At 68.6% G+C, this 56,175-nt stretch carries 55 protein-coding genes and 1 riboswitch (1 of these 56 only partly in view); of the genes, 29 read left to right on the top strand and 26 right to left on the bottom strand.

Features of this window, described 5'->3' with window-relative positions; all coding sequences use genetic code 11:
* Together L8G49_RS15610 and L8G49_RS15605 are read left to right on the top strand one after the other, a co-directional pair.
* A protein-coding gene (locus tag L8G49_RS15610) for a GH92 family glycosyl hydrolase (RefSeq protein WP_242186689.1) crosses the window boundary here: on the top strand, positions 1-201 show its 3' end. 2,127 nt of this gene lie to the left of the window's left edge; only the last 201 of its 2,328 coding nucleotides appear in the window; the start codon falls outside the window, past its left edge; its stop codon occupies positions 199-201.
* Positions 202-315: 114 nt separating this feature from the next.
* The gene (locus L8G49_RS15605) at positions 316-1,596 is read left to right on the top strand and encodes an MFS transporter (protein WP_242186688.1); all 1,281 of its coding nucleotides are present in this window, start codon (positions 316-318) and stop codon (positions 1,594-1,596) included.
* On the opposite strand, the gene L8G49_RS15600 is transcribed toward L8G49_RS15605, so the two are convergent.
* Positions 1,559-2,593 (bottom strand): acyltransferase, encoded by a 1,035-nt coding sequence (locus L8G49_RS15600; RefSeq protein ID WP_242186687.1) that lies wholly within the window; start codon positions 2,591-2,593, stop codon positions 1,559-1,561. The genes L8G49_RS15605 and L8G49_RS15600 overlap by 38 nt on opposite strands.
* 285 nt (positions 2,594-2,878) lie before the next feature.
* Between L8G49_RS15600 and L8G49_RS15595 the strand changes: the two genes are divergently transcribed.
* Positions 2,879-3,895 carry a polysaccharide pyruvyl transferase family protein gene (locus L8G49_RS15595; protein WP_242138295.1) on the top strand — a complete coding sequence of 339 codons (1,017 nt, stop codon included), beginning with the start codon at positions 2,879-2,881 and terminating at the stop codon, positions 3,893-3,895.
* Positions 3,896-3,934: 39 nt separating this feature from the next.
* On the opposite strand, the gene L8G49_RS15590 is transcribed toward L8G49_RS15595, so the two are convergent.
* Both L8G49_RS15590 and L8G49_RS15585 read right to left on the bottom strand, forming a co-directional pair.
* Positions 3,935-5,437, bottom strand: a complete 1,503-nt coding sequence (locus tag L8G49_RS15590; RefSeq protein ID WP_242186686.1) for a lipopolysaccharide biosynthesis protein — start codon at positions 5,435-5,437, stop codon at positions 3,935-3,937.
* Positions 5,434-6,411 carry a glycosyltransferase family 2 protein gene (locus L8G49_RS15585; RefSeq protein ID WP_242186685.1) on the bottom strand — a complete coding sequence of 326 codons (978 nt, stop codon included), beginning with the start codon at positions 6,409-6,411 and terminating at the stop codon, positions 5,434-5,436. Before L8G49_RS15585 ends, L8G49_RS15590 begins: the two co-directional genes overlap by 4 nt.
* Before the next feature lie 47 nt (positions 6,412-6,458).
* Between L8G49_RS15585 and L8G49_RS15580 the strand changes: the two genes are divergently transcribed.
* A complete protein-coding gene (locus L8G49_RS15580; protein ID WP_347272075.1) occupies positions 6,459-7,442 on the top strand; it encodes a glycosyltransferase family A protein in 984 nt (327 codons plus the stop codon).
* A 142-nt stretch (positions 7,443-7,584) separates the two neighbouring features.
* Complete coding sequence (locus L8G49_RS15575; RefSeq protein ID WP_242186684.1) at positions 7,585-7,815, top strand: hypothetical protein; 231 nt, start codon at positions 7,585-7,587, stop codon at positions 7,813-7,815.
* On the opposite strand, the gene L8G49_RS15570 is transcribed toward L8G49_RS15575, so the two are convergent.
* A complete protein-coding gene (locus L8G49_RS15570) occupies positions 7,802-9,058 on the bottom strand; it encodes a hypothetical protein (RefSeq protein WP_242186683.1) in 1,257 nt (418 codons plus the stop codon). The two genes, L8G49_RS15575 and L8G49_RS15570, sit on opposite strands and share 14 nt — an antisense overlap.
* Positions 9,059-9,246: 188 nt before the next feature.
* On the opposite strand from L8G49_RS15570, the gene L8G49_RS15565 reads away from it, so the two are divergent.
* Complete coding sequence (locus L8G49_RS15565) at positions 9,247-10,188, top strand: glycosyl hydrolase (RefSeq protein WP_242186682.1); 942 nt, start codon at positions 9,247-9,249, stop codon at positions 10,186-10,188.
* Between the two features lie 13 nt (positions 10,189-10,201).
* Here the strand turns inward: L8G49_RS15565 and L8G49_RS15560 are convergent, their stop codons facing one another.
* The 11 genes from L8G49_RS15560 to L8G49_RS15510 form a co-directional block, all read right to left on the bottom strand.
* Positions 10,202-12,364: a polysaccharide biosynthesis tyrosine autokinase gene (locus tag L8G49_RS15560; protein ID WP_242186681.1), complete on the bottom strand. Its 2,163-nt coding sequence runs from the start codon at positions 12,362-12,364 to the stop codon at positions 10,202-10,204.
* Positions 12,365-12,369: 5 nt separating this feature from the next.
* A complete protein-coding gene (locus L8G49_RS15555; RefSeq protein ID WP_242138288.1) occupies positions 12,370-13,674 on the bottom strand; it encodes an outer membrane beta-barrel protein in 1,305 nt (434 codons plus the stop codon).
* A gap of 5 nt (positions 13,675-13,679) precedes the next feature.
* Entirely contained in the window at positions 13,680-14,291 is a 612-nt protein-coding gene (locus tag L8G49_RS15550) for a polysaccharide biosynthesis/export family protein (RefSeq protein WP_242186680.1), read from the bottom strand.
* Positions 14,288-15,262, bottom strand: coding sequence for a glycosyltransferase family 2 protein (locus tag L8G49_RS15545; RefSeq protein WP_242186679.1), 975 nt, complete (start codon positions 15,260-15,262; stop codon positions 14,288-14,290). Before L8G49_RS15545 ends, L8G49_RS15550 begins: the two co-directional genes overlap by 4 nt.
* The gene (locus L8G49_RS15540; protein ID WP_242186678.1) at positions 15,259-16,395 is read right to left on the bottom strand and encodes a glycosyltransferase; all 1,137 of its coding nucleotides are present in this window, start codon (positions 16,393-16,395) and stop codon (positions 15,259-15,261) included. The genes L8G49_RS15545 and L8G49_RS15540 overlap by 4 nt, the downstream gene beginning before the upstream one ends.
* A complete protein-coding gene (locus L8G49_RS15535) occupies positions 16,392-17,546 on the bottom strand; it encodes a glycosyltransferase family 4 protein (RefSeq protein WP_242186677.1) in 1,155 nt (384 codons plus the stop codon). The genes L8G49_RS15540 and L8G49_RS15535 overlap by 4 nt, the downstream gene beginning before the upstream one ends.
* A gap of 34 nt (positions 17,547-17,580) precedes the next feature.
* Positions 17,581-18,192: a sugar transferase gene (locus tag L8G49_RS15530; protein WP_242138283.1), complete on the bottom strand. Its 612-nt coding sequence runs from the start codon at positions 18,190-18,192 to the stop codon at positions 17,581-17,583.
* Positions 18,193-18,577: 385 nt separating this feature from the next.
* Positions 18,578-19,183, bottom strand: a complete 606-nt coding sequence (gene pnuC, locus L8G49_RS15525) for a nicotinamide riboside transporter PnuC (protein ID WP_242186676.1) — start codon at positions 19,181-19,183, stop codon at positions 18,578-18,580.
* The gene (locus L8G49_RS15520; RefSeq protein WP_242186675.1) at positions 19,183-20,325 is read right to left on the bottom strand and encodes a phosphotransferase; all 1,143 of its coding nucleotides are present in this window, start codon (positions 20,323-20,325) and stop codon (positions 19,183-19,185) included. Before L8G49_RS15520 ends, pnuC begins: the two co-directional genes overlap by 1 nt.
* A 4-nt stretch (positions 20,326-20,329) precedes the next feature.
* Positions 20,330-22,558, bottom strand: a complete 2,229-nt coding sequence (locus L8G49_RS15515; RefSeq protein ID WP_242186821.1) for a TonB-dependent receptor — start codon at positions 22,556-22,558, stop codon at positions 20,330-20,332.
* 149 nt (positions 22,559-22,707) lie between these two features.
* Positions 22,708-22,817, bottom strand: a riboswitch (TPP riboswitch).
* A 146-nt stretch (positions 22,818-22,963) separates the two neighbouring features.
* Entirely contained in the window at positions 22,964-23,326 is a 363-nt protein-coding gene (locus tag L8G49_RS15510; RefSeq protein ID WP_242186674.1) for a hypothetical protein, read from the bottom strand.
* Positions 23,327-23,443: 117 nt separating this feature from the next.
* On the opposite strand from L8G49_RS15510, the gene L8G49_RS15505 reads away from it, so the two are divergent.
* Entirely contained in the window at positions 23,444-24,253 is an 810-nt protein-coding gene (locus L8G49_RS15505) for an MIP/aquaporin family protein (protein ID WP_242138279.1), read from the top strand.
* A gap of 28 nt (positions 24,254-24,281) precedes the next feature.
* A complete protein-coding gene (glpK, locus tag L8G49_RS15500) occupies positions 24,282-25,769 on the top strand; it encodes a glycerol kinase GlpK (RefSeq protein WP_242186673.1) in 1,488 nt (495 codons plus the stop codon).
* Between the two features lie 21 nt (positions 25,770-25,790).
* Here the strand turns inward: glpK and L8G49_RS15495 are convergent, their stop codons facing one another.
* The gene (locus tag L8G49_RS15495) at positions 25,791-26,267 is read right to left on the bottom strand and encodes a DUF6456 domain-containing protein (RefSeq protein WP_242186672.1); all 477 of its coding nucleotides are present in this window, start codon (positions 26,265-26,267) and stop codon (positions 25,791-25,793) included.
* 97 nt (positions 26,268-26,364) lie between these two features.
* Between L8G49_RS15495 and L8G49_RS15490 the strand changes: the two genes are divergently transcribed.
* Positions 26,365-26,928: a helix-turn-helix transcriptional regulator gene (locus tag L8G49_RS15490; RefSeq protein WP_242186671.1), complete on the top strand. Its 564-nt coding sequence runs from the start codon at positions 26,365-26,367 to the stop codon at positions 26,926-26,928.
* Positions 26,925-27,719 carry a glutaminyl-peptide cyclotransferase gene (locus tag L8G49_RS15485; RefSeq protein WP_242186670.1) on the top strand — a complete coding sequence of 265 codons (795 nt, stop codon included), beginning with the start codon at positions 26,925-26,927 and terminating at the stop codon, positions 27,717-27,719. Before L8G49_RS15490 ends, L8G49_RS15485 begins: the two co-directional genes overlap by 4 nt.
* Before the next feature lie 245 nt (positions 27,720-27,964).
* Here L8G49_RS15485 and L8G49_RS15480 read toward each other — a convergent pair whose 3' ends face one another.
* A complete protein-coding gene (locus L8G49_RS15480; RefSeq protein WP_242138274.1) occupies positions 27,965-28,807 on the bottom strand; it encodes a flagellin in 843 nt (280 codons plus the stop codon).
* A gap of 235 nt (positions 28,808-29,042) precedes the next feature.
* Between L8G49_RS15480 and L8G49_RS15475 the strand changes: the two genes are divergently transcribed.
* From L8G49_RS15475 to fliS, 18 genes are all read left to right on the top strand, one after another.
* On the top strand, positions 29,043-30,320 hold the full coding sequence (locus L8G49_RS15475; protein WP_242186669.1) for a sigma 54-interacting transcriptional regulator: 1,278 nt from the start codon (positions 29,043-29,045) through the stop codon (positions 30,318-30,320).
* On the top strand, positions 30,317-30,673 hold the full coding sequence (gene fliE, locus L8G49_RS15470; RefSeq protein WP_242138272.1) for a flagellar hook-basal body complex protein FliE: 357 nt from the start codon (positions 30,317-30,319) through the stop codon (positions 30,671-30,673). Before L8G49_RS15475 ends, fliE begins: the two co-directional genes overlap by 4 nt.
* Before the next feature lies 1 nt (position 30,674).
* Complete coding sequence (gene fliF, locus L8G49_RS15465; RefSeq protein ID WP_242186668.1) at positions 30,675-32,414, top strand: flagellar basal-body MS-ring/collar protein FliF; 1,740 nt, start codon at positions 30,675-30,677, stop codon at positions 32,412-32,414.
* Entirely contained in the window at positions 32,411-33,421 is a 1,011-nt protein-coding gene (gene fliG, locus L8G49_RS15460) for a flagellar motor switch protein FliG (RefSeq protein WP_242186667.1), read from the top strand. Before fliF ends, fliG begins: the two co-directional genes overlap by 4 nt.
* Positions 33,414-34,151: a FliH/SctL family protein gene (locus tag L8G49_RS15455; RefSeq protein WP_242186666.1), complete on the top strand. Its 738-nt coding sequence runs from the start codon at positions 33,414-33,416 to the stop codon at positions 34,149-34,151. The genes fliG and L8G49_RS15455 overlap by 8 nt, the downstream gene beginning before the upstream one ends.
* A gap of 253 nt (positions 34,152-34,404) precedes the next feature.
* Positions 34,405-35,733, top strand: a complete 1,329-nt coding sequence (locus tag L8G49_RS15450) for a FliI/YscN family ATPase (protein ID WP_242186665.1) — start codon at positions 34,405-34,407, stop codon at positions 35,731-35,733.
* Entirely contained in the window at positions 35,726-36,142 is a 417-nt protein-coding gene (locus tag L8G49_RS15445) for a hypothetical protein (RefSeq protein ID WP_242186664.1), read from the top strand. Before L8G49_RS15450 ends, L8G49_RS15445 begins: the two co-directional genes overlap by 8 nt.
* A gap of 41 nt (positions 36,143-36,183) precedes the next feature.
* Entirely contained in the window at positions 36,184-38,214 is a 2,031-nt protein-coding gene (locus L8G49_RS15440; protein WP_242186663.1) for a flagellar hook-length control protein FliK, read from the top strand.
* 18 nt (positions 38,215-38,232) lie between these two features.
* Positions 38,233-38,832 (top strand): flagellar basal body-associated FliL family protein, encoded by a 600-nt coding sequence (locus L8G49_RS15435; protein ID WP_242138266.1) that lies wholly within the window; start codon positions 38,233-38,235, stop codon positions 38,830-38,832.
* 3 nt (positions 38,833-38,835) lie between these two features.
* A complete protein-coding gene (locus tag L8G49_RS15430; RefSeq protein WP_242186662.1) occupies positions 38,836-39,816 on the top strand; it encodes a FliM/FliN family flagellar motor switch protein in 981 nt (326 codons plus the stop codon).
* On the top strand, positions 39,813-40,115 hold the full coding sequence (gene fliN, locus L8G49_RS15425; protein WP_010161280.1) for a flagellar motor switch protein FliN: 303 nt from the start codon (positions 39,813-39,815) through the stop codon (positions 40,113-40,115). Before L8G49_RS15430 ends, fliN begins: the two co-directional genes overlap by 4 nt.
* Before the next feature lie 6 nt (positions 40,116-40,121).
* Positions 40,122-40,382: a flagellar biosynthetic protein FliO gene (locus tag L8G49_RS15420; RefSeq protein ID WP_010161281.1), complete on the top strand. Its 261-nt coding sequence runs from the start codon at positions 40,122-40,124 to the stop codon at positions 40,380-40,382.
* Positions 40,379-41,194, top strand: a complete 816-nt coding sequence (fliP, locus tag L8G49_RS15415; RefSeq protein WP_242186661.1) for a flagellar type III secretion system pore protein FliP — start codon at positions 40,379-40,381, stop codon at positions 41,192-41,194. Before L8G49_RS15420 ends, fliP begins: the two co-directional genes overlap by 4 nt.
* 4 nt (positions 41,195-41,198) lie before the next feature.
* Positions 41,199-41,468, top strand: a complete 270-nt coding sequence (gene fliQ, locus L8G49_RS15410; protein ID WP_010161284.1) for a flagellar biosynthesis protein FliQ — start codon at positions 41,199-41,201, stop codon at positions 41,466-41,468.
* A 171-nt stretch (positions 41,469-41,639) separates the two neighbouring features.
* On the top strand, positions 41,640-42,419 hold the full coding sequence (gene fliR, locus L8G49_RS15405; RefSeq protein ID WP_242138262.1) for a flagellar biosynthetic protein FliR: 780 nt from the start codon (positions 41,640-41,642) through the stop codon (positions 42,417-42,419).
* Positions 42,419-43,543, top strand: a complete 1,125-nt coding sequence (locus L8G49_RS15400; RefSeq protein ID WP_242186660.1) for a flagellar type III secretion system protein FlhB — start codon at positions 42,419-42,421, stop codon at positions 43,541-43,543. Before fliR ends, L8G49_RS15400 begins: the two co-directional genes overlap by 1 nt.
* A 79-nt stretch (positions 43,544-43,622) precedes the next feature.
* Positions 43,623-45,134, top strand: coding sequence for a flagellar filament capping protein FliD (gene fliD / locus L8G49_RS15395; protein WP_242186659.1), 1,512 nt, complete (start codon positions 43,623-43,625; stop codon positions 45,132-45,134).
* The gene (gene fliS, locus L8G49_RS15390; RefSeq protein ID WP_242186658.1) at positions 45,131-45,535 is read left to right on the top strand and encodes a flagellar export chaperone FliS; all 405 of its coding nucleotides are present in this window, start codon (positions 45,131-45,133) and stop codon (positions 45,533-45,535) included. The genes fliD and fliS overlap by 4 nt, the downstream gene beginning before the upstream one ends.
* Before the next feature lie 152 nt (positions 45,536-45,687).
* Here the strand turns inward: fliS and L8G49_RS15385 are convergent, their stop codons facing one another.
* From L8G49_RS15385 to argH, 5 genes are read right to left on the bottom strand one after another with little or no spacing between them, the layout of a single operon-like run.
* On the bottom strand, positions 45,688-46,638 hold the full coding sequence (locus L8G49_RS15385) for a zinc transporter ZntB (RefSeq protein ID WP_242138258.1): 951 nt from the start codon (positions 46,636-46,638) through the stop codon (positions 45,688-45,690).
* On the bottom strand, positions 46,635-47,402 hold the full coding sequence (locus L8G49_RS15380) for an NAD(P)-dependent oxidoreductase (RefSeq protein ID WP_242186657.1): 768 nt from the start codon (positions 47,400-47,402) through the stop codon (positions 46,635-46,637). The genes L8G49_RS15385 and L8G49_RS15380 overlap by 4 nt, the downstream gene beginning before the upstream one ends.
* Positions 47,399-48,667, bottom strand: coding sequence for a diaminopimelate decarboxylase (gene lysA, locus L8G49_RS15375; protein ID WP_242186656.1), 1,269 nt, complete (start codon positions 48,665-48,667; stop codon positions 47,399-47,401). The genes L8G49_RS15380 and lysA overlap by 4 nt, the downstream gene beginning before the upstream one ends.
* Before the next feature lie 12 nt (positions 48,668-48,679).
* Positions 48,680-48,922, bottom strand: a complete 243-nt coding sequence (locus tag L8G49_RS15370) for a membrane lipoprotein lipid attachment site-containing protein (protein ID WP_242186655.1) — start codon at positions 48,920-48,922, stop codon at positions 48,680-48,682.
* Positions 48,919-50,289, bottom strand: a complete 1,371-nt coding sequence (gene argH / locus L8G49_RS15365; protein ID WP_242186820.1) for an argininosuccinate lyase — start codon at positions 50,287-50,289, stop codon at positions 48,919-48,921. The genes L8G49_RS15370 and argH overlap by 4 nt, the downstream gene beginning before the upstream one ends.
* A 19-nt stretch (positions 50,290-50,308) precedes the next feature.
* Here argH and L8G49_RS15360 point away from each other — a divergent pair, with 19 nt between their 5' ends.
* On the top strand, positions 50,309-50,878 hold the full coding sequence (locus L8G49_RS15360) for a TlpA disulfide reductase family protein (RefSeq protein WP_242186654.1): 570 nt from the start codon (positions 50,309-50,311) through the stop codon (positions 50,876-50,878).
* A 321-nt stretch (positions 50,879-51,199) separates the two neighbouring features.
* Here the strand turns inward: L8G49_RS15360 and L8G49_RS15355 are convergent, their stop codons facing one another.
* The 4 genes from L8G49_RS15355 to L8G49_RS15340 form a co-directional block, all read right to left on the bottom strand.
* Complete coding sequence (locus tag L8G49_RS15355; protein ID WP_242186653.1) at positions 51,200-51,574, bottom strand: YdbL family protein; 375 nt, start codon at positions 51,572-51,574, stop codon at positions 51,200-51,202.
* Positions 51,575-51,757 (bottom strand): YnbE family lipoprotein, encoded by a 183-nt coding sequence (locus tag L8G49_RS15350; protein WP_242138732.1) that lies wholly within the window; start codon positions 51,755-51,757, stop codon positions 51,575-51,577. It lies immediately after the preceding gene.
* Between the two features lie 47 nt (positions 51,758-51,804).
* Positions 51,805-54,954, bottom strand: a complete 3,150-nt coding sequence (locus L8G49_RS15345; protein WP_242186652.1) for a YdbH domain-containing protein — start codon at positions 54,952-54,954, stop codon at positions 51,805-51,807.
* Positions 54,955-55,279: 325 nt separating this feature from the next.
* Positions 55,280-56,143, bottom strand: coding sequence for a class I SAM-dependent methyltransferase (locus L8G49_RS15340; protein WP_242186651.1), 864 nt, complete (start codon positions 56,141-56,143; stop codon positions 55,280-55,282).
* Between the last annotated feature and the right edge of the window lie 32 nt (positions 56,144-56,175).

Raw genomic sequence — 56,175 nt, 5'->3', positions numbered from 1 at the left:
CTGCGCGTCCGCGCGATCGGCAACGCGCCGGACCGGCCCTATGTCCAGTCGGTCCGCTGGAACGGGAAGCCATGGACCAGGAACTGGATCGCGCATGCGGACGTCGTCCAGGGTGGCGACCTGGAATTCACCATGGGTGCAAAGCCATCCCGCTTCGGCGCGGGCACCGCCGATCGCCCACCCTCGGCCGCGCACGCCTGATCGACCCGCGCGTCACCCCGGCATGGCGCCGGGGCGACGATCGGGAAGGATCGCGTGCCCCCCGAGGTGCCTGCCCCTTCGACACGGCGCGCGCGGCGCGATAGGAACGCCTGGATGACCCCTGCGCTTGCCCCCGCCCCCGCGTCCACGCCCGCATCCACGCGCCGTATCCTGCTGGCCAGCCTGATCGGAACGTCGGTCGAATTCTACGACTTCTACATCTATGCCACGGCCGCCGCGCTGGTGTTCGGTCCGCTGTTCTTCCCCGCGGACGATCCGGCGTTGCAGTTGCTGGCGTCCTACGCGAGCTTCGGCCTCGCCTTCTTCGCGCGGCCCCTGGGGGCGGTGGTGTTCGGGCACTTTGGCGACCGGCTCGGGCGCAAGTCGACGCTGGTCGCGTCGCTGATGCTGATGGGCGGGTCGACCGTGGCGATCGCGTTCCTGCCCGGCCATGCCCAGATCGGCTGGGTCGCCCCGTTGCTGCTGTGCCTGTTGCGGTTCGGACAGGGACTGGGGCTTGGTGGCGAATGGGGCGGCGCTTCGCTGCTGGCGGTCGAAAACGCGCCGGCCGGGCAGGAAAACCGGTGGGGAATGTTCCCGCCGCTGGGGGCGCCGATCGGCTTCATCGCGGCGAACGGCTTCTTCCTGCTGCTCGGCGCGGTGCTGAGCGACCAGCAATTCCGCGAATGGGGCTGGCGGCTGCCGTTTCTCGCCAGTTCGGTCCTGGTCGGGCTGGGCCTGTGGGTCCGGCTAAAGCTCACCGAGACCCCGGCGTTCCGCGAGGCTGCCGCCCGCGACGCGCTGCCCCGGGTTCCGATCGCTCAGCTGTTCCGCCACCACCTGCGCGCGACCGTGGCGGGTACGGTCGGCGTGGTGGCGTGTTTTGCCTTATTCTACCTGACCACGGCCTTTGCGCTCAGCTATGGCACCACGACGCTCGGTCATGGTCGGCAGGCGTTCCTAGGGCTTGAGATCGGCGCGATCCTGTTCCTGGCGCTGGGCGTCATCGTGTCCTGCACGCTGGCCGATCGGACGGGCGCCGCCAGGATGCTCCGCTGGGGCTTCGTCGGGTGCGTCGCATCGGGCCTGCTGATGGGGCCGATGCTGGGCTCGGCCTCGCTGTGGATCGTGTTCGCCTGGCTTGCCCTGTCGTTGTTCGCGATGGGTTTCGCCTATGGACCACTCGGCGGCTGGCTGCCGTCGCTGTTCGACTCCGGGGTGCGCTACACCGGCGTTTCGATCACCTTCAATCTCGGGGGCATCTTGGGCGGCGCGCTGGCACCGATCGCGGCGCAAATGCTGGCGATCCGCGGCGGGCTGCCGCTGGTGGGCCTGTACCTCGTCGTCGCCGGCCTGCTCAGTCTGGCCGGGCTGACGCTCCTCGACCGACGGTAGGCGCAAGACCCGCGGCCCGGCCACCGGACCGTCGGAAAAAACCGATGATTGGCCGTTCGATGCAGCGATAGGCGAGCAGTCCGATCGCGATCCCGGCGACGCAATGGAGCGTGATGGCGAGCCCCGCGCCGAGCTGCAGCCGGGCGGCAACCTTCGCGGTCACCGAGATGATCAACGTATGCCACAGATAGATGGAATAGCTGGCATCCCCCAGCAGCCTGAGCCACGGCACGTCCGGCACCCCGGCGCCACGGCGTTCATGGACCAGCATCGCCGCGACGCACGTCAGCGCGGGCGCGCCATAGCGGAGCGCCTTGGGCCATTCCGTCGGCAGCACGGACGCAAGCGCGAACAGCCCCACGGTCAGCGCGATCAGCGCGGGGCCGGCCGCCCGTCTGCCGAACGTCCTGCCCTGCCAGATCTGTGCGAGCCACAGCCCGCCGAGAAACTCCAGGATATGGGGGTCGGTATAGAAATACAGCGCGACCTGTTCCCGATCGACCAGCGGATGCGCCAGGGCGAGGACCAGCAAGGCGACGGTCATTGCGCCAAGCTGGAGCCCGCGCGGCAGCATAAGCGCGAGCGCGAACAGCGCGTAGAACCCCGCCTCGTAATTCAGCGTCCAGCCGGGGACGAGCAGCGGCCAGACCGCCCCGTTGCTGGGCGAGATCGCTGGCAGGAACGCATAAGACGACACCACATGGCCAACGGTAAGCCGCACCGCGGGAAACAGCCCGCACAGCGCGCCGGCCACCATCACCGAGGTCACGATCCAGTAGCTCGGCACGATCCGCTTGGCGCGGTCCACCAGGAACGGGCCAGGCCGGCTGGCGGCATCGGTAATCGCCCACATCAGAAAACCGCTGAGCACGAAGAACAGGTCGACCCCGGCTTCGCCGATCCGCAGCGGAACCTGCGCGCGATCCGCCGCATGGTACAGGACGACGGCGCAAGCGGCGCCACCCCGCAAATATTGAATTCCCGGCAAACGTTTCATTGCAGCGCAGCATAGACGATCACAGGTCGCGTGTAAGTCCCTCCGAACACTGGAATGGCTTTCCGCAAATCGATCCGCCACAAATACGAAACATCTCGAAACGAACGCGAAAATCACACGGAACGTCCTGCGGCTGGCAGATCTTGCTTGCACTTTGGAACATGTTGCGCTGCGGTATAACGATACGTCGGTGCATGCCGGAACGGTGCCTGCGTCGCTAACGGGCCGATCGACGCGCGTTCCGGCGCGCATCGCTGCAGGCCACCGGGTGGGACAGGAACTTCAATGCAGATCGTCTATTACAAGGACCCCGTCGGCAATTTCGGCGACGACCTCAACGAGCTGATCTGGCCGCGCGTCCTGCCGGACGACGTCCGCGCCGCGCCCGACACGGTGCTGGTCGGCATCGGCAGCCTGTTGGACCAGGCGCGCTTTCGCACTGTCGCCACCGCCGGAAAACAGGTGTTCGTGCTCGGCTCGGGCGCGGCCTATGGGCAGTTGCCCGACGATCATGCGCGCTGGACCTATGCCGCCGTGCGCGGGCCGCTCACCGCCGAGGTGGTCGGCCACCCCGCCGCCGCGGCGACCGACAGCGCGGCGTTGCTCGCGCGGTTGCCCGACCTCGTTCCACGATCCGCGCGCCCCGACGAGATCCTGTTCATGCCGCATCACCGAACGCTGGTGAACAGCCGCTGGCAAGCCGCCGCCGAGCGCGCGGGGATGAACTTCGTCGATCCGCAGTGGCGGCCCGATCGCATCCTCGCCGCTTATGGTCGCGCCAGACTGGTCGTGACCGAGGCGATGCACGGCGCGATCGTCGCGGACACGTTGCGCATTCCGTGGGTTCCGGTGATGATTTCGACCGAGGTCAGCATCTTCAAATGGCGTGACTGGGCGGCGTCGGTCGGCGTCGCGTATCGCCCGGTCGCGCTGCCGCCGACCGCGCGGCTCGAGGCGTTCCGGTATGATCGCATCCGCCGGCTGACCGAGGCGAGCGGCCGCAGCGTCGCGCACACCGATGCCGCCACGGTCGACGATGCCGCGCTGATCGCGGATTTCCGGAACCGCTTCCGCGAGGAGCCCGCGGTGATCGATTCGGTCGCGGCGCCGGGTGCGGTGAAGGCCGTGCTCAAGGCGGCGCTGACACGATTCGACGGGCGCCGACTGGCGGCGGCGAGCCGCGCGCTTCGCGCGGTGGCCGAGGGGCAGAGTTACCTCAGCGACGACACGACTTTCGGCGATCGGCTGGGGCAGCTGGAACAAGCGGTCGACCGCGTGATCGCACAGGTCCGCGCCGGCTAGCCCGGTCCGTCGCGGTTGCTGCCGAACCGCGCGGGGACGTCAAGGTCGGCGCCGGACGAGCTTGCGGACCAGCCCCACGCCCTTCCCCAGCTGCATCCGGCCCCCGGGGAACAGCGCCAGCGCGCCGATGAACGCGGCGTATGCGAGCACGCCCGCCAGTGCGAGCATCGGCACGTTGCCCCACACCGGCTGCTGTGCCAGCAGCGCGAGGACACTTGCGCTGATCGCCGTCGCGGCCGCCAGCGGGACGCCCATCCGCAGCATGTCCGCCCGCGTCACCGGGCCGGACCGGGTCACCGCCCACCACATCATCGGGATCTGGATCAGCGCGCTCGAAATCGCCGCCGACATCGCGACGCCCTTCGGCCCCCAGAAGATTCCGACCAGATAGCCCGCGATGATCGCCGCGGACCCCAGCCCGCCCCAGCGCAACTGCTCCGCCGCGCGCCCCTGGCTGACGAACAGCCACGATGCCGCCTGCCGCAATTGCAGGCTCAGCGCCGCCACCCCGAGCCACGCGAAGGTCGGCGCCGCGCCGACCCAGCGCTCGCCGAGCAGCACGAAAATCACCGGCTTGGCGAAGACGATCGCGCACAGGATGCCCGGCGTGGTCAGCGTCAGCACGCCCCCGAGCATCGCGAGATACGCGCCGCGATATTGCGCCGCGTCGCCCGACAGACGCGAGAGCAGCGGCACCGCCACGCGCGCGGCCGGGGCGGTCATCTGCCACAGCGGCTGGAACATCAGCTTGTACGCGCGGTCGTAGATACCGAGCGGCCCGGCACCGAACCGCGCGCCGATCAGGATATTGTCGAGGTTGGTGATCAGATAGCCGAGCAGATTGTAGCCGGTCACCGTCCCCCCGAAGCGCAGCAAATGCAGCGCATCGCGCGAGATCCCCGGGCGCGACGGGCGCCAGCGCGAGAACAGCAACGCCATCGTGAAGGTGGTCGCGCCATGCGTGACCTGCATCGCGACAAGTGACCAATATCCGAACCCGGCGAGCGCCCCGCCAACCCCGACCACGATGCTCGCGAACAAGGCACCTACCTCGATCAGCGCGATCGCGCCGAACCGCATGCGCCGGTTGAGCAATGCCAGATGCTGCGCGGCAAGGCTCGACAACAGCAGCGCGATCGCCATCGTCCGCATCACCGGCGTCACCGCCGGTGTCGCATAGAACACCGCGACCAGCGGTGCCGCCGCCACCGCCAGCCCGGCCAGACACCCGCCGATCACGACGTTGAGCCAGAACAGGCTCGACAGCTCGCTCTGGCTGATCGTCGGGCGCTGGATCGTCGCCGCCGACAGCCCGAGATCGGTCAGCAGCAGCGCCGCCATCACCAGCGGGCCGACCATCGCGAGCAAGCCGAAGTCGGTCGGCAGCAGGAGCCGCGCGAGCACGACCTGGCTGCCGAACTGGAGCGCGAACTTGCTGCCCTGTCCGCCCATCGTCATCGCGGCACCGATCGCGGACTGGCGCTTGAGCGTCCCGGCGTCGCCCGACGGCGAGAATTCGGGCGGGACGGTGGCTCCGCTCACGCCGCCGCGCCCCGGTATCCGCCGCGGAGCGCCTTGCGCAGGATCAGCGGCAGCTGCCGCGCACCTTCCTGCGCGACGAGCAACGGGCTGTCCGCGCTGGCGAACAGATAGCCGAGCGCAGCCCGCGGCGCGCGCGCCTTCAGTTCGTCGGTAAAGCCGCGATAATAATAACAGCGGTCGATCGTGCGCAGGTGGCGGCGCAGCAACGCGGCGAACGCCGTGTCGCCCGCGGCGCACGCCTCGGCGAGCAGCAATCGCTGGCGGCGGCGCAACACGTCGAGGTCGCCGGTCGTCTGGACCTGCGTCAGCGAATCCGCGCGGACGAGATAGCGGTACAGCGGGGTCGGATGCAGCCACCACCCCGCGCCCGCGCGCAGGCATTCGACATAGAGCGCGAAATCCTCGGCGAAGCGCACGGTCTCGTCGTACCGGATGGCGTTACGCATCAGGAAGTCGCGCCGGATCAGCGGCTTCAGAAATCCGTAATTGCGCCGCGGCGCATCGGGCGTGGAGATGTTGCGCGCGATGAATTCGGGCAGGTCGATCCGGACGGGCGCGGGAAGCGCGCCCTCGGGCAGCATCGGCATCTGCGCCCCGGTCGCCTGATCGACCAGCCACAGATTGTCCGCGACCATGTCGGCGTCCTGCTCGACTCCCAGCCCGATCAGCGTCGCGAGCCGGTCGGGCAGGAAGCTGTCGTCGGCGTCGAGCAGCGCGATCCACGTCCCGCGCGCGGCGAGGATCCCGGTGTTGCGCGCGACCGATGGCCCGCCGTTGCGCGGCAACGCGAGCAGCGACACGCGCGGATCGTCCCGCGCGATCCGCGCGACGATGGCGGCGGTCGCGTCGGTCGACCGGTCGTCGACCACAATGATCTCCAGCGCGCAGTGCGTTTGCTGCGTTGCGGAAGCGATCGTCGCCTCGATATACTGTTCGGCATTGAAGGCCGGAATGATAACGCTGGCCTGGATCATACCGGCTCCCTCCCATCGGGTGTCCGGGATCGCTGCTCGAAAGGAGCATGATGTCGGACCCCGAGATTACGGTAATTATACCGGCTTACAACGTCGCCGGGCTCATCTTGCCCTGTCTGTCGTCCGTCATGGCCCAGTCGCGGAACGACTGGCAGGCGATTGTCGTAGACGACGGTTCGACCGACGCGACCGCCGCCGAGATCGCGACGCTGGACGACCCGCGCGTTTCGCTGGTGCAGCAAAAGAATGCCGGAGTCTCGGTCGCGCGCAACCACGGACTGTCGCTGGCGCGCGGTCGGTTCACGATGTTCCTCGACGGCGACGACGTGCTCAACCCGACCGCCTTGGCGCGGCTCGCCGCCGGGCTCGATGCGCACCCCGATGCGGTCGCGGCGTTCGGCACCTTTCTCAAGATCCTGCCGAGCGGTGCGCCCTACCCGGGACAGAAACCGCTCGCGCTGCACCGCTATCCCGATGGCGACGTGCTGGCGGCAATGCTGCGCGGCAATTTTCTCGCCAATGGCGGCCACGTCCTGCTTCGCACCGCGGTTGCGCAACGGCTCGGTGGGTTCGATACCGCGCTGCGACTGAGCGAGGACTGGGAATTCTGGTGCCGGCTCGCCGCCGAGGGGACGTTTGCGTTCATCGGCACCGAACCGGAGGTGTTCTCGCTGCGCGTCCGGCCGGGCAGCGCTTCGGGCGGGCTTTCGGTCGATTGGGCCAACCACCAACCCTCGCTCGACGCGGTGCTCGGCAACGCGGCGATCCGCGCGCGCTTTTCGGCGGCGGCATGGCGCCGACTGAGCTTGGCGATGCGTGCCAGCCACATGTGGGAATGCGGCCGGGTGAACTTCACGATGCGCCGCTTCCGCCCGGCGCGTCGGTTGATGCTGGGGGCGATCCGGCTCGAACCCTCGGCGAAACGCGCCGCGCTGCTGGTCGCGGCGAGCCTGCAGCGGCACATGCGGCTGGCGCTGGTCTCGCGACTGCGCTTCCGCGACCGCGACGTTGCCGCCGACCGCCCGGCCTAGCGGATTCCGCAAGCCAAACCGTGCGCCGCTCGCTATGCTGGCAGCATAGCAGCACGCGGCGCGGTCGAAGCACAGGAATTCGCAACACTGTCGCACTAACAGAGCCGTTCGAGACACGAAACGGCCAACCGGAGAGGCAGGGATGAACGGCGACGAAGCGACCCGAAACGACCCCGAGCCGATGAATCCCGACCCGACGCACCGCGAACCGCTGCACCGCGCGGCCGATTTCCCGTCCGCTCCGGAGACCAGACGCACGACCAACCTGCCCCCGCCCGCAGTCCCGGCCGGGCGCCAGATCTCGTTCACCGCCTGGGCGCTGGCCGGGGTCGTCGGGATCGTGCTGTGGGTGGTGATCATCAAGCTGCTCTGACCGCGTCGTCCGCCGCCGGTCCGCCCCAGATGCACAGCAGGAACAGCAGCACCAGCATCGGCGTGAACAACAGATAGCCCCCGCCGACCACGAAGGTGGTGAGCGCAACGACCGTCAGGATCGCGGTCTCGCGCCGCCACAGCGTTCCCACGAACAGCGCGAGGAACGCCGCGATCCCGACGATGCCATAGTCGAGGATCAGCTTGGCGATCGAATTGCCCGTCCCCTCGACATGATAGAGATAGCGTTCGGTCGCGCCCGGCCCCCAGCCGACCATGATGCGCGCCTCGTGGCTCAGCTCCGCGATCGGCAGGAACGGCCCGATGAAGCGCGCATAGCCGCTCGATCCGGAAGAATTGAGTTCGTTGGTGCGGCTGAGCAGCGACCCGACCTGCTCGGGAAAGGCGAAGGCGCCGAGAATCAGCGCCACCGCGCCCGCGACCACGAACCCGGCGACGCGTCCGAAATTGCGCGCCGACAGGCACGCATAAAAGGGGATGGCCAGCGCCAGCGTCAGCGCGCCGGTGCCCGAGAAGGACAGCAGATAGGCGACCAGATACAGCGGCAGGTATTTGACGCGGCCGAGGATGAAATAGTCGATCACCATCGCGATCACGAGCACCTGCGAGAACATGCTCGGCTCGAGCAGGAAGAAGCCGTTCGAGCGCAGGATCGTCGAGCCATAATGGAGGATCGGGTTGAAGTTGAACTCGCGCTCGACCAGCACCGGCTTGAGCGCGGGCACCGTGACCATGAACGAGAAGATCCGGATCCCGACGAACTGGACGACGAACTGGACGATCCCGGCCGCGGCGATGACGCGGGTATAGGCCAGGAACAGCCGGAATACGGTCGCCCGGTCGAACCGCAGGGTCGGCCCGATGATGGTGAAGCCATAGGTCAGCAGGACCGCGAGCAGCGACGTCATGCTGACGCCGAAGCGACCGTCCGGCACGGTCAGCGCGACGAGCGTGGACAACAGCGTCCACGCGGCGAAGGCGGCGTAGAGCGCCACGCCCCGTGCGCGCAGCGTGCCGATCCCGCGGAGCACCGCCCAGCCGAGCAGCGCGGCAAACAGCGGCAGGCTGATGAACAGCGCGCCCCCCGCCGCGGTCGTCCCGAAGCGTTGCAGGATCAGGCACGCGATCAGCGTACCGTGCACGAACAGCCGGCTGTCGCGGTCGGATTGCTCCGATAACGCTGCTGAAAAGTCAGCGGGTCGAAGGGCTTGGACCGTGGTCATGCGGCGTTCCGGCTCGCTTGGTCGCATACATATGTCATTGTGCAGTGCAGCGGCTTGCTTTGTCCGACCACAGCCCTACGCCGGACGGCGGCTCGCCACGAAGCCCCTCCGAGGATCGATTGCCACCGCCGCCGCCCGGCCGGCCGGTGCTTTGCTTCCCCAATCCGGCCGGGCTGGAGTGTCGCCTTATGGTCCGGACCGCTATGATTGCGCTTGCTGCTACCGCGCTGGCTGCCATTCCCCTCGCCGCCACACCCGCCAGCGCCAACCCGCACGAATTCGTCTACAAGGGCGCCGGTTGCGACGGCAAGGGTCGGTTGCCGCGCTACGAAGGCGTGATCGGGCACAAGCTCGACGGCGTCAGCGATTTCTTCTCGTCCGAAAGCTGGGCGCAGATGCAGAGCGGCGCGCAATGGGCGCTCGGCTGCTGGCAGGGCCAGCCCTACCGGCTCGCGGTCGGGTTGCCGCTGATCGTCAAGGGCGGCACGCTCAGCGCCGCCGCCGCGGGCGAATATGACGCGGAGTTCCAGAAGATCGGCGCGCTGCTCGTCGCCAAGGGCCAGCCGAATGCGATCATCCGGCTCGGCTGGGAATTCAACGGCGACTGGTATCCGTGGTCCGGCAACAAGGACACGGTGTCGTTCGTCGGCGCGTTCCGCCATGTCGTCGGCGTGCTCCGGGCGGTGCCGGGGCAGCGCTTCCGGATCGTGTGGAACCCGTCGCTCGGCAGCGGGACGGCCGCGCCGCAGGCGCTGTGGCCGGGCGACGACGTGGTCGACCTGATCGGCATCGACTTCTACAACCAGAGCTGGCGCGCGCAGGATACCGACCCGGCGGTGCGCTGGCAGGGCTATCTCAGCGCGAATTACGGGCTCGACTGGGTCGCGACCTTCGCCGCCGCGCACGGCAAGGCGATCGTCGTGCCCGAATGGGGCACGGGCACCCGCCCCGACGGGCACGGCTGGGGCGACGACCCGCTGTTCATCCACAACATGGCCGCCTGGATGCGTACCCACCGCGTGGCGTACCAGAGCTATTGGGATTTCACCGCGTCCGACTATGATTCGACCATGTCGGCGGGCAAGTTCCCGCAGGCATTGGCCGCGTACAAGACCGAGTTCGCGCGCTGACCGTCCGGTCGCCTCAGGCATAATAAGCGCCGTAATCGGCGTGGTTGCGATCGACATCGCCGTGGCCGAAGGCGGCCAAGGCGCGCATGTCGACCCGGGTCGCGACCACGCCGAGCGGTTCGATGTCGAGCGCACGCAACCGCTTGAGCGTCGCCGCCGCGGTGTGCCGCGGCGTATCGTTCCAGCGCAGCACCATCAGCACCTCGTCGACCTGGCGGAGCAGCAGCCGCGCATCCGCGACGGCGAGCGCCGGCGCCGCATCGAAGATCACCAGATCGAACCGCGTCTCGGCTTGGGCCAGCAGCGCATCGATATGGCCCGCGCCGAACAGATCCTGGCCATTGCCGGCCATGTCGCCCGCCGGCAGCACCTGCATGCCGCTGGCCGCATCGTGGATCAGCGCTTCCTCGAGCCGCACCGTCCCGCGCAGGACCTGCACCAGCCCGGCATGTCGCGGGAGCCCGAGCATCCGCGAGACCGAGGCGCGGCGGATATCCGCGTCGACCAGCAGCACCCGGCTCCCCGCCATCGCGGCGACCCGCGCCAGCGAGATTGCGAGCGTGGTCTTGCCCTCATTGGGGCGGGCCGAGGTGATGCCGACGCTCGTCATCCCGCTGCGCCCCTTGCGCACCAGCGCCAACCGGATCGCGCGCAATTGCTCGGCATAGAGCGACATGGGATGCGCGACCGGATAATCGACCGGGGACACCGCCTGGTCGCCGGCGCGCAGGATCGACGCGATCTCGGGCACGTTGGCAATATGCGGCAGCCCGAGCTTGCGCTCGATATCGGCCGAGGACACCAGCTTGCGGTCGAACGCCTCGACCACCCAGACCGAGGCGCCCGCCACGATCCCCGCCAGCGCGAGCGCGATCAGCACGATCAGCGGCTTGTTGGGCGAGGTCGCCCGTAGCGGCAATGCGGCGGGCGAGAAGATCCGCGCATCCTCGTCCGCCACCAGCGCCTGGCTGCTGATCAACGTCTTGCGCGCGAGCAGCGCCTGATAAGTCGCGCGAAAGCCGTCCGCCTTTCGCTGCAGCTGCGCGAGCTGGACCGACGCGTTGTTGTCGCTCGCGAGCGTACCGGTGGTCTGCGCGACGATCCCGGCGGCATTGGCGACCTGGTCGCGCGCGATCTGCGCATTGGCGGTGAGGCTGGCGAGCTGGCGCGCGGTCTCGGCGCCGATCGCCTTGTCCAGCGCGGCGAGTTGATCGCGGCTGCGGATCAGGTCGGGATGGTCGGGCTGATACCGGCTTTGCAGGTCGGCATAGCTCGCCGCCGCCAGCGCGCGCTGGTTGCGCAGCTGCTGGACGACCGGCGACTGCAGCACCGCGCCGACCCCGCCCGCGCCGCCCTTGCGGGACTGGCCGCGCGCGGTGCTGAGCTTGGCCTGCGCATCGGCCAGCGCGGCTTGCGCGACCGCCTGCTGCTGCTTGTAGAGCGAGAGTTCCTGCTGGGTGAAGGTCGCGCCCTGGCTGTCGAACAGCGCGTGTTGCGCGCGATATTGCGCGACCGCGGTGTCCGCCGCCTCGAGCTGGACGCGCAGCGTATCGAGTTCGGAGCCGAGCCCGCGCGCGACCTGTTCGACCGCCGCGCGGCGCGACCCTTCCTTGACCGCGAGATACTGGTGCCCGATCTGGTCCGCGACCGCCTTGGCGAGCATCGGATCGGGCGCGGTATAGGCGATCGAGACGACGCTCGAGGTGCCCGGGCGCATGATCTTGATCGCCCCGAGCAGCATGCCGGTGGCGGCGGTTTCCCTGTCGGAACCGACCGCCTTGCCAAGGCTGGGGGCGAACGACGGATTGTCGACCAGGTTGAGCGCGCGGACGGTGCCGAGCGCGACCGCGGGCGACCGCAGGATCTCGACCTCGGTGTCGACTGCATTGTCCGCGGTCGACAGGCCGGGGAGGACTTCCTTGTCCTTTTCCGACACGTTCAGTTCGCGCGAGTTGACGACCATGCTCGCGGTCGCGGTGTACAGCTTGGTGCGGGTCAGCCCGTATGCCAGCACCAGCATCAGCACGCCCAGGAACATGATGATCGCGAACCATTTGCGGTGCCGCAACACGGCGACGCCGCGGCGAATGCCGTCCATCGGATCGCCGATCGCGGCACCGATCCGGCCGCGCTGCGGCGACTCTGCGGGCGTCGGGGGGAGGCTGAGGTCGTCCATGGCGGTCACCTTGTCAGCGTCAGGCCGATCGTCACGCGGTCGTCCTTGAACGCGCGATATCGGTCCGTGCCGTTGGAGGATTGGTCGAGCCGGGCGTAGCCGAGCTTGAGCGATGCGAAGCGGTTCATCCGGTAGGTCGCGCTGGCCTGCGCGCCGATGCGGTCGTCGACCCGCGCCAGATTGTTGAAGCGATTGTTTTCGTAGCTGAGCGATGCCGACAGGATGAGCTGCCGCAGCCATTCGTGATCGACCTGGACGCTGCCGCGCGTCGACAGATACCCGCCCGAGCCGGGGATCCCCGAATCGAGCACCGACCGGTTACCGCGCAGCGTGACCGTGGTCAGCTGCGTCGGGAAGACCTGGACGCTGGCGTTGAACCCGACCCCGCCGATGTTGGTGTAAAACGGCAGGCGGAACCGCTGCTGGATATAACCGATGCCGATGCTCCCGCGGATCAACGCGGCGGGTTCGAAGGTGACCCCGGCGAGCAGTTCGAAACCCTGCGAATCGCGCTTGGGCGTCTGCAGGTTGCCCGTGCGGAAACGGCGGACGTTGTAGCTCGCGCTGGTGAACCAGGCGATCGAGGGCGTCTGCGCATAGGATGCGCGGACGCCGGCGCGGTAGCTCATGTTGTCGCTCGGCTGCTGGTCGGACAGCGTCCCGTCGACGAGCCGGCCATCGCGAAAGTCGAACCGCGCGACCCGCGCGGTCGTGGACAGGCGCAACTTGCCGAAGTCGCGGCTGAGCACCGCGGCACCGGACTGCTGCGTATAATAGATCGGCCGCAGCGTCTGCGAGAAGATGTCCTGCGACAAACGCGACTGGTGGTCGCTTTCTGCGCGCACCGCGGTCGTCAGCGTGGTGGCATGGTCGAGCTCGACCACGCTGCGCGCGGTGACCGAATAATCCGCGATGTCCTCGCTGTGGCGCGCGAGATATCGGTCGATCGTGCCCTGCGCGTCGAGGCTCAGGCTGTTGCGCGACCATTGCGATTGCAGCTGCACCTGCGGCTGGAGGTGGAGCGAGGCGTCGGCGACCGGGTCCGCCTGCGTGCCGAAGATATTGTCGTCATAGGCGGTCGTCAGCGCGATCGACGGCGCCATCCGGAAGCTGCCGAGCGGAATGTCCGGCGGGACATACCCCGGCTGCACGCGCTCGAGCACCGCGGTGTAGCGCTTGTCGATCTGCGGCTTTTCCTCGGGCAGCAACGGCGTCTCCTGGGCCCGCGCCAGCTGCGGACACAGCAGCGCACTGCCCTGCAGACCGACGCGGGCGAGGTGGCGGAACCATCGGGGCGCGCGCTGCGACACCGGCGCTAGAAGTTCCGCTCCCGGATCCGGACGGTGTCGCCCGGCTGGACGCTCAGCTCGGCCGTCAGCGGCGCGCGCTGTTCCGCGGCCTCGCCATTATGGCGGATCATCACGGTCTTCTGGTTGGCGCGATAGGAGAAGCCCCCCGCCGTCGCCACCGCGCCGAGCACCGTCATGCCGGCCTGATACGGAAACTGCCCGGCTTTGTTGACCTCGCCGAGCACATAGATCGGACGCGCGGCGATCAGGTCGACTGCGACGTGCGCGGTCTTGTAATAGCGCGTCTGGAGCGTTTTGGTCAGGCTGTCGGAGAATTCGCCGATCGTCTGCCCCTGCGCCCGGATCATGCCGACCAGCGGGATCGAGACGTTGCCTTCGCTGTTGACCGCGAATTCGCCGCTGACCCCCGCCTCGTTATAGACGTTGACGCGCACGCGATCGTCGGGCGCGAGCCGGTAGACATAAGCCACCGCCGGCGCCGCGCCGGGATCCGAGCGGGCGATGTCCGCGGCGCATCCCGACAGCGCAAGCAGGGCGCCGAGCCCGGCGACCAGCGCGCGGCTTGGGCGCTTCGGCGGGATACGCCCGGGTCCACGTCGCGTCGTTGTGCCGATCATAGATTTCCTACCTTGGTCTGGAGCGCCTTGCGCCACAGGAATCCGGCCCCCCAGGCGATGTGCATCGTGGCCAGCGCGGGCGCGGCGAGCAGCGCGACCAGCGCGCGTTCCTTGACCGCGAACACCGTCGCCGCCGCGCCCAGCGCGAGCGCATAGATCGCGGGCACGATCAGCAGCGCCGGCACCAGCACCGCCCCGACCAGGCTGAAACCGACCGCCAGCGTGACCGCAGGCGGCAGCAGCTGCCGCAGCCGCAACCGCTCGCCATGCTTGATGATCGTGCGTGCGCGACCCGAGCCATAGCGGAAATACTGTTTGGCGAGTCCACCCAGCGTCGCGCGCGGATAATAGATCACCGGAATCGTCGTATCGAGCCAGATCCGCCCGCCCAGCGCGCGCAGCCGCGCGTCGAGTTCGGCATCCTCGTTCGCCTCGAAACTGGTGTCATAGCCACCTGCAGCTTCGAACATCGTCCGCCGGAAGGCAGCGTGATGGCCATGGTCGACCCACGCCGACGCGCCACCCATGCGATGCGTCGAGCCGCCCGTCCCGATCCGGCTGTTCTGCGCGATCGCGACCGCGCTCTGGAACCCGCCATGCCCACGGGTCGTCAGCCGCACGACGACCGAATCCGCGCCGCTCGCCGCGAGCGAAGGCAACAGTTGCCCGACATAGTCGGCCGGGTAGAGCGCATGGGCATCGATCCGCACGATCGTCTCGAACCGCGGATCCGCAGCCGCTACCGCGCGATTGACGCCCGCCGCCTGGATCCGCTCGGGATTGTCGATCAGCCGCACCCGGCTCCAGCGCCGCGCGAAGCCCGACACGACCTCGCGCGTGCCGTCGCGGCTGCCGCCATCCGCCACGAGGATCTCGCCGACGACACCGGCGGGCTCCCCCAGCAGCTTGGTGAGCAATGGACCGATGTGCGCGATCTCGTTGAGCGTCGGGATGATGACGGTGGCGGTCATGCGACGACCCTTCCCGGGCGGAGCGCATCGGCGAAGCGGGCGCTCGAGCGCTGGAGGTCGGTCTGCGCGAGCCGCGCACCGGCGCGCGCGCGATAGGCGTCCGCGACGGCGGGCGACAGCACCTGCGTCATCGCGCCGGCAAGCTCGACGGTGGCGAAATCCGCGCGGTTCGCGGCGGGGAGGTAATCCTCGAACACGTCGATCTGCGAGGCGAGGATCGGGATGCCGTAGGTCATCGCCTCGAGCATCACGAGCGGGACACCTTCCCACCGCGACGGCATCAGCAACAGATCGGCGGCGGCGAGCATCGCATGCGGGCTGTCGGTCCAGCGCGAACAGCGGATGTCGACCTGCCCGGCCAGATCGTTGCGCAGGCGCGCGAGACTGGCCTCGCCCTCGCCCGAACCGACGAACAGGAAGGTCCAGCCCGCCAGCCGCGCCACATCCCGCCGGATCGCCGTGGCGAGCGTATCGAGCCCCTTCTGCCGGACGTCTAGCCGCCCGAGGAACAACGCGACCCGCGCGGTCTCGGCAATGCCGAGCGCGGCGCGCGACTGGGCGCGCGCCGGCGCGGGCGGCGGCGCGACGACATTGTCCGCAACCACGATCGGCGCGCGACCGCCTGCCGCGCGGACCTGCGCGACGACCGCCGGACCAGGCACGATGAAGCGATCGGGGCGACGGTACAGCCGTTGACGGACCCAGTCGCCCGGGACCGCGCGACGCCCGAGTTCCGCCATGCGGTGCGCCATCGGGACGTAGCTGACGAGGAAACTGTCGCGCGGCGCGGCGAGCAGCGGGACCGCGCAATTCTCGACCCGCCCCTGCAGCAGCAGGGTCGCCGCGGGGCGCAGCTCGGCGAACAACGCGCGGACGCCCTGCGCGTACCGATGCCGGAAGCCCGCCAGATACGGTTCGGCGCGGCGCTTGGCGAAGCGCCACGGCGTCGCGTCGAACCGGTCCGAATGAAACGGCCGCAGCCGTTCGGCGAGCGTCGCGTTGGCGGTGGGGTGCCGCAGGACGATCCGCGTGTACCCGCCGTTTTCGACGAGGTTGGGCAGGAAGCGCAGGAACATCGCCTCATGCCCGCCGAAATCCGGGCTGTCCTGCAGGATCAGCAGCGTGCGGCTCATGGTCGACGCTCCGCGAGCGCGGACTCATAGACCGCCCGTGTCATCGCGCCGATCTGCGCCCAGCCGGGCAGCCCGGTCGCAAGCGGGGCCTGCGGAGTTTGCCCGATCGACCGGACGAGCGCGGCGGCGAGCGCCTTCGCATCGGTCGGCGGGACGAGCTCGCCCGCGCCTGGGGCGTCGCCGATCATCGTGCGGAACGCGCCGAGGTCGCTCGCGATCAGCCAGCGGTCGAGGTCGGCGACGAGATGCAGCACCCCGCTCGCGTCGATCGTGCGATACGGAAAGACGAAGGCATCGGCACTGCGCAGCAGCGCGGCCATCGCATCCTCCGAAAGCCGCCCTTCGCGCACGGTGAAGCTCGCGCCCAGGTTGAGCATGCGCGCGCGCGCCAGCAGCGGCTCGACCGGCAGCTGCGCTTCGCCCGCGACGATCACCTCGAGCCGCGCGCGTGTCCTCGTGTCGATCAGGCCCAGCGCCTCGACCAGCACGTCGACGCCCTTATACGCCTGCAACCGTCCGAACAGCACGACACGCCAGCGGCCGTCGTCGGCGCGCGCTTCCGGCGCGGCGGCGCGCAGCGGGAGGATGCCATGCGGAACGACATGGATCCGCGCCGCCGCCAGCCCGCGCGCGAGCAACGCGGCCCGGCCTTGTTCGGTATGGACGATCAGCCGGTCGAACGCCGCGAGCGTCGCATCATAGCCACGGCTTTGCGCGGCACTGACCGCGCGGCCGTTGAACGGCTGGATATCGTGGACGGTCAGCACCACCGGACGCTCGCGCCGGATCCGGCGCACCGCGCGCACATCGAGCATGGGAACCGCGGCCCATTGGAAATGGACGACGTCGAACCGGCCCGCCTCGCGCGTCAGCCGCCGCAGCCCCGCGACATGCTCGAGACCCTTCACCACGCGCCAGCCTGCGCCGACGCGCCGATTGGGTCCGTCGGTGCGCGGGTAGAAGAACGGCAGCGTCGGCGTCGCGCCCAGCAGATCCTCCTCCTGAACGCGGAGACTCCGGGTCGCCCAGCTGGGCTGGACGCCGCTCGCCGTCAGCCCGGCGGACAGCGCGGCGTCATAGGGCGCGGTGAACAGCGAGGGATCGACCAGCAGGACCGACGGCGCGGCCTGCCCCTTAACCCGAGGGGTCATGATACCATCCTGACAAGAAAAGGAGATCGGGGCTTCAGAACGAACCCTTGCTGGCAATGACCGCCGGAACGGTCCGCAGCATGATCAGGATGTCCCCGCCGACCCAGCGGGTGCGGCTGTAGACCGTGTCCATCGCGACGCGCCGCCGGTAGCTGACGTCGTTGCGCCCGCTGACCTGCCACAGCCCGGTGATGCCGGGCCGCACGTTGCAGTAGAATTGCATGTAGCGCCCGTAGCGCGCGGCCTCCGCCGGGACGATCGGCCGCGGGCCGACCAGGCTCATGTGCCCGCAGACGACGTTGAGCAGCTGCGGCAGTTCATCCAGGCTCGACTTGCGCAGGAACTGCCCGAGCGGCGTGATCCGCGGATCGTTGCGCAGCTTCTGGTCGAGCGCCCATTCCGCGCGCGCGGCGGAATTCCCCTCGAGGTGCCGGCGCAGGCGGCTCTCCGAGTCGCGCACCATGGTGCGCAGCTTGAGGCACGGGAACATCCGGCCGCCACGCCCGATGCGGCGGTGGACGAACACGGGAGACCCCCCGTCCTGGATCGTGATCGCTATGCAAATCAAGGCGATTACGGGCAGCAGGATGGCAAAGGCCGCCGCCGACAAAATCACGTCGAGCAACCGGGAAAGATTGCGGTCCATACCCGGCCTGAGACCGAATTTTCCGGTCCGCAAACGCAGGTCGTCCGATCGTGAACGCGCCCTAAATCGGGCACGCACGTCGCCATAAAAAGCCATGGCTGCGCCTTTTAATACTGTGTGTTTGCTGCAACGCAATATCGCAGACAAATCATTTACTTGCAAAGCATAGTTTACGCCGACTGCCCTGCCCTTCGGACTGTTCGTCGCATTGTACCGTCGAAAAGCGGCGGAAATCCTGGCATTCGGTGCGAGCTTGGCTGGTGCGTTTTATTATGCATTTGTTGGCCGCGCCTGCCGCGACTCTGGCCGCGACATGATCGTTTCGCGCGCATCCGCGCGGATGCTGGGCATATCCCCGGCGCGATCGGCAACCCTTTCGTGGCGATCAGGCGTGCGAATCGCCGCGCGCGGGTTCCGCACGCGATTCGGCACCGGACGCGCGTTGCGCGTTGCGCCAGCGAATGAACCCCAGCACGGCGAGACCGACCATCGCGGCGTAGAGCCCCGCGGTCGGCAGGAGCCCCTTGAAGACGAACATCCCGACGTAGAGGACATCCACCACGATCCACAGCAGCCAGCTCGCGCTGTGGCGCCGCGCGGTCCAATATTGCGCGACCAGGCTGAAGCTGCTGAGCGCCGCGTCCATCCAGGGGAGCGCCGCATCGGTATAACGGCTGGTGATCCAGCCGATCCCGATGCCACCCACCGCGCCCGTCGCCAGCCCCGCCGCTGCCACCAGGGGCGAGAGCGGCCGGACGATCACCGCGCCGGCAGCGTCCTTGCCCGCGGCCCAGGCGATCCAGCCATAGCCGATCGCAATCCCGAACAGCGCCTGCAACACCATGTCCGCATAGAGCCGGACATCCAGGAACAGCTTGAAATACAGCGCGCAGGCCAGGAGATTGATTGGCCAGCACAGCATCCGGCGCGCGGCGGTCAGCCAGATCGCGACGAAACTGACCAGCACGGCGGCGACCTCGAGCAGCGACATCAGCGGAGATCGCTTCCGTCGATCCGGCGCAGGAAATCCCGTCCGGGCGGCGACAGGAACCATTCCGCATGGCCCAGCAGATATCCGTCCCACGCCAGCATCGCATGATCGCGATTGGCCAGCACGCCGCTGAAATACTCGATTTCGGACAGCGCGAACTCGAGATGGACGAGCGGCAACAGGCGAACGATCGTTTCGCGATCCACCCGACCGAGCCGTCGCACCGTGGCGTAACCGGCCAGTACGGCGCGCGCCGCGTCCGCGCTTGCGATCGCATCGTCGGCGCCCTGCCCCAGGTCCAGCCACTGGACCGCGCTCCGTTCGATCGCGATCGCGATATCGTAGAGCGCGCAGGTCCGATCGGCGAGACCGAAGTCAAAGGTCGTCGCAACCGTCCCGTCGCGCGCCCACAACAAATTGGAGGGATGCCAGTCGTTATGCGTCCACAGCGACGGCTGGTCGCGCAGCCGCGCCGACAGCCCCCCGGCCAGGCGCGCGAACACCGGCGCGAGCTGACGCTGCCATGCGCGCCCCGCCAGAAATGCCGCAAGGGCCGGACGCGCCGCGACATAGGCCTCCGTCGCCGCCAGCGGATCGGCGGCGGGCAGGATGGTGAAGCTCGCCACCAGTGGTTGCGGCCGCCGCGCGGGGGCGTCGAAGCCGTGGGCCGCCCCGTGCAGCCGCGCGAGGCCGGCCCCGGCGGCGTGCGCATGCGCGGGCGACAGGAAGGGCGTCCAGGACAGGCGGTCGCGATACAGATCCACCCCGGACGCCCGACGGTGCAGTTCGTACCGCCATTCGCCCAGCGCGGTCGCACCGCCGCCGGTGGCGGTCTGCATCACTTCCGGCACCGGCAACCCCGCGCGCGCCAGATGCGCGATGAAGCGATGTTCCTCGGCCAGCCCGGCGATCGAACGCAAACGATGGTGGTGGCGCTTCAGGAAGAACGCACCCGCCGTGGTGCGCAGCAGCGTCGCTGCCGAAAAGGGCCGCGGCGAATGCCAGTCGAGCGCGATCATCGTCCCGGCCGACGGGAAGCGGGCGAGCGCAAGGGTCGCTTCTTCCGGGGTGATCGCGGGCCAGGTCGGCGCCTCCATGGCGGTGCCCATGCCATGGACCTGATGCGGGGCGGACGATGCCATTCGCTCAGAACACCCGCGACACGGTCGCGATGACCGCTCGCCCGCTGCCAACGTAATAGGCCGGGGGACTGCCCGCGATGAGGGTACCGTTGCGGCCGATCGTGTCGCGCGCGTTGGTGCTGACCGCCTGCACCCCGGACAGGACGTGCGGATCGGTCGCGTTGATCGCATTGACCCGCACGTCGGTGCGCTTGCCGTCGAGCCAGCGCGCGAGATGCACGCCGACGGAAAGGTCCAGCGTGGCATACCCCGCGATGCGCTCGTCGTTCATGAAGCTGGCATATTGCCGCCCGACATATTTCACCGCGGTGCTGCCAAAGAAGCGGCCGTCGTCATAGGTCCCGCCTCCGCCGAGCTGGAACGTCGGGCTCGATACTGCCTGCTTGCCGCGGGTCGGCAGGACATCGTCGCCGATCGGCAGGTCGTCGTCGAGGCGCGCGTGGAGATATTCGCCCGAAAGATAGACGCTGACCCCAGCCGCGGGCCGATAATCGATCTCCGCGTCGACGCCGGAGGACGTCTGCCGTCCCGCGTTAAGCGTCGAATTGATCTGCGCCCCGCCGCGATCGATCACCGTTGCCAGCTGCCGGTTGCGGAACCGATAGTGGAACGCCGTGACCGTTGCCGAAAGGGTGGTGCCGATGAAGCGATAGCCAAGCTCCTCGGATACCGAATATTCGTTCTTGAGCGCGGTCGTGCCCTGCGTCGTCAGCGCGCCGCCGTCGTACACGTTGTACAGCGTATATTCGTTCGGCGCGCGAAAGTTGGTGGTGACGTTAGCGAACAGCTGCTGCCGCCGGTCGAGCTGATAATGCACCGCAGCGCGCGGCAGCGCGGCGAAACTGTCGAAGCGCACGTCCGACTGCGGTCCCGGCAGATCGTTGCGTCCGTTGCGCAGGACGTCGACGCCCTTGAACCCGACGTCCACCGTCAGCCGTGGCGTGAGCGTGAGCGTGTCGGCGACGAAAAAGCCTTTGGTCACGGTCACGGTCCGCTCGTTCTCATAGGCGAGCAGCCGGCCATCGGCGGTGCGGATCGCCTTGTCGCGATAGCCCCAGCGGTCGACCGGATTCCCGGCGGCGTCGATCGCGGTGTATGTCTGCAGCACGCGGTCGGTGCCATAATCGAACCACAGGCCGGCGGTGAGCCGATGCCTGCCCACGTCCGCCGTCAGCTTGGCGACGGTACCGCCGCGAAACTGCTTCCCGGTGAAATTGCCGAGCACCGTCGCTTCCCCGTCGACCGCGCCCGGAAGCGCGATCGGATCGGCGAGCGCTTCGGTCCCGAGGAAATTGCCGGTCGTGGCCAGCTGCGTGCCATAGGGCGAGTTGCCGTAGCCGAACTGGAGGTACGTGGTGCTGTCGAACGCCAGTCCGTCGCCGAGCACCAGATGCACCGGTGCCACGAGATACACGTTGCGGAACGGCGCGCGGTACAATCGCCAGTAGTTGGTGTCGCCGGCGGTATAGTCGCGGTCATAATTGAAGCCGCGCCCGTCGGCCTGCCATTCGGCCAGGGTCGGGCTCGGATAGGTCGACGAATTGGCGTCGTTGAACGACACGGCCAGGCTCGCGCGATTGCCGTTGCCCCATTCGTCCAGCAGCTTGGCATCGACGTGCTGCCGCGTGTCGAACCCCGCCCCGCGCCAATTGTCGGCGCGCGTGTTCGAATAGGACAGGAACGCGCGCAACCCGGTCGTCCCGATCCGCCCCGTATCCAGCCGGACGAACCCGCGCCGCGCCGCGTAGGTGCCGAGCGACAGATCGACCTGCGCCCGCGGGTGCGTCGTGGGGTCGTCGAGCGCCAGCGACAGCAGCCCCCCGGCCCCGCCCAGGGTCGGCGCTTCGAGATCGACCGCCCCTTGCGCGAGCGTGATCTGCTTGAGGTTTTCGGCATCGGCGAATTGCGCGGGATAGGCATAATAATAGCCGATGTCATTCTGTGGCGCGCCCTCCATCAGCACGCCGATCTCGTCCTGCCCGAGCCCGCGCAGCGTGAGGCTCGAACTGGTCGACAGGCCATACGGATCGCTCGACGCGACGTTCGCGCCGGGCAGCAGGCTGACCAGCTGGAACGCGTTTTGCGTGGGTGCCTGCTTGGCGATGAAGTCGGCGGACAGCGCGCTTTGCTGCTTGGGAACGCTCTGGTCGGGCAGCAGGCCCTCGGGATCGGGGCGGCCGGTCACGACGATGTCGCCCGGACCGTCCTTGTCGGTCACGGGGGGTGCCGCCATCGCCGGAGTGGCGAGCAGCGCCGTCGATACCAGCACCACCAGGCGCAGCGCACCCTGACGGTCGAGCAGGGGAGAGCGGGACGGGTCGCGTGCAAGCCGGGGGAACAGATACGCCATCGTCCGTCGTCACTCCTCATGGGGGGACAACGGGACCTGCCGCCAACCCTCCCTACGCCGGTGTTAGCCGGATCAGGTTCAGCGGGTCGTGGGCTGCTGCCCACCTCTCAGCCGCACATCAGCGGCCCCCCGGGGAAGCCGCGACTTAGGCGGTAAGATCGGGCGTGGAAAGGGGTATTCAGCCAAGGAGCCGTCGCTCCGGCGCTCGACGGCCGCTCGCATGCGGGGCGAGCACGGGCGCCACGCGCGGACGACCGCCGGGGTCGCAACCCCCTCCCGGCACGCGCATCATTGATAATGCGCAACGTTTTCAAAACCGTCCGAGGCCTTCGCCATCCTGACCACCTTCTTGGCGAAGGCACGGACGTGCCGATCGAAGCGGGTATCGTTATAGACACCGGCCCAGACGAACTCCGCGCGGTCCAACAGCGCGGCCAATGCGTCGAGCACCTCGGCCTGGGTCGGGGTGGCGCCCTTGGCCTTGAGCAGCGCGCAGACCATTTCCTCCGCCGCCGCCTTGTCGCAATCGTCCTGTCGATCGCGACCGCCCCGCTCGGCCGACACCTGCTCGGACCGTGCGGCGACCACGCGGCTGTCGAGCCATTTGCGAACCGTCGCGCCATCCCATGCCTTCGAAACCGCTTTTGCCAACTGTACGTCCAATCCTGTTGCCACCAGGCGTTTATACGGCGGCTCGAAGCGTGCGCCAGCGGTGAGGAACGGGCATACCGTTTGCTAGTGCGACGCGATCAGCGGTAAGCTCGCCGCATGGAACCACAGCGCAAAGCCTTTCTCGGCGAATTGATCTCCGAAGCGGTCGCGATCTGCATCGTGATGACTTTCGGCCTGTCGGTCGCCGGCATGTACACGCTGTACGACCCCAGCCCGTACAAGACCGCCTATTGGGGCGTGTGCATGACCTGGGGCATGGCGGTGTCGCTGTCGATCTATGTTACCGGCGCGGTGTCGGGGACGCACGCCAACCCGGGGGTCACGCTCGCGCTGGCGCTCTATCGCGGTTTCCCGTGGAAGAAGGTCGTGCCCTATTGGTGCGCGCAGCTGGTCGGCGCGTTTCTGGGCGCCGCGATCGTCTATGCGCTCTATTACAACGTCATCGACCATTTCAACGCGACGCAGCACCTGACGCGCGCCGGCGGCGGCGCGGGCGGCGTGTTCTTCACCGCGCCCGGGCTTGCGGTCACGACGATGAAGGGCTTCATCGACGAGATCATCCTGACCGCCATCCTGGTGTTCGGGATCTTCGCGATCACCGACGAATTCAATACCATGGCGCCCCAAGCCAATTTCGGCGCGATCGTCATCGGCCTGCTCGTCGCGCTGATCGGCGCGTCGATGGGGTATCTCGAGGCGTGGGCGATCAACCCGGCGCGCGATCTTGGTCCCCGCGTGTTCGCGTGGCTGATGGGGTGGGACACATCCGCCTTCCCCGGCGTCGACAATTACTGGTGGGTGCCGATCGCGGGGCCGTTCATCGGCGCGGTGATCGGCGGGGGGACGCAGCATCTGCTGATCCGGCCGTTCCTGCCGCGCGACAAGCCGCTCGCCGGCCCGCAATAAACCCGACAACAGACATGGAGAGCGACGCGTGAGCGACACTATCATCCTGGCGATCGACCAGGGCACGACTTCCACCCGCAGCATGACCTTCGGCACCGATGGCGTTCCGCGTCAGACGGTGCGGCGCGAATTCGCGCAGCATTATCCGCAGCCCGGCTGGGTCGAGCATGATCCCGAGGATATCTGGCGCGACACCGTCGACACGCTGACGGAAGCCGCCGCCGCCGACGGCGGCAAGGTCGCCGCGATCGGCATCACCAACCAGCGCGAGACGGTGGTGGTATGGGATCGCGCGACCGGCAAGCCGGTCTACAATGCGATCGTCTGGCAGGACCGCCGCACCGCCGCGCTCTGCGCGCAGTTGAAGGCCGATGGCCATGAGGAACTGGTCCGTGCGCGGACGGGGCTGATCCTCGATCCGTATTTCTCGGGCACCAAGCTCAAGTGGATCCTCGACGAGGTCGACGGCGTCCGCGCGCGCGCGGAACGCGGCGAACTCGCCTTCGGGACGATCGACAGCTTCCTGCTGTGGCGGCTGACCGGCGGCAAGGTACATGCGACCGACGCGAGCAACGCCTCACGTACCCTGCTGTTCGACATCCACAAAGGCGCTTGGGACGCCGAACTGCTGAAAATGCTCGATATTCCCGAAAGCCTGCTGCCGGAGGTGAAGGACAACAGCACGATCTTCGGTGAGACGACGCCCGACCTGCTCGGCCACAGCGTCCCGATCGGGGGGATGGCGGGCGACCAGCAGGCCGCGGTCGTCGGCCAGGCATGTTTCCAGCGGGGGGACGCCAAGTCGACCTATGGCACCGGTTGCTTCGTGCTGCTCAACACCGGCAAGGAGGCGGTGGTCAGCAAGAACGGCATGCTCACCACCATCGCCTACCAGCTGGACGGGGAGATCACCTACGCGCTGGAAGGATCGATCTTCGTCGCCGGGGCGGCGGTGAAATGGCTGCGCGACGGGCTGGGCCTGATCAACCGCGCGGCCGATACCAACGACATGGCGACCAAGCTCGAAGGCAATGACGGCGTCTATATGGTGCCCGCCTTCGTCGGGCTGGGCGCGCCGCATTGGGATCCGAACGCGCGCGCGAGCATCACCGGGCTGACCTTCGCGGCCACCGGATCGCACATTGCGCGCGCGGCGCTCGAATCGGTTGCCTATCAGACCGCCGACCTGATGAACGCGATGGTCGCCGACGGCGCCCGCGATGCCCGGCAGATCCGCGTCGATGGCGGGATGGCCGCGAACGACTGGTTCTGCCAGTTCCTCGCCGACGTGCTCGACACCGACGTCGTCCGTCCCGCGAACATCGAGACGACTGCCGCCGGCGCGGCGTTTCTGGCCGGGATGGCGGTCGGGATCTGGAACGGCCCGGACGACATTGCCGCCGCCTGGAAGGAAGAACGGATCTTCAGCGCGACGATGGGCAGCGACCAGCGCGCCGCGCTGATGGAGGGGTGGCAGGAAGCGCTCGGCCGCACTGGCTCCCGCCAGAACGCCTAGCGCCACTCCAAGGCCGGACGCTCACGCCAGACCATAATGATCCGCCAACCGGTCGAGCGCGAGCGTCAATACGATCCGCCCGCTGCGTTGCGGCCAGCCGAGCGTCCGTTCGATGTCGGGCAGCCCTTCCCCGGCGCACACCATCCGCCACAAGACGTCGCCCAATCCCCGCCCCGCGCCGTGGAGGGCGGCGTCGAACCGGGCTTTCGCCGCGATTTGCGCAAGCGTCGGGTCGAGCCTGTCGCCGCCGCCGCCATCGACCCGTTCGCTCCAGCGCATCGTGACCGAGGGTGCCAGGGCGGCGCGTTCGTAATCGGCCCGCAGGCGCTCCCCCGCCTCGAACTGGCGGGCATCGACCAGCCCCCGCGCGCGCAACCAGCCAAGCGGCGATTCGGCGAGATTGACGGTGACGCTGCGGCCCCGGCCCCGCCCCCGTTCCAGCCCCGCGGATTCCGTCACCCCCCGCGCGTCGACCTTCCGTTCCACCAGTTCGCGCATCTTTCGTCTCCCGTTCGAGTCGTCGGGGGATTGCCACGAAGGCACGGATGTAGGACAGTAAGAAACCGATTTGGTTTGCTCACAACAAGGACCGGTCATGATCACCGCGATCCGGGAAGTCCGGCGGGCAAAGGGCATGACGCTCGACGACGTCGCGCGCGCGTGCGTGCCGCCGACCACCGCGCAGACGATCGGGCGGCTCGAAACGGGGACGCGGACCGTGTCGGTCGGCTGGCTCAACCGGATCGCGGATGCGCTGGGGGTGCGCGCCGCGGATCTCGTTCGGTTGCCCGATCGTCCCGACATCCCGGTTGCGGCCGTGCTGGATGCAAACGGCGTCCAGGCGCCCAGACAGGCCGCGACGATCGCACCGCCGGTCGCATCGTCCGATCATATCGCGATCCGGGTGGTCGCGGGGATCGGCGACTATCGCGCCGGCGACGAGATCTGGTGCGAACGCCTGCCACCCGAAGGTTTCGCCCGCGCGCTCAACCGGGACGTGCTGGTGCCCCGCCCCGCCGGCCGCTATCTGTTCGGCCGATTGATCGGGCGCGAGGAAAGCAAACTCCACCTGTTGCCGCTCGGCGCTGGCGCGCGGCAGCAGATCGTCACCGATCCGCCTTGGATCGCAACCGCTGTTCGATTGGTTCGTCCCTTATGATCGCATCGCTTCTTCTTGCCGCAGCGCTGTCGCTGCCCCCGGCGCCGGTGGCCGACGCCGTTGCGCCCGCACCGGTCGCCGCGTCGGCGGCTTCCCCGTTGCCGGTGACCCGGGCGGAGATCGTCGCCACCTATCCGCATGATCCGCGCGCCTTTACCGAAGGCCTGCTGATCGACCGCGGCACCTTGTATGAAAGCACCGGGCGGGAGGGGCAGTCCGACATCCGTCGCGTCGATCTCAAGACCGGTCGCGTTCTCGCCAGCGTCCGGCTCGCGCCGCAGGTGTTCGGCGAGGGGATCGTCGCCTGGCGGAACCAGCTGCTCAGCGTCACCTGGCATGGCGGGCAAGGATACAAGTGGAGCTTGCCGGGCCTCAAGCGGACCGGCGGGTTCTCCTATACTGGCGAAGGCTGGGCGATGACCGACGACGGGCGCAACCTGATCCTGTCGGACGGGACGCCCGTGCTGCGCTTCCTCGACCCGGTCACGCAGAAAGTCGTGCGGCGATTGACGGTCACCGCCAATGGCCGGCCGGTGGACCAGCTCAACGAGGTCGAATATGTCGACGGCCAGATCTACGCCAATATCTGGATGACGCCCTACATTGCGCGAATCGACCCAGCCAACGGCCGGGTCGTAGGGGTGATCGACGTGTCGCCGCTGGTCGCCAGGGTCGCGCTGACGGACCGGGATTCGGTGCCGAACGGCATCGCCTACGACCGCGTCGCGCACCGGCTGTACGTGACCGGCAAGAACTGGCCGACGCTGTTCGAGATCAAGCGCCCGCGCTGAGGATCCGGCGTTGCTTCCTGGAGGCACTTTCCCGGCGAAGGCCGGGGAAGGGCCTCAACGGGTGAAGTGCCAGGAGCGGCAGGCGCCCGGCCGTGCACGCAAAAAACCCCGGCGATCGCGCGCGCGACCACCGGGGTTGTTCGAGACCGCCCCGCGCGCGGTGCTGTCCAAAATGGAATGCGCGCGGGATGGCCCGGTCGGCCCCGCCGCCCTGGATAGGGGGGCGGGCGACGGGACCGGTCGGTTTAGCCGAGCAGCTTCAGCACGCCCTGCTGCGACTGGTTCGCCTGCGCGAGCATCGCGGTCGATGCCTGGCTGAGGATCTGCGCCTTGGCGAGGCTGGTCGTCTCGGTCGAGAAGTCGACGTCTTCGATCCGGCTCTTCGCGTCGGTCAGGTTTGACACGCTCGAGGTCAGCGTGTTGACGACCGAGCTCAGGCGGCTTTCACCGGCACCGATCGACGCGCGGGTCGTGTTGACCGCGTTGAGCGCGGTGTCCAGGTCGTCCAACGCACCCAGCGCGCCGGTGCCACCCGTTGGCGGCGAGCCCGTGCCCGCCGTGCCGACCGTCGAGATGTCGACGGCTTCTACCGCTGCAAGGTTGAGCCCCTTGATCGTGAGGGTGGTCTGGTCGGCCGAGGACGACCCGGTCTGGATCGCGATCTTGGTATCAGTGGTGCCGAACAGAGCAACGCCGTTGAACTTGGTCGCGGTCAGGTTGGTGAGCTGCTTCTGCAGTTCGCCGACTTCGGTCTGCAGGTTGTCGCGATCGCTCTGCTGATACGTACCCGACGCCGACTGGACCGCGAGTTCGCGGATACGCTGCACGATGTTGGTCGCTTCGCCGAGCGCGCCGTCGGCGGTCTGCGCGAGCGCGATGCCGTCGTTGGCGTTGCGGATCGCCTGGTTCTGGCCCTTGATCTGGGCGCCGAGCGAGGTGGCGATCGCCAGACCGGCGGCGTCGTCCTTGGCCGAGTTGATGCGCTTGCCGGTCGACAGGCGCTCGATGCTGGTCTGCAGCGCGGTGTTGGCGGCGTTCGATGCGTTGCTCGACTTGAGCGAGGCGACGTTGGTTCCGATGACGGTCATTGATGGTCTCCAAATAGGTCCGGCAATCCCGCCGCCCCCTATCGGAGAGCCGAGCCGCCAGAGATGGTAACGACCATTCCGTCGCGGCTTTAAGCGCTGCGGCGCACTTTTTCGCATTTGTGTCGGTGCCGCCAACTATCGGGCGGCAAAGCGGAAAAATATTGCCGGTTTGGCGACCGGTTTAACGCGGAATTTACTACGCAGGCCGCATTCCCCGAATCAACAGGGAGTTTCCATGCGAACCATCGTTCCATCTGCCGCGATTCTTCGCCAGCACTACGCGCTCGTGTCGTGCCTGCGCGCGCAAGGGTTTGCGATCGGTTCGTTCGAGGACGGCAAGCGTGCGCCGGGCGAGTTCTACCTCGTCGCAGCCGGGGAAACCCCGCCGGTTTCGGCACGCACCGTCATCCTGGGTCACGAAAGCCGCGCCATCGTGCCGTCGCGCGACGGCAGCCCGGCCTTCGTGTCCTATGACGAGACCGACGCCGCGGTCGGCGCGGGCTTCGTCCGCGCGCTCCTCGCCGAGCCCGAGATGCCGACCGCCGCCGACCCCGAGAGTCTCGCGCTCCACACGCTCGCCGAGCGCGTCGCCACCGCCGACATCACGGTGCTGATCAACGGCCCGACCGGCACCGGCAAGGAAGTGCTCGCGCGCTCGATCCACCTCAAATCCAACCGCGCCGCCAAGCCGTTCATCGCGATCAACTGCGCCGCCCTTCCCGAGACGATGCTCGAGGCACTGCTGTTCGGCCACCAGAAGGGCTCCTTCACCGGCGCGTCGTCGGGCGGCGAGGGCTTCTTCCGCGCGGCCGACGGCGGCACGCTGCTGCTCGACGAGATCGCCGAGATGCCGCTGCTGCTCCAGTCGAAGCTGCTCCGCGCCCTGCAGGAGCGCGAGATCATTCCGATCGGTGCGACCACGCCGCAGCCGATCGACGTCCGCATCATCGCCAGCGCCAACCGCGACCTGCAGGACGAAGTCGCCGCGGGGCGTTTCCGCGCGGATCTCTATTATCGCCTGTCGGTCTTCCCGCTGACGACCAAGCCGCTCGCCGATCGCGTGCAGGATATCCCTGCGCTCGTCGCGACGCTGATCCTGCGGCACGCGGGCAACCGCACGACGATCCCCTGGCCGTGCGCCGAGGCGATCGACCTGCTGTCGCAGCACGACTGGCCCGGCAACGTCCGCGAGCTCGAGAACGTGTTGCAGCGCGCCTTGCTGTTCGCTGGCGGCGACACGATCCTGCCCGAGCATATCGTGTTCGACCGCCCGAGCGCGCGCGCGACGATCGCGGTCACCGCGCCGGATGCGCCCGCCACGCTCGGCAACATCGTCCAGATGCACGAATTCCAGGCGATCCGCGAAACGCTCGCCGCGTGCAACGGCAGCCGGATCGAGACCGCCAAGCGGCTCGGCATCTCGGAACGCACCCTGCGCTACCGATTGGCCAAGGCGCGAGAACAAGGCGACGACATCATCCGCGCGCATGACCGCACGGCGGTGTCGGCATGAGCGTAGGTGGCATTGGCGGCGCGGGCGGGATCGACCGCGTCATGGCGCTCCGCGCGCAGATTCTAGAGCGCAACCAGGCGCTCGCGCGTGCCAGCGCGACGCCTGCGGCAACCCCGGTCGCCGAGACGAAGCCCGCAAGCTTCGCCACGACGATGCAAACCGCGCTCGAAAACGTCAACCAGGGCCAGACGCAGGCCGCCAAGCTCAGCGAAAGCTATGAGCGCGGCGAGACCGTCGACATCGCCAAGGTGATGCTCGCACGCCAGCAGGCATCGGTCGGGTTCGAGGCGACGCTGCAGGTCCGCAACAAATTACTGTCCGCCTACAAGGACATCATGAGCATGCCGGTCTGACATGAGCAACGCCCTCACCCCCTCGCCCCAGCCGCAGCTCCCCAGCGGCGTCGCGTCGCTTGTTCCCGAGCGGTTCGCCAATCCGCTCGCGCAGATGCAGGGCCTGCTCGCGCAGCCCGCGGTCCGTCGCAGCTTGCCGATGGTCCTGCTCGTCGGCCTGCTCGCCACCGCAGCCGCCGCGTGGATGATGCTCGCCACCCCGACGCAGAAGACTCTGTTCTCCGGCCTGTCGGATGCCGACAAGGGCGCGGTCACGACCGCGCTGACCACCGCCAACATCAAGTCGCACATCGACGACTCGACCGGCGCGGTGACCGTCAACGAGGAAGACTTCTCGCGCGCGCGCATTCTGCTCGCAGGCCAGGGCCTGCCAAAGGCGGCGCCCGGCGGCTACCAGATCCTCGACAATCTCCCGATGGGCGTCTCGCGCGCGGTCGAGGGCGAACGCCTCCGCCAGGCGCGCGAGACCGAACTCGCGCGCTCGATCCAGGAAATCGACGCGATCGCCGAGGCACGCGTCCATCTCGCCACCCCCGAAGCCTCGGTGTTCGTCCGCGACAATGCCGCGCCGTCCGCCTCGGTGATCGTCAAGCTCCAGCCCGGGCGGAGTCTCGGCGACGCGCAGGTCGCGTCGATCATCAACCTCGTCGCCTCGTCGGTGCCTGGGATGAAGCCCGAAAACGTCACGATCGTCGACCAGATGGGCGGCCTGCTCACCAAGGGCGCGAACGAAAGCGCCACCAGCGCGGCGAGCGACGAGCGCATCGCGCTCCAGCGCCGCGTCGAGGAAAAGTATCGCGCACAGATCGTCCAGTTGCTCACCCCGCTGATCGGCGCGGGCAATTTCACGACCGAAGTTCAGGCCGACGTCGACCTCAACGAGACGCAGGCGACCAAGGAAAGCTACGACAAGGCCGGTACGCTGCGCGTCGAGCAGGGCCAGTGGACCAGCAACGGCAAGGACGGCGGGCAGGCCCCCGGCGGCATCCCCGGCGCGCTGTCCAACACCCCGCCGCCCGCCTCGACGCTTACCGCGCCGCAGCCGACGGCATCGCCGACCCCGGGTGCTCCCGCTGCCGCCGCCCCCGGCGCGGCAACCGGTCCCGCCGCCGCAGCGGCCGGTGCGGTCAGCGATGCGCTCAAGGCCAGCGACCAATATTCGCGCGCCTATGATCTCGGCAAGGAAGTGTCGGTCAGCCGCACCGCGCCCGGCGCGATCTCGCATCTGTCGGTCGCGGTGCTGCTCCGCGATCCCGAGACCGGCAAGCCGCGCGGGACGGTCGAGATCCAGCAGATCACCCAGCTCGTCCAAAGCGCGGTCGGCTACAACCAGCAGCGTGGCGACGTCGTCACCGTCATCAGCCGCAAGTTCGCGGGCGCGTCGGCGCTCGACGACAAGCAGCCTTGGTATGAGGCGGGCTGGCTCCCCGTCGTCGCGCGCAACCTCACCGCGATCGTCGTCGCGCTGCTGGTGCTGCTGCTCGGCGTCCGGCCGCTGGTCAAGGCGATCTCGAAGAAGAAGGGCGAGGACACCGCCGCCAGCCAGACCGGCCAGCCGCGCGACCTGCTCGGCGAAGCGCAGGGCGGCGGGCCCGCAGGCCCGGAAACGGGCGAGCCGGTCACGATCGACGCGCTCGAAGGCGCGCGCAGCTATGACGAGCGGATCGGGATGGTCCGTGGCTTCACCCGTGACAATCCCGCGCGCGCCGCGCTCGCGGTCCGCGACATGATCAAGTCATGAGCACCGCGGTCGTCCGCAGCTATAGCGGAGTCGAACGTGCCGCGGTGCTGATGATGCTCGTCGGCGAGGAGGAAGCCGCGGCGATCCTGCAGAAGCTCGATCCCGAGGAAGTCCGCCAGCTCGGCAAGGCGATGTTCGCAGTGGCGGACGTCAGTGAAGCCGAAGTCGCCGACGTGCTCGACGATTTCGTCGGCCACGCGCGCGAGCGTACCGCGATCGGCTTCGACCCGCGCCCGCGGATCGAGGCGGTGATGACGCGCGCGTTGGGCCAGGAAAAGGCCGACAGCGTGCTCGCGCGGATCGTGCCGGTCGAGGACGCGTGCCAGCTCGACCTGCTCGACTGGCTCGACGCCGGCGAGATCGCCGCGATGATCGACAAGGAACACCCCCAGATCGCCGCCGTCCTGATCGCCAATCTCGACCCGACGATCGGGGCGCAAGTCCTCGAGATGATGCCCGATGCGATCCAGCCCGACATCCTCCACCGGCTTGCGCGACTAGGGCCAATCACGCCCGAGGCGGTGGAGACGCTCAAGACCATGCTCGCCAACCGCACCGGCACCGGCAAGGCGCAGGCGGGCGTCACGCTCGGCGGGACCAAGGACGCCGCGAAGATCCTGTCGAGCGGGCGCAAGGCGACCGAGCTGCGCGTCATGCCCAAATTGTTCAAGATCGACCGCGACGTCGCGAAGGCGATCGAGGAGGCGATGTTCGTCTTCGACAATCTGCTCGAGCTCGACGACAAGAATCTCGGCACGCTGATCCGCAACATCGACAGCGACGTGCTGACGCGCGCCTTGAAGGGCGTCGACGAAAGCATCCGCGCGCGCTTCCTCGGCTGCATGTCGAGCCGCGCCGCCGACGGCATCCGCGACGAAATGGAATCGCGCGGCCCGATGAAGCTGTCCGAAGTCCTCGACGCGCAGAAGATCATCATCCAGATCGCGCGCAATCTCGCCAAGGACGGGACGATCCAGATGGGTGGCGGGGAGGACGATTATGTCTGAGTTCGTCGCCGGTTTCTCGCCGCGCAGCCAGGGGATTGCGGATGCCCTGCAAGCCGCCTTCGCACCGCGCGTCGGGGGCTTCGCCGCGGCGGATCTCCGCGAACGCGCGGGTGGCCGTGCCGGGCCGGTCGTCTTTGCGGCGAGGCCCGAGGGGCCGCGCCACTTTTCCCCCGCCGATCCCGATGCCAATCCGACCGAGGGCTGGGACCCGTTCGATGCCGAGGCCACGCCGACGACGCCGTTCGTCGATCCGGTGCTGGCGGCACACGCGGCGGGCTATGCCGAGGGCATGGACGCCGCGCTTGCCGAAGTCGCCGCCAACGTCGAGCGCGACCACCGCCTGCTGACCGAACTCGCCGCCGCGCTTCAGGCGGGCGAACGCTTCGACCGCGAGGCGACCGCGCGCCGCTTGCGCCAGACCGTGATGTTCCTCGTCACGCAGATCGTCGGCGAAGTCGGGATTTCGCCCGAGCTGCTCGCACGACGGATCGATTCCGCGGCGGATCTGCTCAGCGACGGCACCGAATCCGCGATGCTCCGGGTCAACCCCGCGGACGTCGCGCTGCTCGAGGGCAAATTGCCCAAGCAGGTCTTCGCGATCGGCGACGCGGCGATCACGCGCGGATCGTTCCTGCTGGAAAGCGCGTCGACGATCGTCGAGGACGGCCCCGAATTGTGGATCGAACAGCTCGGCGCGGCGATCGACCGCGTCGCGGTGCCGACGCACTGATGGCTCGGTCTTTGTCAGGTCGTGCCGCACGTGTCGCACGCACCCCCAAACCGTTCGGGCTGAGCGAAGTCGAAGCCCTGCCCGGACCACACACCTCGCTTTCTGCTGCACGGGCCCCTTCGACTTCGCTCAGGGCAAACGGGAATGGAAAGGGCCTCGTCCCGGCACTTCGACCCGCTCCGCACGAGAGCACCCCCTCTAACCCGTTCGGGCTGAGCGCAGTCGAAGCCCCGCCCGCCCAAGGTCCCGCCACATGCTGAACCGTTTCACCGGCGACTATCTCGACGCGCTCGTCGTCCCCGATTTCACGCCGCGCCCCAAGGTCTCGGGCCGCCTCGCCTCGTTCGACGGCCTGCTGATGGAGGCGGTCGGCCTCACCGTCCCCGTCGGCACGGTCTGCCAGGTCGGGGATCGCACCGCCGCAGTCGAGGCCGAGGTGATCGGCTTCCGCAACGGGCGCACGCTGCTGATGAACCTCGGCGGCCCCGCCGCGCTCCTGCCGCAAGCGCCGGTCCGTCCGCTCGGCGCGCCGGGCGAGGCGGAGGTCGGCGCGGCGTTGCTCGGGCGCGTGGTCGATGGCACCGGCAAGCCGATCGACGGGCTCGGCCCGATCCGCGGTGCCGGGCGCTGGCCGCTCGCGGGGAAGATGCAGTCGCCGCTCGATCGCGGGCGCGTGCTCGAGCCGCTCGACGTCGGCGTTCGTGCGATCAACGGGTTGCTCACCGTCGGCCAGGGCCAGCGGATCGGGATCATGGCGGGCTCGGGCGTCGGCAAGTCGGTGCTGCTCGGGATGATCGTCCGCGCGGCGCAAGCAGACGTCGTCGTCATCGGGCTGATCGGCGAGCGCAGCCGCGAAGTCGCCGACTTCCTCGAAACCAAGGTCGCTGGCGCGGCGCTCGCGCGCTCGGTGGTGGTCGCGGTGCCCGCCAACCATTCGCCGGTGCTGCGCATCCGCGGCGCGTTGCGCACCCACGCGATTGCCGAGGCGTTTCGCGCCGAGGGCAAGAAGGTCCTGCTGATCATGGACTCGCTCACCCGCGTCGCGCACGCCGGGCGCGAGATCGGGCTTGCGCTGGGCGAGCCCGCCTCCGCGCGCGGCTATCCACCGTCCGCGATCGCGATGCTTCCGAACCTCATCGAACGCGCGGGCGTCGACGTCCACAGCGGCGGGTCGATCACCGCGATCTACACCGTGCTGGCGGATGGCGACGACGGCAACGATCCCGTGGTCGACAGCGCGCGCTCGATCCTCGACGGGCATATCGTGCTCTCGCGGCAACTCGCCGAACGCGGCGTCTATCCCGCGATCGACCTCGGGCCATCGGTCAGCCGCGTGATGACCGACATCGTCGACAAACCGCACCAGCGCGCCGCGCGCGTGCTGCGCCGCCACCTCGCGACCTATGAGGAGAATCGCGATCTCGTGCTGATGGGCGCGTATCGCTCGGGCGCTGACCCGGCGATCGACGCCGCGATCGCGTGCCACCCGGCGGTGCTCGAATATATCAAGCAGGATCCGGACGAGACCATCTCGCTCGGCGATTCCGCGATCGAACTGATCGGCGTGTTCGGCGATGCCTAAGTCCAAGCTCGACCGGCTGCTGCGCGTCCGCACGCTGCAACTCGGGCTCGTCCAGGCCGACGAAGCGCGTGCGCGCGACAAGGCGCACGCCGAGACGACGCTCCACGGCCGCATCGTCCAGCTGTCCGAGAACGTCGCGCCGACGGTCGCGCCAATCGGCGCGTCCGCGCTCGGCGCCGCCGCGCATTTCCGCGAACGCCTCCACCGCTCCGCCGAAGCCGCCGAGGGCCGCCTGCGTGTCGCGCAAGCGGTCGCCACCCGCGCCGCCGAAGCCACGCGCGAGGCGCGCCGCGACCAGAGCGCGATCGAGAAACTGATCGCGCGCGCGGATGCCGAGGCGGCGCTCAAGGAATTGCGCGAGATGGAGGCGATGCCGCCCGCGCGCGTGATCCGGCACGATCCTTGCTGAACCGCTGACGGGTGCCGCTTCCGGCCCCGCTGGATGCCTGCATGACCGACCTGACCACCTTGCTGTCCCCGACCGCCCCTTCGGCATCGCCGCTCGCCCCCACGGCGCCCGCGTCGGTGACGGGCGTGCCCGGCATGGCAGCCCAGTTCGCGCAGACGCTCGGGGACATGCTGGCGAGTACGACGTCGGTCGTGCCGTCCGCCACCATTCCCGCCGCCACGCCCGCCGCCACGCCCGCCGCCACGCCCGCCTTGGGGCCGGTCGCGCTGCCCCAAACCGCACAACCGCTCCCCATCCTGGGTCTGGTCGGACCGCTGCCAAACGGCAAGCTGCTGGCCACCGGCATCACCGACCGGCAAGCGCTTGCCGACGACGGCAACGCAGTGCCTGCCGAGCCCGCGGTCCGGTTTCTCGCCAACCCGGCGTGGCGCGCGGCCGTCGTCGGGGCAGCGACCCCGCCCCGCACCTCCGTACCTTTGCGCACCGCGCTCGAGCGCGCCGCCGCCCAGGTGGCGACCTCCGCCGCCGCCAAGCCCGCGCGGGGATCGACCACGGCGTCGGTCGCGAAGTCTCCCCGCGAGCATGCGGAGAACGTGTCGGCGCTCCCCGAGGCGGCGACGGACGGCCCGGTCGTCTTGCCGTCCACACCGGATGGTACGGCGAGCGCACCGCTACCGCTCCCGGCGGTGCCGCTGACCACCGTTCCCGCGCCGGCGAGCGCTGCGCCCGAGCGGGTCGCCTCGGAGCCGGACGCCCGCCAGCAAGGCACCGTTGCATCCGTTGCCGGACCCGCCGCCAGACCGGCAGTTGCGATGCTCCCGGCCCCGCCAATGATCGCGCCTGCCGGGCCGGACCTCGCGGCCATCGTTGTCGCCCCCCCGGGGCGCACGCCGGCACGCTCGGTGCAGATCAATGCGACGCCACCAGCGGTGCAGGAGCAGGCCCTGCCCGCCCTCCTGCCCGATCCCACGGCGTCGCGCACGCAAGGAGTGGCCGTTCCGGCAACCGAGCAAGACGCAGCAAGCGCGCCGCCGCGCGTCTTGGCGCGGGCGGCCCGCGCGTTGCCGTCCGACCAGGCCATTCTCGCCGCGCTCGGCGCGCTGCCCAATCCCGGGCGCGACGCGAGCCCCGTTCAGGGCGCAACGCCGGCCATCGTACCTGTGCCAGAGGTGGCTGCGACCCCAATCGCGCCAGTGGCGTCCACCACGGTACGACCGCCCGCCATCGACGCACTTTCGCCCCAGCAACCAGCGACAGCCGCCCCCGCGACCGCCACCGCGGCAACCGCGCCGCTTGCGCGCGTCGCCGCAATGACCGCCGACGCCCTGGCCGGCCGTACCGCCGCCACCGCCCCCGACTCTCCTGTGCGGAGCGAGACCATGCCCGTCCGGCTCGACCGAAGCGTCGTGCCGCCGATCGCGGTCTCCGCCACCCCGCAACCCGCCGCGCAGGTCTTCGCCGCCGCGCTCGCCACTGCGGCGACCTGGCGCGACCGCCCTGCAGCCGAGCGTACCGACCCCGCATCCCCCACGCCCCCGCTCGGCTTCACCACCGCCGTCGACCTCGGCAGCACCACCCCGGTCCAACCCACCGGCGACGCGCAGCGCGCACCGCTCGACCTGACGCAGGACACCGGCGTCCAGCGGATGATCGACCATATCGAAGTGCTCCGCGACGACGCCGATTCGCGCGATACGCGGATCCGGCTGGTCCCCGATGCGCTCGGCAGCGTCGACGTCGCGGTGCGGCAGGTCGGCGAGCGCATTCACGTCAGCTTCACCGCCGAGCATGAGGCCACGCGCGCCCTCATCGCCGACGCGCAGCCGCGCCTGACCGAACTCGCCGCCGAGCGCGGCGTGCGGATCGTCGGGACCAGCGTCGCGACTGACGCCAATCCGGGCACATCCTCGTCGCTCCAACAGGGACAGGCGCAAGCCCAGTCCCAGTCCCAGTCGCAACCGCAATCCCAGAACCCGTCCCAGTCGCGCCCCAACGCCCCGCAGCAGCCGCCCCGCGCATCAACGCGGGCGCAGCGCGACACCGAAACCCCCGAGGACCAGCGCCTCGCCTAACCCCCAAGGAAGCAGAGCATGAGTGAGATCGTCGAAGAGAAGACCAAGAAGAAAAAGGGCGGGATGATGAAGATCATCCTGATCGTCGTCGGGTTGCTGGCGCTGGTCGGCGGCGGCGTCGGCGGCACGCTGTTCGCGGTCAACGCCGGGTTTATCGGCGGCGGCGGCAAGCATTCCGAGCCCGAAGGCCCGCGCCTCGTCCCCAAGAGCGAGCAGAAGCGGATCGGCGCGGGTGGCGAAGGCGGCGATGCGCATGCGACCGCGGGCAACAAACCGCCGATCGGCACCGGCGGTGACAAATATGCCTCCAATTACTACGCGATGGACAAGGAGTTCACCTCCAACCTGCAGGACAGCGTCCATTTCGTCCAGGTCGGGGTCGCGGTGTCGACGCCCTATGACGATTCGGTGATCCAGAACATCAAGACCAACGAGATCGCGGTGCGCTCGTCGATCCTGATGGCGCTGGGCGACACCACCGAGGAGCAGGTCTTCACCAGCGACGGAAAGCGCCAGCTGGAACGCCGCGTGGCCAAGGCCATCAACGATACGCTCAAGGAAAAAGAAGGATTTGGAGGCGTCGGTAACGTTTACTTTACCAGTTTCGTTGTTCAGTGAGCCATGGTTAACAAGGCATCAGCGACGGCGGACGAACGCCGCGAACGGACGCGAGGCGCAGCCAAGAGCGGCGGTGCGCAGCACGTCGCGCTCGGGGCCACCAACCTCAATCCGTTCGGCGACCTGCACACCGTCCAGCATCTCTCCGCGCGGCTCGCGCGCGGGGTGCGCGGGGTGTTCGAGCCGTTGCTGCGCCGCGAATGCCGCACCTGGGCGGAGCCGCTCGTCGTCCAGCGGCTCGCCGATTACCGGATGGAACGCCCCGACGGGCTGACCGCATGGCTGCCGATGACGATGACGCTCGGCAGCGCCCCCGCAGGCCAGGCGCTGGCCGTCCTCGACGGGCGGTTCGTGCTCGAACTGCTCGACCTGTTCTTCGGCGGGACCGGCCACGCCCCAGCCGAACTCCCCGCCGAATTCACCCCCGCCGCGGAGGTGATGGTGACCCAGCTCGGCAAGCTGCTCGCCGAACCGATGCGCGCGGCCTGGGAACCGCTCGCGCGCCTGTCCTTCACCCCCGGCCATGTCGAGCTCAACCCCGCGATGCTCGCGAACCTCGACGCAGACGATGCGCTCGTCATCACGCGCTTCGGGATCGCGGTCGGCACCGCCAAGCCCGTCTTCCTCGACCTGCTCTACCCGGTCTCCGCGCTCAAGCCGCACGGGCCTTCGCTGACCGGCAAGGTCCACGGCAAGACCGCCGAGCCCGACCCGAGCTGGCGCACCGGCCTCACCCGCGCGGTGATGGACGTGCGCTTCCCGATCCGCTCGGTCCTCGCCGAGCCGATGGTCTCGCTCAGCCTGCTGATGGGCCTCAAGGAAGGCGACGTGATCCCGATCAACGTCGGGTCGGACGTGCCCGTCATGGTCGGCGGCGACCGGCTCGCGCTCGGCACCGTCGGCACGTCGAACGGCAAGGCCGCGATCAAGCTCAACACGATTTGTTACGACATCGACAGCGACTTCAGGGGCGATTTGCAATGAGCGACATGAGTTCAACCCCGTCGAGCGGCTTCCCGCTCGATGCCAGCCTCGCTGCGAACTTCCGCCTGTTGCAGGATGTCGACGTCAAGCTGACGGTCGAGATCGGCTCGACCTCGCTGACGCTGCGCGAGCTGCTCGCGCTCGGCGAAACCAGCGTGATCGAGCTCGACCGCCAGGCGAACGAGCTGCTCGACGTGCTGGTCAACGGCACGCTGATCGGCCGCGGCGAAGTGGTGATGGTCGGCGATCGCTTCGGCGTCCGCATGACCGAGCTGGTCTCGCCAGAGAAGCGGGCCTGATCCGTCATGATGTGGTCCTATGTCCTCAAGCTCGTCATCCTCCTCCCGCTGGTGTGCGGGTTGATGATCGGCTGCCTGTATCTCTGGCGCCGGCTCGAGGCGCGGATGCCCGGCCAGCCCGCCAACCGGCTGCTCAAGGTCACCGAGACGATGATGATCTCGCCGACCGTGCGGCTCGCGGTGCTTGATTTCGAGGGGCGGCGGCTGCTCGTCTCGGTCAGCCGCACCGGCGTCGCGCTGGTCGATCGCGGGGGGCCGTCGGCATGACGCTTGGTCTCCGTTTCGACTGGCGGAAAGTTTTCCTGTTCACGATCGCGATCCTCCTCGCGCTCGTGGCGGTCCACCCGGCACTCGCGCAGACGGCTGCAGCGGCGGCTCCCGTCGCGCCGGCCCCCGGCGTCGGTGATGCGGCGGATCGCGCGCTGAAGGATCTGGGCGGCGGCAATGCCCCGCTGTCGCTCAGCCTTCAGTTGCTCATCGTCATGGGGCTGCTGACGATCCTGCCCGGCATCCTGCTGATGATGACGAGCTTCACGCGGATCATCATCGTGCTGTCGATCCTGCGGCAGGCGCTGGGGCTCCAGCAGACCCCGCCCAACCAGGTGCTGGTCGGCCTGTCGCTGTTCCTGTCGTTCTTCATCATGGCGCCCGTCATCAGCCAGATCAACACGGTCGCGATCCAGCCCTATTCCGAGAACCGGATCGGCGCGACCGACATGATCAAGGCGGGCGGCGTGCCGCTCCACGCGTTCATGGCGAAGCAGACCCGCAAGAAGGACATCACGATGTTCGCCGGAATCGCCAAGAGCGGCCCGTACCAGAATGCCGCGGACATCCCCTTCTCGGTGCTGCTCCCGGCCTATGTGACGAGCGAACTCAAGACCGCGTTCCAGATCGGCTTTCTCGTGTTTTTGCCCTTCATCGTGATCGATCTCGTCGTCGCGACCGTGCTGATGTCGCTCGGCATGATGATGCTCTCGCCGACGATCATCTCGCTCCCGTTCAAGCTGCTCTTGTTCGTCCTCGTCGACGGCTGGGCGCTGACGATGGGGTCGCTCGCCAATTCGTTCGTGAGCTGAGCGCATGGACGCAGAATATTTCCTGACCGTCGCCAACCAGACGATGTGGGTGCTCGCGCTTGCATCGGCCCCGATCCTGATCCCCGCGCTGCTCGCCGGGTTGCTGACCGGCATGATCCAGGCGGCGACGTCGATCAACGAACAGACGCTGTCGTTCGTCCCCAAGCTGATCGTGGTCGGCATTTCGCTGCTGGTGTTCGGCGGGCTAATCATCGGGCTGCTGAGCGACTTCACGATCGGCATCTTCGAGCGGATCCCGGATCTGGTGCGCTAAAGTGCGCGCATTCCCCTCCCCGTGTTCCTGCGAAGGCAGGAACCCAGAGTCTCGCAAACCAACCCCCGTTGGTTTGCGAGACTCCTGGACTCCTGCTTTCGCAGGAGAACAGCAAGGGACGCCCAAGAGCGTGGACAAGCCCGGGATGACGGTATGGGGCGGGGTATCCCAATGGGCCCGCTAGGCCTCGGCCTCTCGATCGAGCCGCAGATGTGGGCGCTGATCTTCGTCATGATCCGCATCAGCGCGGCGTTCATCGCAGCGCCCGTGTTCAGCGCGGTGTCGATCCCCGTGGTGGTCCGCATCTCGCTGTCGGGCGCGATCGGCGTGCTCGTGCTCGGCGCGCATCCGATCACCCCGCCCGAGCATATCTTCGCGCTCGCGACGATCCTCGCGGTCGCGGCCGAGGCGCTGGTCGGCCTCGCGATCGGCTTCGTCCTCCAGATCGCGTTCGCCGCGCCGGCGCTCGCCAGCGAATTGATCGGCACCTCGATGGGGATCGGCTTCGCCTCGGCGATCGACCCGCAGAACGGCAAGTCGACCCCTGCGCTCGGCCAGTTCTTCACGATGATGCTCACGCTGCTGTTCCTGAGCGTCAACGGCCACCTCGTGCTCGTCGAGATGATCGTCAAATCCTATGACGTGATGCCGCCGGGCGCCGCATGGCTCAAACCCGCCCAGCTCGAGAACATCGCGCTGTTCGGCGGCTATACCTTCCTTGCGGGACTCCTGCTCGCCTTGCCGGTCGGCTTCCTGCTGCTGTGCCTCAACCTGATCGTGGGGATGATCTCGCGCTCGGCCCCGTCGCTCAACCTGTTCGCGGTCGGCCTCCCCGCCAGCCTCGCGGTCGGCGTCATCGCGCTTGCGATGGCGTTCCCGACGATGGGCGATTACATGCTCGTGATCGTCCAGGAAGGCCTCGCCGCCGCACAGAAACTGGTGCTCGGCTGATGTCGGAGGAGTCCGGCGAACGGACCGAAGCCCCAACCGCCAAGCGCAAGCGCGATGCGGTCGAGAAGGGCGACATCCTCAAATCGCGCGAATTCGCGACCGCGCTGGTGATGCTCGCGGGGATGGCGTGGCTCGCCCTGATGGGGCCGTCGCTGGTCGCCGCGTGCAAAGAGATCATGGCGACGAGCTTCTCGTTCGATCACCGCGACATCGAGGATTTCGAGCCGTTCCGTCCGCTGGCGCAAAGCGGCTGGAAGATCGCCCCCGCGCTCATCTCGCTGCTCGCGATCAGCTTCGTCGCGGCGATCCTCAGCCAGGCCGGGCTCGGGCATCTCGGGTTCAACGGCAGCCTGCTCGCGCCCAAGGCGTCGCGGATCAACCCTGCGTCGGGATTGAAGCGGATCTTCGGGCCGCAGGGGTGGATCGAGCTCGGCAAGGCGTTGCTCAAGGTCGGGCTGCTCGGCAGCATCGGCTGGTATCTGCTCGGCCAGGTCGCGCACGTGTCGATGGGGCTGTCGTCGAGCAGCTTCACCACCGCGGTCGGTGCCCTCACGGGAACGTTCCTCACCGTGCTGTTCACGATGGCGTTCGGCATGGTCGCGATCGCGGGGATCGACGTCCCGCTCCAGCTGTTCCAGCGGCTGAGCAAGCTGCGCATGTCGAAGCAGGCGATCCGCGACGAGAACAAGGAAACCGAAGGCTCGCCCGAAGCCAAGGGCGCGATGCGGCAGCGCCAGCGCGAGATGTCGATGCGCAGCATGCGCAAGAGCGTCGCCGAAGCACACGTCATCCTCACCAACCCGACGCATTTCGCGGTCGCGCTGCGCTACGATCGCGAGAACGATCAGGTCCCGGTCGTCGTCGCCAAGGGCCGCGGCGTGGTCGCGCTCGCGATCCGCGAACTGGGTGCGGAAACGCGCATCCCGGTGCTCGAATATCCCGCGCTTGCCCGCGCGGTCTATTACACGAGCCGCGAGGGGCAGGAGGTCCGCGACGACCTGTATGTCGCGCTCGCGACCGTGCTCGCGTTCGTGTTCGGGCTCAACGCCGAGGCGGGTGGCCTGCCGCCGCCGGTCTTCGTCCCCGAAACCGCGCGCTATGACGAGAATGGCGTGCAGATATGATCGAACAGGCCGGAAAACCGCTAAAGGTTTCCCCGTTTCCGCCGTTCTACCTTGCGAGCAGAGCGACGGGACCGACCGCATGACGACGACGACCAGCGCCACCAGCGCGACGCCCACGCCGACACCCACGAGCACGACCACGATCGGCCAGTCGCTGATCAACGGGCTCAACGCGGGATCGGGCGTCGATACCGCGAGCCTCGTGGCGTCGCTGACCCAGGCACAGTTCGCGTCCAAGAACCTGCAGCTGACCAAGCAGGACACCGCCCTCACCGCGCAGATCTCGTCGGTCGCCAAGGTGCAGAGCGCGATCACCAGCTTCGCCTCGGGGCTGACCACGCTGGTCAAGGGCGGCAGCCTGCAGACCCAGCCGACCAGCAGCGACACCGGCGTCCTGACCGCCAGCGCGCTGCCGGGCGCCAAGCTGTCAGGCCTGTCGGCGTTCGTCGAAGTGACCCAGCTCGCGAGCGCGCAGACGTCGACCAGTACCACCCGGTTCGACAGTCGCAGCGCGACCGTCGGCACGGGCACGCTGACGCTCACGCTCGGCACCGCCGGCGACAGCGCCGTGTCCAGCCTCAGCGGTGCCGCCGCGCCGGTCAGCATCAAGATCGATTCGACCAACAACACGCTCGACGGCATTGCCAAGGCGATCAACGCGGCCAACAGCGGGGTGTCCGCAACGATCGTCACCGATGTCGACGGCAAGGCGCGCCTGACGCTGAAGGGCCCGACCGGGACCGACAAGGCGTTCACGCTCAGCGGCGACAGCGGCAGCCTCGCCCAGCTCAACGTCGGCGGCAGCGCGCCCGCCAGCACGATCACCGGATCGGCCGGCAACGCCAAACTGTCGCTCAACGGCACCCAGGTCGAACGCTCGAGCAACACGATCAGCGACCTGGTCGACGGTGTCCAGCTGACGCTCTCCAGCGTCACCGCCGCGGGCAAGCCGGTCGTGCTGGGCAGTTCGACCCCGACCGCCGGGCTGACCCAGGCGGTCGGCGATTTCGTCGATACCTACAACCAGCTGCTCGCCGAACTGAAGACCGAGACCGATGCATCGACCGGTCCGTTGAAGAGCGACTATAACGCGACCAACCTGATGCGCGCCCTGCGCGGCATGACGCTGACCACCCTGACGACCGGCGGCGCCGCCGGCAGCCCGAGCACGCTCGCCGCCATCGGGGTCAAGACCAACAAGGACGGGACGCTCAGCGTCGACCAGACGCAGCTGTCCGCCGCGCTGACCAAGACCCCCGACGCGGTCGAGACGATGTTCGCGGACGGCACGGGCGCGACCGGCGGCGGGATCGCGGCGGCGCTCAACGCGATCTCCACGGCTGCGGTCAGCAACAAGATCACCGTCAACGGGCGTACCGAGACGACCGGACTCGTCGCCAGCACCGCGCTCTACACCGCCGCCAAGACCAAGGTGGCCGTTGCCGAGGACAAGGTGACGAGCGACACGGCCGCGTACCAGGAGCGGCTGACCAAGCAATATGCCGCTTCGGACGCGAAGGTCGCCGCGTACAAGGCGACCCAGACGCAGCTCCAGAACCAGATCGACCAGTGGAACAAGTCGGGCCAATGACCGTCGCATACGCCTCCCCCTTCGGCCGCAACCCGGAAGCCACCTACCGCCAGATCGAGATCGCGGGGCAGACCGCCGAGGCCGATGGTCCCGCGCTGGTGCAGCTGCTGTACGATCAGGCGATCCGCGCACTTCGCGGTGCCGCCTGGGCCGCCGAAAACGGCAATTACAAGATGAAGAGCGACAAGGTCACGCGCGCCACCGCGATCCTGTTCGCACTCGAGGCGGGGCTCGATTTCGACAAGGGCGGCACCGTCGCGCCCGCCCTCGCCCGGCTCTACGCGGGCACGCGGATGACGGTGGTCAACGCGGCCGTGAAGAACGATCCGATGCCGTTCCGCGAGGTGGCGGACACGCTTGACGAGATCGGCCAGGCCTGGCGGACCGCGCGCGCGGCCTGACGCCCGGCCCTACGTCCGTCACCCCGGCGCGGGCCGGGGCCGGGTGGTTACAGGGGTACGGCGGGCGACGCCGTGCCGTATCGTCGGTCGTGCCACGCAACATGGTGGCCCCGGCCTTCTCCGGGGTGCCGGGAATAGGTTTGGCTTCTGCCCTACCCGAACCACCGCCGCGTGCTGAAATAGCCGATGATCCCGACCGTGATCGCGATGCACACCCCGCCGATCGCATCGAACGCCCAGGGTTCCTTCGAAAACGGCAGCCCCTCGACATTCATCCCGTACAGCCCGGTCAGGAACGTCAGCGGCAGAAAGATCAGCGCGACGATCGAGATCAGCAGCGAGCGCGAATCAATCTGTTCGGCGCGCAGGTCGGTCAGCGCCTCGTGCATCAGCGCGGAGCGTTCGCGGATCGCCTCCAGTTCCTCCGCCATGCGCGCCGCGCGGTCGGCGGCGGAATTGAGATGCAGCCGGTCGTCATCGTGCAGCCAGTCGCACGGCAAGGCCGCCAGCTTCTCCAGCGCCGCCCGTTGCGGCTGGAGGAACCGCCGGTAGCCGATCGCGGCGACCCGCACCTTGGTGACGTTGCGGCGCAGTTCGAACACCTTGTCAGCGTTGAGATCGGCCTCGCAATCGTCGAGCTGGTCGCCCAGTTCGCCGACCTCGGGATCGAGCTCCTCGGTGATCGCGCTGGCGAATTCCGCGATCAGATCGCCCGGATCGGCGATCGTCCCACCCTCGATCGCCTTCACCACGTCGTCGACCGCGGTCAGCGAGCGCCGCGTGACCGAGAACACCCGCCCCGCCAACGCGTAGATCCGCACCGAGGCCAGCGGGTCGGACGCCGTCATCGCCTCGTTGGAGCGCCCGCGCAGGTTGAGGAACGCGCCCTCGCCCAGCGCATCGCAGCGCGGGCGGGACTCGGTCGTGGTCAGCACGTCGACGACATAGTCGGGCAATCCGGCGGTTTCGCCCAGCCAGCTTTGCGCCTGCTCGTTGTTGCTGGTCAGATGGATCCAGATCAGCTCGCCGGACGTATCCATCGCCGCCTTGATGTCGAGCCGCTCGGCCTTCCCCTCCGCGACGCGGTACGCAAACCCGCTCATGGCAGCTCCATCCAGATCGTGAGTCCCGGTTCCTGCTCAACCGGCGGCACCTCGGAAATGATCCGCACCGCATCCGCGCGCGACCGGTCGAGGATCGCAGCCGGCGTCGCGGCGGGCGCATAGATCCGGTCGGCCAGCGCGAGCGCGCGCGCCTGCCCCAACGTCAAATCGTCCGGGTCGGCCGAGGTCAGCCGGATCGTCACCAGCCGATCGGGCGAGGCGGTCGCATCGATCAGCCACCCCGGCACCGCCTCGGGTGCCGCCGTCAGCGGGTCGAGCGGCCCGCCTTGCGCGAACGCCCGCCCCAGCGCACGACGACGATCGTCGAGCGCGGGCAGCACCAGCCGGATCGCACCGCGCATCGCGTTCAACCGGTCGGCGAGCGGCCCCAAAGTCGCGGGGAGGATCCCCTCCAGCCGTTGCCGCAGCGCCGCCGCCAGCCCCGCCGACGCGCCGCCCGTCCCGATCGCGATCAGCACCGGGCTGCGATCGATGATCGCGGGGAGCGTGAAGTCGCAATCGTCGGGCCGGTCGACCGCATTGACCAGCACGCCGCGCGCCTTCAACCGATCGATCGCGCCGCGCGCCTCAAGATCATCCTCGATCGCCACGATCGCGAGCGACGCCGCGCTATCCTCGCCGACGATCACCGCGCCCGCACGCTCGAGCAACCGCCGCTTGGCATCCGCGGGTTCGCCCTCGCCGAGCAGCATGACCGGCCGCCCCGCCAGCCGGACGAACAGCGGAAGACTGTGGAGTGTCATGCCGTGGGCTTGAGCCATTCGGGCAGGCGTTCGGCGGCAAGGATCGTCTCGGGGTTGATCCGGTCCGCGACCACCGCGAAACGATCGCCATCCACGAGAACCTCCGGCACCAGCGCGCGGCTGTTGTACGTGCTCGCCATCGTCGCGCCGTAAGCGCCCGCGGTGCGGAACACCGCGAGGTCGCCGCTCACCACTTCGTCGATGTCGCGCCCCATCGCAAAGGTGTCGCCGCTCTCGCACACCGGGCCCGCGATATTCGCCATCATCCGCCGCCCGTTCGGGCGCACCGCCGCGAAATCATGCCACGCATCGTACAAGGCCGGCCGCGCGAGATCGTTCATCGCGGCGTCGACGATGACATAGGGGTTGGTCACCCCCGGCTTGACCCAGATGACCTTGGTCAGCAGCACGCCCGCATTCCCCGCGATTACGCGCCCGGGCTCGAACATCAGCGTGACGCCCCAATCGCGCGTCACCCGCGCGACCATCGCACCGAAGTCGGCGGGGCTCGGGAACACCTCGCCCTCGCGATACGGCACGCCGAGTCCGCCACCGAGATCGATCCGGTCGATTATGTGCCCCGCACCGCGCAACTCGGCCATCAACGCGCCGACCCGGCGATACGCCGCTTCCATCGGCGCAAGATCACCCAGCTGGCTGCCGATATGCACCGCGACACCGCGCAGGTTGAGCCCGGGCAAGCCCGCCAGCCGCCCGAAGATCGCGGGCGCCTGGTCGATCGGCACGCCGAACTTGTTCTCGCGCTTGCCGGTCGAGATCTTGGCGTGCGTGCCCGCATCGACGTCCGGATTGACGCGGAGCGTCGCGTTCGCGGTCAGCCCGCGCTCGGTCGCGAGCTGCGCAAGAACGACGCCCTCTTCCTCGAGCTCGAGGTTGAACTGCCCAAGCCCGCAATCGAGCGCGCGGACCAGTTCCTCGCGCGTCTTGCCAACGCCCGAGAACACCACGTCCGCCGCCGGAATCCCCGCCGCCAGCGCGCGCGCGAGTTCGCCGCCCGAGACGACATCCGCGCCGTAGCCTGCGTTCGCAAGCAGCCTGAGCACCGCGAGGTTGGGGTTGGCCTTGATCGCATAGGCAAGGTGGACGTCGCCCGCCGCCGCCAGCCCCTCGCGGAACACGCGCGCATGCCGCTGGAAGGTCGCGGACGAATAGACATAGACGGGCGAGCCGACTGCTTCGGCGATCGCCGGCAGCGGCACGCCCTCGCAGTGCATCACGCCGTCGACGAGAGCAAAATGATCCATGAAATCAGCCGATCAATTGGGCGGGGGCAAGTCGAATTCGTCGCCGCGCCGTTCCTGGGAATTCTTCAGCAGCTCATCGCTGCGCTCGGGTCGGGCCTGGTTGCTGGGCGTCAGCAACTGCGTGGGTGTCGGTGTCGCCTTGGCCCCATAAGGCGCGACCGGGAGCGGCTGCCCCTCTGCCGGTTTGAGCGCGGAGGACGCGCCACAGCCCGACAGCACGAGCAGAGCCCCGAACCCAATTACCAAGCGTTTCATCGATGCGATCCTTCCCGCGCCGCCGCCACCGCGGCGCGCACGTTATTGGGGGCGGTGCCGCCGAAGCTCGTCCGGCTCGCGACCGAGGCATCGACGCTCAGCACGTCGAACACGCGCGCATCGATCCGCGCATCGATCGCCTGCAGATCGTCGAGCGACAACGCATCGAGCATCACGCCCAGCGTTTCCGCGCGGCGCACCGCTTGCCCGGTGATGTGATGCGCCTCGCGGAACGGCACGCCCGCTTCGCGCACCAGCCAGTCCGCCAGATCTGTCGCGGTCGCGAAGCCCGATTCCGCGACCTGCCGCATCCGCTCGGTCTTGAACGTGGCGCTCGCGACCATCCCGGTCATCGCCGCGATCGACAGCTCGAGCAGATCGTGCGCCTCGAACACCGGCGGCTTGTCGTCCTGCATGTCCTTGGAATAGGCGAGCGGCAGGCCTTTCATCGTCACCATCAGCGCGGTCATGCAGCCGAGGATGCGGCCCGCGTGCCCGCGCACCAGTTCGGCAGCATCCGGGTTGCGCTTCTGCGGCATGATCGAGCTGCCGGTCGACCATTGATCCGACAGCGAGACGAAGCCGAACGGCTGCGACGCCCACAGCACGAATTCCTCGGCCAGACGGCTGAGATGCAGCGAACATTGCGTCGCCGCCGTCAGGTAATCGAGCGCGAAGTCGCGGTCCGACACGCCGTCGAGCGAATTGCGCGTCGGCCCGTCGAACCCGAGCGCCTGCGCGGTCATTTCGCGGTCGATCGGGAAGCCAGTCCCCGCCAGCGCTGCCGACCCGAGCGGGCACAGATTGCCGCGCGCGCGCGCATCGGCGAAGCGGCTGCGGTCGCGCGCGATCATCTCGTGATACGCCATCAGGTGATGGCCGAGCGTCACCGGCTGCGCGCTTTGCAGATGCGTGAAGCCGGGCATCACGCTCGCGGCATGTTCCTCGGCGCGTGCCAGCAGCGCATCCTGGAACTGGCCGAGGGCGGCGTCGACCTGGTCGATCGCGTCCCGCACCCACAGTTTGAAATCGGTCGCGACCTGGTCGTTGCGCGAGCGCGCGGTGTGCAGCCGCCCCGCGACCGGCCCGATCGCCTCCGCAAGCCGCGCCTCGGTCTGCATGTGGATGTCCTCGAGGACCATGTCCTCGGTCACGCCATGCGCGGCATAATGTGCGGCGACCGTGTCGAGCCCCGCCGAAATCGTCGCGGCGTCCTCCGCGGAAACGATCCCCTGCTGCCCGAGCATCGCGACATGCGCCTTGGATCCCGCGACATCCTGCTGCCACAGCCGCTTGTCGAACGGGATCGAGGCATTTATCGATCGCATGACCGCGGCCGGACCCTCGGCAAAGCGCCCGCCCCACATCGCATTGGATGTTTCGTTCATGTCAGTCTCGACCATTTTGGTGTTCCGCTCGGCGATCGTCCCGGTCCTGCTGCTGGGCCTTGTCGCGGGTTGCGATAAGCAAGTCTCGGGCAACCGGCAAGCCGAGGCGACTCCCGCCGCGTCCACCCCCGCTCCGGCAAAGGCCGAGAAGATCGACCGCACCCACAAGGGCGACCCCGCGCCGTCGGTCAGCTTCGAAGGCCCCGACGGCAAGCCGATGACGCTCGCGCGGTTCAAGGGCAAGCCGGTGCTCGTCAACCTGTGGGCGACGTGGTGCGGGCCCTGCGTCAAGGAAATGCCGACGCTGGACGCGGCGGCGGAGACCATCACCGTCGCCGCGATCAGCCAGGACAAGGACCGGCCGACGATCCAGGCCTATTTCGCGAAGAACGGCTTCAAGCGGCTGAAGCCCTATCTCGACAAGAACGTCGCGCTGAGCGTCACCTATGAGGCGAGCCTGCCGATGAGCATCCTGTTCGATTCGACCGGCCACGAAGTGTGGCGCTCGACCGGCGGGATGGACTGGACGAGTGCGGAAGCGAAGGCGCTGCTGGCGGAGGCGAAGTAGTCCAATGCCCACCACCCCGGCGAAGGGGAGACCTCTGCGAAAGTCGCACTTTGCCCCTTCCCGTCACCCCGGCGAAGGCCGGGGCCGCCATGTTAGGGGGTTAGAACCGGCGATACCGCACCCAGCCGTCCCGCCGCGCCCGGGCAACCAAGCGGCCCCGGCCTTCGCCGGGGTGACGGATGCGGGATCGAGTGACTTTCGCCAAGGTCTCGCGAAGGCCGGGGCCCAGTAGCGAGGTCAGCGGTAACGGACGCGACGCTTCAGCAATCAGCGTTCCGCTCTTGGGCCCCGGCCTTCGCCGGGGTGGACGCGTTGTTTACATCACAAACAGCGCGAATCCCGCTCCGGCGCACCCGCCCCACGCGTCTTCCACGCGCCACCCGGCGCGCGATACTTGTCCCCCGGCGCCGTCTTCGCGATCAGGTTGCACCCCGACGTAAACGCGAAATCCTCGACCGTCGCGTTGTTCGCCGCCGCCTCGCGCGTGTAGACCGACTTACGCTGGATGTTGACGTGCGCGACCAGCGCCGACAGCGCGGGTGTCGACGCCCCCACCACGCCGAGATACCCGTCGGGCTGCTCGCCGATCTGCCCCGCCGCGCGCGCCGCCTTCCAGTCGTCCTGCGCCAGCGCGACGCCCGCGGTCCCGAGCAACACTGCCGCGGCGAGCATCGCCGCCATTTTCCACGTACGCATTCAGAAGATTCCCGGGTTGGACTGGATCACCGTCTTGGCCTGATTGTCGAGCCGGTAGACGACTTCCTGCTTCACATTGATGTTGAGATTGATCTCGATCGGCTTGTCAGGCGCATTGATGCTGACGCAGCCCGCCAGCGTCATCAGGGCACCCAAACTCGCGGTCGATGCCATTCGTTTCATCGCTGCGATGCTCGGTCGTCCCATATCGATCGTCAATCCTGTTTCGCTCATGGCACGATTCTGCTTTCCGGGGGCTGAATAACGGGGGGTTTCGACTGCCTGTCCTGCTCGAGCAGCAGGCTCGGCAGATTGCGTTCGATCAACCGCTTGGGATCGTAGAAGCTCTGCGCCGAATCGATCAGCTGCCGGAACGGCGCGCGCACGCGGATATTGAACACCAAGGGCAATTTCTGGAGCCGGTCGAACAGGAAGTTGCGCTTGGCACCCTTGCCCTGGCTGATCCCGGCGAACGTGACCTCGGTGATCATCTCGCCCGCGAGCGGTCCGTTCATCACCAGCGACAGGTTGCGATATTGCAGCGATTTCAGCGCCTGGAACGCATAATTGCCCCAGAAGCCGAGGTCCTTCTGCGTGATCTCGCCGACATAGGCGATCGCCCCCCCGCCCGGCCGCACCGCCAGCCGTCCGTCGACGATCCGCCCGCCGCTCGCATCGAACACCATCGGCAACACGCCGTCGAACACGCCGGTCGCATCGAGGTTCTTGAAATCGAACTGCTGGAGGAATTGCGCCGCCTCCATGCCGGTCACGCGGAACGTCATCCGCCGTTCCTGCGGCGATCCGAAATCAAGCAGCGTCGGCTCGAGCCGCAGCGCGCCCCCCGCAAACGGCCACACCCCTTCCTCGACCGCGATCCGCGTGCCGGGCAGTAATTGATAGCGGATCGTCCCGTCGGTCACCGCGATCCCCGGGTTGATGCTCTTGACCGTCGCCACCTGCCCCGGCGCGGTGGCGAGCGCGAGCAGGTCGGTAAAACGCACTTCGCCCGCGATCCCCGTCACCGGACCGAACGCGGCGGCAAGATCGGTATTGGCGGTGCCGAACACGCCGTCGCTCGTCACCCCCTGCGGCGTCCAGCGGATATGCCCCGCGCCCGCAACCGTGCCGACGACATCCGCGACCACGCCCAGCGTCAGCGGCGTCAGCAATTCGGGCTGGAACTTCGGCCCGAAGACGATCCCCGGCACACGCAGGTCGGCATGGCCGGTCCCCGGCGTAAGGTCATGGACGATCGTGACGTCCGCGACGCGTACGGAGCGGCTCGGTTCGAACAGTGCGCCGCCCGCGGTGATCTGGCCCGCCTCGAGCCGGAGCGTGACGTCGCGCGCCGCGAGCGGCCGGAAGCGCGCGACGGCGGCAGCATCCGCGACCGTCATCGTGCCGTCCACGCCAAGCGTGCCGCTCGCGAACCGCCACCCGCCCGTCGCACCCGACAGCACCAGTGGCACCGCACCGATCTGCCCGCCCGCCCCGACGAACCGCCCCGCCGCGCCGCCGTCGGCCACCGCGCCGGTGAGATCGGTAATATCGAGCCGCGTCACCCGCTCCGGCGTACCCAGCCGCAGGGCAACCCCGTTTGCGCCAAACCGTCCGTCCGCAAGGGTCCACGCCACACGGCGCAGCGCGAGCGTCACCGGCGAGGAGCCCAGCGTCCCCGCCAGCCGCGCGCCACCGATCCGGCCACCGCCGCCAAGCCGGCCGTTCGCCAGCCGCACCAGCGCGCCATCCTGCGGGCACACCGTCAGCGCGGATCGCGGCAAGTCGATGCCATTGGTGCGCAACCGCGCGAAGCCGATCGGCGCGCAGCCCGGATTGACGATCAGCGTCCCGCGCCCGTCCCAACGCGCCTCCACCGGCAACGCGAGCGCCTCGACCCGCCCATCGCCGAGCGGGCCGCTCAGGGCGATCCGCGTGGCGATCCGGCTCGCGCCGCCGCCCCCGGCGGAGAAGGCGATCGGCGCGACGACGAGCCGCGCACTCGCAGCCGCATAGGGCTCGACCACCGCCCGCCCGACCAGCGCCGCGCCGGGTGCCGCCTGCGCGATGATGGTCCGCGCCGAGGGGAGACCGCCGCCCGCGAGCACCGCCTCGCCTGCGATCCGCACACCGCCCGGCCAGCGATAGACCACGCCGCTCCCACCCGACAGCGTCGCGCGCGCGCCCGAGGCGCTCGCCAGGTCGAGCCGCGATACGACCAGCTGACCGCGCTTGCCGTCGATGATCGCCGAGACCGCCGCAGTGCCGTCGATCGATCGCCCCGCGGACTCGAGCGCCGCCGACAGCCTGGCGGCGAGTGGCGCGATCGGCGTGCCTGCCCCGACGCTGCGCATCGGTCCCAGTCGCGCGAGCAGCGCAGGCGGCACCGCCGCACGATCCGCGTGGACGCGGCCATCGAACGCGAAACCGTCGTCGGCGTAGCGATAGCGGCCGCTTACCCCCGCCCCGCCCGCACGCGTTCCCGCCGCAGCGAGCGCCCCCGACGTCAGGTCGACCGCCCCGGAGACATCCTCCGCCGAGCCGACGAACGCGACCGTCCCCGCCACCCGCTGCACGCGCGCGGCCGCGCTTGAGACGTCGCCGATCGCCAGTTGCGCCTTGCCCTTGAAATGGTCGAGCGTCAGCCCGAGCGCGACCGACACATCCGCCCGCACCCGCGCCGCGGCGACACCCTTGCATGCCGCACGATCGACGGCGACCGGACCCGCCAGGCTCGGCCGCGCCGCATCGATCCGGATGGCGAAGGTGGCGTTCAGCACCGAGATCCGGCAACCGCTCAGGTCAAGCGCGGTGGACCGCGCGCCGAGCATTCCCCGGAACCCGTCGTCGAGCTTTCCCCGACCCGCAAGCGCCAGCGCGACCGGGCCGTACGGCGTCGCCAGCGCGATCCGCGCATCCGCGATCTCGGCATGGAACGCGGGCAGCGCGAACGGCTTGCCCGACGGCGCGGGGAGCAGGCGGTCGATCGATCCGTACGACACCTTGCCGTTCGCGAGCGTGGCCCGCATCGCGACATGGCCCACGCGGATCGCGGTGATTCCGACGCCTGAAAACCACAGGCTGGTATCGACCTCGACCCAGTCGGCGACCAGATCGGGCCGTGCGGGATCGCCGATCCGCACGTTGGTCAGCCGCTGCGTGCGCAGCCCGATCCGCGAAATCTCGTAGCGCGCGGGCACGTGCGCGGCACTGAGCGCATCGTCGATGAAATGCTCGGCGACGGGTTTGCGCGCGAGCCACAGCGCAGCGAGCAGGACGAGGATCGCCAGCACGATGCCGGGCAGGACCCATCGCCATGACGCACCACGCCGCCCGGTTGCCACGGGCGAAACCGATTCCTCGGGAAGTTCGTCCGTCACGCCGTCTTCGTCACCCGCATTGCCTTGCGCCAAGACCTTAGACGGACAGAAGCCCCCCCGTCACCCCGGCGCAGGCGAGGCCTCTGCGAAACCATATCCGTTCTCCCGCGGAAGCGGGAGCCCAGGAGTCGCGAGAGCGTTCAGGTGTTGCTTTGCTGGACCCTGGATTCCCGCCTTCGCGGGAAAACAACGCGGGACCGGTCCGAAAACCGATTTTGGCAAAGGTCTCGCCGTTGCGGGAAAACACGAGGCGTGATGTCCATCCGCAATTTTCGCAGGACGTCGCGCCGCCGCCGCAGTGACGACGCCAGCCCCGGCGCCCCCGCTACTTCGACCAGCGCACGAAGATCGCGGTGGGCAACAGCAACCCGCGCGCTTCCTCGCGCACCGCCATCTCGCCAACCTCGACCGTCCCGCCGAGATCCGCCAGCGCCTGCCGCACCAGCTCGCCGATCGCGAGCGCGGACATCCGCACCGCATAGACCGTCAGCACCAGGAACTTGCTCTCCGCATCGAGCAAAGCGCGGCAATCCGCGATCAGCGCCGGCAAATTCTCCTCCAGCCGCCAAACCTCGCCCTCCGGTCCCCGCCCGAACTTGGGCGGATCAAGGAAGATCCCGTCGTAGCGCCGCCCGCGCCGCACTTCGCGCGCAGCGAACTTCGCGGCATCGTCGACCATCCAGCGGATCGGGCGATCCGCCATGTCGGACAGGAAGGCGTTGGCCTTGCCCGCCTCGACCGACTTTTTCGACGCATCGACATGCGTCATCCGCGCTCCCTTCGCGGCAAGCGCGAGCGTCCCGACCCCGGTATAGCCGAACAGGTTGAGCACCTCGTCCCCCTCGGCCACACGCCCGCGCATCCACGCCCATTGCGCGGCCATGTCGGGGAAGAAGGCGAGATGCCGGAACGGCGTGTTCTGCGCGAGGAACAGCAGTTCCTCCCAGCGCACATGCCAGCCCCCGCGCGGCACGTCCTTCGACAGATGCCACTTGCCGCCGCCATCCTCGTCGGACGCGCCAATGAAGTCACCATCGGCTTCCCAGCGATCGGACGCGGGTGCCCACATCGCCTGCGGCTCGGGCCGGATGAAGCGGAACCGGCCATAGCGTTCGAGCTTGCGGCCATGGCCGGAGTCGATGAGACCGTAATCGGCCCAGGGTTCGGTGATGAGAGTGAGGAGCGTCATGCGTGGTTCCTCCCCTCCCTGGAAGGGAGGGG

Source organism: Sphingomonas sp. CARO-RG-8B-R24-01 (genome assembly GCF_022662295.1).
GTDB lineage: Bacteria > Pseudomonadota > Alphaproteobacteria > Sphingomonadales > Sphingomonadaceae > Sphingomonas.
This window is presented reverse-complemented; position numbering and strand designations above follow the sequence as displayed.

Bases quoted from the DNA above. Each gene is read 5' to 3' on its own strand.
- L8G49_RS15350 (WP_242138732.1), bottom strand. From the start codon at position 51,757: ATGAAACGAATGGCATCGACCGCGAGTTTGGGTGCCCTGATGACGCTG.
- L8G49_RS15505 (WP_242138279.1), top strand. From the start codon at position 23,444: ATGGAACCACAGCGCAAAGCCTTTCTCGGCGAATTGATCTCCGAAGCG.
- L8G49_RS15480 (WP_242138274.1), bottom strand. From the start codon at position 28,807: ATGACCGTCATCGGAACCAACGTCGCCTCGCTCAAGTCGAGCAACGCA.
- L8G49_RS15445 (WP_242186664.1), top strand. From the start codon at position 35,726: ATGCCTAAGTCCAAGCTCGACCGGCTGCTGCGCGTCCGCACGCTGCAA.
- fliD (WP_242186659.1), top strand. From the start codon at position 43,623: ATGACGACGACGACCAGCGCCACCAGCGCGACGCCCACGCCGACACCC.
- L8G49_RS15485 (WP_242186670.1), top strand. From the start codon at position 26,925: ATGATCGCATCGCTTCTTCTTGCCGCAGCGCTGTCGCTGCCCCCGGCG.
- L8G49_RS15560 (WP_242186681.1), bottom strand. From the start codon at position 12,364: ATGGACGACCTCAGCCTCCCCCCGACGCCCGCAGAGTCGCCGCAGCGC.
- fliP (WP_242186661.1), top strand. From the start codon at position 40,379: ATGACGCTTGGTCTCCGTTTCGACTGGCGGAAAGTTTTCCTGTTCACG.
- fliS (WP_242186658.1), top strand. From the start codon at position 45,131: ATGACCGTCGCATACGCCTCCCCCTTCGGCCGCAACCCGGAAGCCACC.
- L8G49_RS15570 (WP_242186683.1), bottom strand. From the start codon at position 9,058: ATGACCACGGTCCAAGCCCTTCGACCCGCTGACTTTTCAGCAGCGTTA.
- fliG (WP_242186667.1), top strand. From the start codon at position 32,411: ATGAGCACCGCGGTCGTCCGCAGCTATAGCGGAGTCGAACGTGCCGCG.
- L8G49_RS15575 (WP_242186684.1), top strand. From the start codon at position 7,585: ATGAACGGCGACGAAGCGACCCGAAACGACCCCGAGCCGATGAATCCC.
- L8G49_RS15475 (WP_242186669.1), top strand. From the start codon at position 29,043: ATGCGAACCATCGTTCCATCTGCCGCGATTCTTCGCCAGCACTACGCG.
- L8G49_RS15370 (WP_242186655.1), bottom strand. From the start codon at position 48,922: ATGAAACGCTTGGTAATTGGGTTCGGGGCTCTGCTCGTGCTGTCGGGC.
- L8G49_RS15495 (WP_242186672.1), bottom strand. From the start codon at position 26,267: ATGCGCGAACTGGTGGAACGGAAGGTCGACGCGCGGGGGGTGACGGAA.
- fliR (WP_242138262.1), top strand. From the start codon at position 41,640: ATGGGCCCGCTAGGCCTCGGCCTCTCGATCGAGCCGCAGATGTGGGCG.
- L8G49_RS15385 (WP_242138258.1), bottom strand. From the start codon at position 46,638: ATGAGCGGGTTTGCGTACCGCGTCGCGGAGGGGAAGGCCGAGCGGCTC.
- L8G49_RS15520 (WP_242186675.1), bottom strand. From the start codon at position 20,325: ATGGCATCGTCCGCCCCGCATCAGGTCCATGGCATGGGCACCGCCATG.
- L8G49_RS15360 (WP_242186654.1), top strand. From the start codon at position 50,309: ATGTCAGTCTCGACCATTTTGGTGTTCCGCTCGGCGATCGTCCCGGTC.
- pnuC (WP_242186676.1), bottom strand. From the start codon at position 19,183: ATGTCGCTGCTCGAGGTCGCCGCCGTGCTGGTCAGTTTCGTCGCGATC.
- L8G49_RS15400 (WP_242186660.1), top strand. From the start codon at position 42,419: ATGTCGGAGGAGTCCGGCGAACGGACCGAAGCCCCAACCGCCAAGCGC.
- fliN (WP_010161280.1), top strand. From the start codon at position 39,813: ATGAGCGACATGAGTTCAACCCCGTCGAGCGGCTTCCCGCTCGATGCC.
- L8G49_RS15580 (WP_347272075.1), top strand. From the start codon at position 6,459: ATGATGTCGGACCCCGAGATTACGGTAATTATACCGGCTTACAACGTC.
- fliF (WP_242186668.1), top strand. From the start codon at position 30,675: ATGAGCAACGCCCTCACCCCCTCGCCCCAGCCGCAGCTCCCCAGCGGC.
- L8G49_RS15515 (WP_242186821.1), bottom strand. From the start codon at position 22,558: ATGGCGGCACCCCCCGTGACCGACAAGGACGGTCCGGGCGACATCGTC.
- L8G49_RS15585 (WP_242186685.1), bottom strand. From the start codon at position 6,411: ATGATCCAGGCCAGCGTTATCATTCCGGCCTTCAATGCCGAACAGTAT.
- L8G49_RS15420 (WP_010161281.1), top strand. From the start codon at position 40,122: ATGATGTGGTCCTATGTCCTCAAGCTCGTCATCCTCCTCCCGCTGGTG.
- L8G49_RS15605 (WP_242186688.1), top strand. From the start codon at position 316: ATGACCCCTGCGCTTGCCCCCGCCCCCGCGTCCACGCCCGCATCCACG.
- L8G49_RS15340 (WP_242186651.1), bottom strand. From the start codon at position 56,143: ATGACGCTCCTCACTCTCATCACCGAACCCTGGGCCGATTACGGTCTC.
- L8G49_RS15535 (WP_242186677.1), bottom strand. From the start codon at position 17,546: ATGACCCCTCGGGTTAAGGGGCAGGCCGCGCCGTCGGTCCTGCTGGTC.
- argH (WP_242186820.1), bottom strand. From the start codon at position 50,289: ATGTGGGGCGGGCGCTTTGCCGAGGGTCCGGCCGCGGTCATGCGATCG.
- L8G49_RS15435 (WP_242138266.1), top strand. From the start codon at position 38,233: ATGAGTGAGATCGTCGAAGAGAAGACCAAGAAGAAAAAGGGCGGGATG.
- L8G49_RS15565 (WP_242186682.1), top strand. From the start codon at position 9,247: ATGGTCCGGACCGCTATGATTGCGCTTGCTGCTACCGCGCTGGCTGCC.
- L8G49_RS15545 (WP_242186679.1), bottom strand. From the start codon at position 15,262: ATGACCGCCACCGTCATCATCCCGACGCTCAACGAGATCGCGCACATC.
- fliQ (WP_010161284.1), top strand. From the start codon at position 41,199: ATGGACGCAGAATATTTCCTGACCGTCGCCAACCAGACGATGTGGGTG.
- L8G49_RS15455 (WP_242186666.1), top strand. From the start codon at position 33,414: ATGTCTGAGTTCGTCGCCGGTTTCTCGCCGCGCAGCCAGGGGATTGCG.
- L8G49_RS15450 (WP_242186665.1), top strand. From the start codon at position 34,405: ATGCTGAACCGTTTCACCGGCGACTATCTCGACGCGCTCGTCGTCCCC.
- lysA (WP_242186656.1), bottom strand. From the start codon at position 48,667: ATGGATCATTTTGCTCTCGTCGACGGCGTGATGCACTGCGAGGGCGTG.
- L8G49_RS15355 (WP_242186653.1), bottom strand. From the start codon at position 51,574: ATGCGTACGTGGAAAATGGCGGCGATGCTCGCCGCGGCAGTGTTGCTC.
- L8G49_RS15600 (WP_242186687.1), bottom strand. From the start codon at position 2,593: ATGAAACGTTTGCCGGGAATTCAATATTTGCGGGGTGGCGCCGCTTGC.
- L8G49_RS15490 (WP_242186671.1), top strand. From the start codon at position 26,365: ATGATCACCGCGATCCGGGAAGTCCGGCGGGCAAAGGGCATGACGCTC.
- L8G49_RS15540 (WP_242186678.1), bottom strand. From the start codon at position 16,395: ATGAGCCGCACGCTGCTGATCCTGCAGGACAGCCCGGATTTCGGCGGG.
- L8G49_RS15430 (WP_242186662.1), top strand. From the start codon at position 38,836: ATGGTTAACAAGGCATCAGCGACGGCGGACGAACGCCGCGAACGGACG.
- L8G49_RS15380 (WP_242186657.1), bottom strand. From the start codon at position 47,402: ATGACACTCCACAGTCTTCCGCTGTTCGTCCGGCTGGCGGGGCGGCCG.
- L8G49_RS15530 (WP_242138283.1), bottom strand. From the start codon at position 18,192: ATGGACCGCAATCTTTCCCGGTTGCTCGACGTGATTTTGTCGGCGGCG.
- fliE (WP_242138272.1), top strand. From the start codon at position 30,317: ATGAGCGTAGGTGGCATTGGCGGCGCGGGCGGGATCGACCGCGTCATG.
- L8G49_RS15440 (WP_242186663.1), top strand. From the start codon at position 36,184: ATGACCGACCTGACCACCTTGCTGTCCCCGACCGCCCCTTCGGCATCG.
- L8G49_RS15595 (WP_242138295.1), top strand. From the start codon at position 2,879: ATGCAGATCGTCTATTACAAGGACCCCGTCGGCAATTTCGGCGACGAC.
- L8G49_RS15550 (WP_242186680.1), bottom strand. From the start codon at position 14,291: ATGATCGGCACAACGACGCGACGTGGACCCGGGCGTATCCCGCCGAAG.